Raw genomic sequence first — 57,671 nt, 5'->3', positions numbered from 1 at the left:
CCAAAGACATACGCAACATATTCACAGTAAACATGGCCATCCAACTGGTGGCATCGGCCTGTTGCATTCTACTCACCCCTTGGGGCATATGATTACGGTCGAATACACCTATGTTATCCAGCCCCAAAAAACCACCTTCAAAGAGATCGGTACCGTGTTTGTCCTTTTGGTTTACCCACCAAGTAAAATTAATAAGTAGTTTTTGAAAGGCATTTTCCAAAAATTTGGTATCGCCCATACCGTTTTGTTGTTTGTCCTTTTCATACACGTTCCAAACCGCCCAGGAATGTACGGGGGGGTTAACATCACTAAAATTCCACTCGTAGGCCGGTATTTGCCCGTTGGGGTGCATATAGCTTTCGCGCAGTACCAGGAGTAATTGTTCCTTGGCAAAATAGGGGTCTATCTCAGCAAAGGAAACCATATGAAAGGCAAGGTCCCAAGCTGCGTACCATGGATACTCCCACTTGTCGGGCATGGATATTACATGCCGATTGGTAAGGTGTTGCCAACTAAAATTCCTGGCATTGGCCCTGTTTGGTTTTGGTTCACCTGGTCCTCCAAATAGCCACTTAAAGACATCGTAGTAATAGAACTGCTTGGTCCACAACAACCCTGAGAAGGCACTTTTGGCTATCTTTTGGTGGGTTTTTGGCAAGTTTTTATTTAGTTTGGTATCATAGAATTCCTCACATTCCTTTATTCTTTCCTCAAAAATAGTATCAAAATTTGCCCAAGGATCCTGTAATTTTCTTTTACTAAGACGTACCCGTATAATCTTTTCTTCACCGGCCTTTAATTTAAACTTATGCCAGATGGCCGATTTGGAACCGTTCTTTTCGGGATTTACTGTACGCTTGCCATTTACTACATGATCATTTATACCATCTTTCACATATTCCACCTCATTGGGTACATTATAAACACGCCTATTGTTGGTCTCGTTTTCACAGAAGAGTTGTTCTCCATATTCGTGATAAAGGTAATGCCTGCCATTCCTTATACTTCTAGCTTGCAGACAATTGTCTGCAATAGATTTTATACTTGGTCGTTTAAACCGCTTGTTGTGCTTCCAGAAATTTCTGAACCATAGGTGTGGGAGTACATGAATCTCAGCCTTCCTACGGCCTCTGTTGACAATGGTGATTTTCATTAGAATATCCTCTATATCGGCTTTGGCGTATTCTATATAACAATCGAAATATGCATTTTTCCCAAATATATTGGTATCCAGTAGTTCATATTCCGTTTCCTCTCGGCTCCGAATATTGTTTTTAATCAGGTCGCTATATGGAAATTTCTTATGTGGATACTTATAAAGGTATTTGCTGTAGGAATGTGTGGGTGTGGATACCTGATGAAAATAGAGTTCCTTAACATCTTCGCCGTGATTCCCCTGATTGTTGGTAAGTCCGAACAGGCGTTCCTTTAAAATATCATCTTTGCCGTTCCAAAAGGCCGGAGCCAGACATAAAATCTCCCTTGAGTCACAAAAGCCACCTATACCTTCTTCTCCCCATCTATAGGCATTGCTACGCGCCTTTTCATGTCCTATAAAATCCCAGGCATTTCCGTGCTCACTGTAATCTTCCCGAACGGTTCCCCATTGTCTTTCCGCCAAATAGGGGCCCCATTTTTTCCAATTCTTGTAGGTGTCGGGAACGGCCAGTCTTTCTTCCTCAGCAATTTTCGGGGTAAAATGTGCCATTGAGTTATTGTTTAGGTATATACAGTAGAATTAATCCATAACTATTAAAAACCCGAATGTCCTATAGTTGACCTTACTGTCTGAATAACTATTTTTTCATACTGGTACGATGGCAAAAATAAGGCTAATTAATTCAGGTGGTAATTTTACTTTGTAATATTACCTAATTGTTATTTTTATCGATATTTATTTTACTATCCTCCAAAAAAAACGACACAAATTAAGGAAGTGATATTGTATTTTCCTTATCAGCTAAGCTATGTGGTCTTACTTAGATATGGGACTATAGCGAATTTTTGTGGTATATAAAGCCGTGTGAAATAAGCATTTCATTAATGGATTCATATAGTTAAGTTATTGGGATTTCATTTTGTATTGCTTCTTCAATCTTATCCAGAAGGTCTTCGGGCTCAAAAGGTTTGAAAATGAAACCGTTCATTCCGCTTTCTATAATTTTGCTCTTAACTTCCATAAATACAGAGGCAGATAGGGCCAAAATGGGAATATCCGCATTAAATTTTCTTATTTCCTTGGAGGCGGAATATCCGTCCATTATCGGCATTTGTATATCCATTAATAAGGCATCGTAATTGTTCTCCAGAACTTTGTTTACGGCTTCTTGTCCGTCATATGCCACATCTACCAAGAGGTTGGCCTTTTCCAAAATTTGTCTGCCCACCATAACGTTGATCTGGTTGTCTTCCACCAACAGGATTCTTTTTCCCTTTAAATTATGTTCCTTTCTTTGGGTGGTTTGTTCCAGTTCCTCGTTTGAGGCCAATTTTAATGACAAATCGAAACTAAAGCTACTGCCCAGCCCCGGCTTGCTAAGAATTTTTACCTGGGAATCCATGGCTTCCACTATACTTTTTACAATAGGTAACCCTAGACCCGTTCCGCCATATAAACGATTTGTGCTGGAAGATGCCTGGCTAAACGCTTGCCATACCTTTTCCTGTTGATCCTCGGCAATACCTATTCCCGTATCCGTTATTTCTGTACGCAGAAGAACAGTGTTCTTGGTCTGGTTCAGCTTTGAGATCTTCAGGGTTACGCTTCCTTCATCGGTAAACTTGATGGCGTTTGAAACTAGGTTGTTTATTACTTGATTAAAGCGCACAATATCCAACTGAACTATGGGTAGGTCCTTGTCAATTTCCAATTGTAGCGTAATACCTTTTCGCAAGCAACTGGGTTCGTGTATTTTTTTTATCTGTTTTACGGCCAAGATGATATTGGTAGGAATTGGATCCAAGGTAATTTTTGTGGATTCCATTTTACTGAAGTCCAAAACATTGTTAAGTAGATTCAGTAAAATTTTCCCGGAATAATTCAGTGCTTCTATATTTTGTTCCTGATCTTTTCTGGGATTGGAATCCCCCAATATGTGCGAGAGGCCGGTGATTGCGTTTAGTGGTGTCCTTATCTCATGGCTCATCATGCTCAAAAATCTGGATTTGGCATTGGATTCCTCAATGGCTTCCTCGCGTTGGTTATGGATACTGGAAGAATATTGGGCATTTATGTGGGAGAAATAAATTATTTGATAGGTTACCAGTATAATGGTAGTGGCAATGGAGATGGGGTAAACATATTTACCGGCCAGTTCTGCATCCAAATGGGCCTGGGTAAACAGATCAAAATTCGTGGCATAAAGAAGTAACCAAAGCAGCATGGGAAGTACTGAAAAAATAACGATATAGAGCCTTTCCCGCCTATAGGAAAACGTTACAAACGGTAAGGCCAGGGCAAACATCAAAATAAACTCTACACTACCGGCTTTTCCTATAAAGGAGGCAGTGAGTGCAACACTAATATTGAAGACCAAGAGGTAGATAAAGCGGGCAAGTGTAAGCATGCCTTTTTTGGATAATAACGCGGAAATAATAAAAAATGGGATGGTAGCAGCAATATAATTGCTCAGGTCTGCCATATCCAAACCTCTGGCAATAAAAAACCAAATTACAGATAATAGGGTTGTAAGTATTGATATGCGATAGACCAGTTTTACCCGTCTTAAAGAGAATTCATCCATTGATTGTAATCTTCGTTCAATATTATATATTCCCCAGCTTAAAACACCTTGGATACAGTGCAAGGGGATGTTCATTTTTAAAACGACTTTTCCCTTTAATTATTACAAGTAAATTCCTACATGTCTAATTTTGATAAGCAATTGGTAGTGTGTCATAGTCTTTCTGATTATACAGTCCTCTACCCCAGAAGTATATACGCTTATATCTCTTCAATAACAGATTTTCCGGTGGAATTATTACCACTTGTCCATTGCCATTTTTCGTGAAGTCTAATTTTTCCGTTGGATAAAATCTCTGGTCTCGAATGGCAGACCCCTGTCATTAGTTCGCCTTTACCGTTTATTTGATGATAACTCATATTTATATTGCCGGCCGGGTCTACCAAACCTATCAAATGTCCTTCAACAATATGGCCACCCCGATATTCCGAAGTCAAAATATTCCCTTTTTGTCGGTATTCAAAAATAGTTTCCTTATTGGTTTCCCCGTTTTCGGAGTTGACTACGGTTCTAAATTTTTTATTGTTATAATTCATGGGGTAGTGCGGATTACATTTTTTGGATATCAGGTTAGAACTACTGTTTACTAAATAATGTGCCCTTAAAGATTTTCGGATGAATCACTCCTCCTTGGTTAATACATATAGGCACCTTCAAAATTTGAATTAACGGAAGGGTGGGGCATTAAATTCATTGATCCTTTCTTATACCAATTATTCAACAACTCTTTATCCATTCCCATTAGCATGCCATATATACGGTTTTTTATAAATTTTATTGAAATTTGATGGCTGTGCGTTGATTTTGATGTGGGGCAAACCATTTTCCTTATTCCGTATACACGCATCCACTATAGATTCCCTTCCCGCCTTGTTTTCTGTAATCTAAATTACGCAAATTGGATGATGTGAGTTTTTCGGACTGCACATACCTATAAGCAATACCAACACTAAAACTGAGATTTCGACAGGTTCATTTTTTAGTGACTAAAGTCAACGGTCATATAGCAATGTAAGGCTATTGTGCTTAATATCATTGTCTACTGGGAATTGTGATGATGGCCGACCAACCTCCACCAGGGGACATTTTAGCTGTGACTTTGGATTTTCGGTTTACTTCCATCGTATCTATCTTGTAGTCTTCCGCATAGCGGTCCGCGTTTATACCATCCCTAAACACCTTCATATTAAAGTTTCCCTCCTTTAAGAATAAGAGATCCAATTGTAATTCCCTGGAAGTCCAATCGGTCATAGCTCCAATAAACCATTTGTCGCCCTTTCTTCTGGCTACTGCAATATAATCGCCTATTGCACCATGAAGTACAATGGTTTCGTCCCATATAGTTGGAATTTGTGTGATAAAGTCCACGGTCTCCTGTTCTTGATAATACCTTGATGGGGATTCGCAAAGCATTTGTAAGGGAGCCTCATAAACCACATACATGGCTACTTGATGAGCCCGTGTCCCCATACTCATTGGTCGCTTGCCGCTAATGCCAAAATTGGCCTTTTGTCTATTGCTCATAGCTCCAGGAGTATAGTCCATTGGTCCTGCGGCCATTCGAATAAAGGGAATGGTCACATTGTGCTCGGGGGTAACATCTTTGCTCCATTTGTTGTTTTCATTGCCCTTTACACCTTCATAGTTAATAACATTGGGATATTTACGTCTTAAGCCCGAAGGTTTGAACGAACCGTGAAAATCAACCAACAATTCCAGCCTAGCACATTCTTTTGCTATTTCCTCATATGAGTTCACTACATATTGGTCACTGCGTTGAATAAAATCGATCTTAATTCCTTTGGCACCCCAACTTTTGTAGGTTTCAAGGATTTCGATTAGGTTGTCCCGGAGGGGTTTCCATAGCGTCCAAAGAATAATATCCACTCCTTTTTCTTTTCCATACCCAATTAATTCAGCTACATTTATATCAGGATTGAAATCGAGGATTTCTGTGGTCGACTTTGTCCATCCTTCATCCAAAATTATATAATCTATATTGTTGGCAGAGGCAAAATCGATATAGTATTTGTAGGTAGCCGTGTTTAACCCTGATTTAAAATCTACCCCATAAATATTACTGGCATTATACCAATCCCATGCCACTTTACCTGGTTTGATCCATGCCGTATTCTTAATTGCTTGCGGGCTGGATAGTTGATAGGATAAGTTGCTCTCTACAAAGGTACGGTCGTCATTGCTCATCATAAAAACCCTCCATGGATATTCCCTGTTACCAGATACTTTAGCTATATAATCTGCTTCCTTTGTAATGGATTGATTGCGGTCTGGTTGTTCTTTATCATCTACTGCCTCCAGAACAAATTTTGGAAAAATAGCATCTACGGTGGTATTCCCGTTCCCTCCCACAAACATTCCGGGATAATCATGAAGGGCTGTTTCTGTCAATAATACCTTCGCCTTGTCCGTAGTAAAAACGACAGGCAAACTGCAAAATTCATTCGCTTCTATGTCTGTTACGAATTTGTTCAAATAGGAACGTTCATTGTGTGAATACATACTGTCTTCTTGGGGAAAAATGGCTTTTGTTCCTTCCGGAAAAGTGATCCTTGCCTGTTCTGATATTACATTTTTCCCCCTCTTGCCCATTTCGATAAATTGATAGGCAACACCATCGTTGTAGGCTCTAAATTTAAGCTGAAATTGTTCCCTAAAAGTAAGGGACAATTGAACATATTCATCCTTAATTTCGGCATCCTTATGCGGGATCGTGGGATATATCATTGAAGAAAATTCATTTATGGAATGGTGCTTTACCTTGGAATTTACACCGAAATCTTCCCCAGAGGAAAAATCCATAGCTATTTTGGCTTCCTTGATAATTACATGCCCGTTTAGGGAAGCAGACCAGAATATTCCACCATCAGCCTTAACTTTGAGTTGTATCTTTTTGTCAGGGGAAGTGATTTCATAATTTTGTGCATACGTTTGCTGAACCACTAAAAATATGCCAAGTAAAAAAAGTGCTCTTAACATCATAATTCCAGAAGATTTTTCCAATGCTTTTGGGTTATATTTTACACCGGGGTGTTCTGGACAAAGAACAGGGTTTAGCTATTAATTTTCAATATTTAAAGGACATTTATTTTAGCAGAAATGTGGCCATTATTTTAGCAATTGCTGTTTGGAGTAATTATTTAGCTTCGATTGCTTTGAGCCAATTGGTAATTACTGTTAAATACTCCGGTGTCAATAATTGAAAATAAGGAAATTCATTATTAACGGATGTCATAGAATGTGATGTGTTTTTTAGAGTAATGACCTTATAATTATTTGAATTGGATTTACTAATAACTTTTTCGATGGTTTTGTAACTATCCATGGGAATTATTTCATCCGATAATCCTTGAATCACCAATATGGGCTGTGTTATTTTCTCAAAATACGGTAGTCCACTAAAATTCAACTTATAATCCTTTTGTACACCCTCCTCAGGAATCCATATATGCTTAAGCCAATCTTCCTTGCCGTTTTCATTTTTTATCGTAAGCAATGATTCGTATGAAATATTGCCTGCGAGATAATCATACCCTGCTTTTTGAACATTTAGAGCCCGATCAATATTAGCTTTTCCCAACAGATCGTAGTTCAAATTTCTCCAATGGTTCAAATCGCTTTCCATAAGGGTTCCACTTGGACAGCTGATGGAAATCCCAAAACCCAAATCGGGCACTTTAGACAAGATATAAGGTATCTTTATACCTCCCTGACTGCTTCCTTTAATGCCAATAACCGATAAAGGCAGTGAGGATATTTTGGAGAAGAATTCCAAGGCATTGATATCATCGGTACAAAGTTCTTCAATGGTTGCGGATTGCCAATCTCCTTCAGATTTGCCAGTTCCACGTTTATCATAATTAAAAACTGTGTACCCTAAATCCGCAAAGTATTGTGCTTCAGCATTGGAGCCACTTCGGTCATTTCCTTGAGAGGAAGTCACGTAAAACAAACCCTTTTTTATCGGATTTTTAGGCTTCCATAAGGTCCCATGAAGCTTCAGGGTATTGGAAACAAAGATTAATTCCTGTTTTTCAATTAGGTCCGATTCCTTTAAATTAGCAGGGGTCAGCTCGGTCTCAAAAGTGTTTAATAATTTTTCTGTTTCATTGGAATAAACCTTTAACTGTCCTTTGAAGCTCCGATTGTACGGCAAGAACTTGTATTCATAGGTATAATAATCACTGATCACATAAAAATTTAGGGAGTCTTTGTCATAAGTTGTGTTTTGACAGGGTATTTCAAAAGCATTCATTTCCATACTTGAAAAAAATGCCCTTGTTTTACCTTCAATCGGCGCAAGTGCTATTTGATAATTAAAGCTTGTTTTTCCATGACTAATATTACCTTTAAAAGACTGCCCCTGTAATGTTGCCATGAAGCCGACAATTACTAAAAATCCGAAAAATCTCATATTTATTTACTTTATAAACTTGTAAAAGTTAAGTAATAGAGTGACGGGGAACTTTAAAATGCAAACCGATAATATCGGTACAGAGACCATTAATTTCCTTGGCCCAATTTATAAATATTAAATTAGGTAGATGTTGTTTTCAAAAGTCAAAAGACCAGTGACTTTCAATTAGACTTTTCTACAAAATTATTTACTTAAGGATTGGCGGATTTTTTAATTGGAATAGATATTAAAAAAATGTTCCGTATCCTTAATATCATTGATTCCCAAAATCCAACAAACTTCAGAGAGGTCGGAAAAGTCCATACCACCTTGCGCGATAGCCTGATTGTTGTAGCGCCCATCTGTACCGTTGTACTTATTTGAGATTTCTATAGCGCGTTCCCAAACCTCCAATAATTGGGGATTGGTTATTTTGTCTTTCCAAGTGGTATATTCTGCTGAGCGGAAACCAGGCGTCCCGTTGCCAACAACATTTCCGTCGGGTATTTTATGATAATCCGTATTTTTCTTTACAAATTCCAAATCCTCCGGAGTGGTACCCTTTTCATTCCAATCCGAATGTTGAACCACATGAATATTTTCCGAAGTGTTAATTTCAGGTAGATCGGCTTGAATGGATTTTATTATTAGCGCTGTAAAATCTGATTGTCCGGCTTCAGCTATCCATACATCGCCTTCATTTAGTAGGGTTGAAGTTATTATGGTCATTACTTTTTCAACCGAGGGGCCTATATTTTCATGTGCATCCGTCCAATTGTCATTAAATGCCAACTGGAACAATGGATTGGGCGGCACGTATAAACCGTCCTGAATACCATAGGTGCCTGCAACGGTATGGTAGTTTATTTTTGAAAAAGCGGGGTCTCTCATAAGTGTTGCAAATGCCGCTAGGGTATGTAGGTCGTCTACATCGGTTTTGCAATCAAATTGAACCAACAACAGGTCTTTTTCCAAATTGAAATTTCCTCCTTGCAATTTACTGTAATCCAAGTCTTTACTACTGCTAGTAAATAAGGTTATTGCTATAATAACGCCTATCCTTAAAACCATTTTCCGTAAACTTTATTACTTTCAATTTACGTTTTTTACTGAAGATAAAGGCCTAAAACTGCTGTTAATTTTCAAAGCAGTTTCCAATTTGACCTTTAATCCCTGTTAAGAGGTATGGTCTTAATATTGCCTTTTGGCAGCAATGATTGGTCATACCCTACATCCCCAATCCATCAAGACCATTTTTTCCGAATTATTGTTTCTCAATAATGTAATCCGCAAAATAGTTTTTCGAATCCGTTATCTTACCAACAATTTTCAGACCCGTATCCAGGCAGATATTTTGAATGCTAATGTCATCGTATTTTCGCGAAATTTCGGTGTGGATCTGTTCCTCTTTTTTAAATGCAACTTTCATATCCAACACTTTAATTTCCACCTCTTGATTCACGGTACTTTTGATGGCACTTTTGGCTACTCCCTCCTGTTCGTCGTACATAGGGGTATGTACAAATAATTCGGTATTGAAATCAGCATCCAGTTCAGTGTTTATCCTGCTTAATAAATTTAGGTTAAAGGCACTGGTCAGGCCCTGACTATCATTGTATGCAGGAAGCACTATGTCCTTGCTTTTCTTTAAATCTGCCCCAAGTATAATTTTATCGTCTTTGGATAAGTTTTCACTAAGGTGGCTTAGGAAGGCATTGGCTTCCACATTTTCCATATTTCCAATATTGGAGCCAAGGAACAGTACTATTTTGGGTAGGGGAGAGGACTTTAATTCATGAAGGATATGAAAATAATCCCCCAGTTTGGGGTCTACTTTTTTATTTGGAAACTGTTGATGGATATTTTCCTCTATTTGGTGCAGTGCTTTGGCTGAAATATCGATCGGGCTGTACTTGTACTGAAAATTAAGGGTATCCAATGCTTTAAGTAATTCAATGGTTTTATACCCATCGCCAGCCCCAAGTTCGATAAGGTCAAAACTTTTTTGACTTGTTATGCCTAAAAGTTTTATGATTTCAGGAGCTTTCTTTTGAAAAATTTCAAACTCTGCATCGGTCAAATAGTACTCGGGCAATTTCATTATTTTAGAAAAAAGGGCAGAACCTTTTTCGTCATAAAAATATTTTGAGGACAGGCTTTTCGGGGTTTTACTTAGACCCTCTTTAACATCGTTGGCGAATTGTTTGTTCATTTAGCTAAGCGTATACCAGTAAACTGCCATTGGGCATCTGGATGAAAAAAATTACGATAAGTGGGTCTGCTATGTTTTGGAGAGGTAGCCATAGAGGCGCCTCTTAGCACCATTTGGTTGATCATAAATTTGCCATTGTACTCCCCAATGGCACCATCGGCCTTTTTAAAACCCGGGTACGGTAAATATGCACTGTTGGTCCATTCCCAACGCTGCCCCCAATTAAGTCTGTCCGAAGCTATTTCCCACTCAAATTCTGTAGGTAATCGCATGCCTTTCCATTCGGCAAAAGCCATGGCTTCATAAAAACTGATGTGATTTAAAATATCATTTTCGTTTATTTTCTGAAACCCCTTTAAGGTGTAATGCATCCATTGGCCATCCATTAGATGCCAATACAATGGCATTGAAACTCGGTTTTGCTGTAACCAGGACCAGCCTTCATCCAGCCACAAATTAAAATCACTATAGCCACCAGCTTCAATAAACTTCAGGTATTCGCCATTGGTAACCAGACCTTTTTGAATTTCAAAATCGTGTAAGTACACCTTGTGTACTCCCAATTCATTGTCAAAACAAAAACCATCTCCTTGATATCCTATGGTGTAGACCCCTTCCGGAATTTTTATATTTCCTGATTCGGTATTGCTTTCTTGGCCCAATAAACTAGTGTCGGCATCATAAACAGGAAACAATGGATTTTGTCCAAACATATATTTGATATCGCTCAGTAATAATTCCTGATGCTGCTGCTCGTGGTGCAATCCCAAAGTGATCAACTGAACGACCTTGGCATCCAGCTTTTGATGCAACAATTGCCCCATAGCCGTATCCACATATTGTCTATAGGCATACACTTCTTCTGTGGTAGGTCTGGTGAGATTACCGCGTTTTGCCCTTAAAACCCTGTCTCCTGCATTGTTGTAATAACTGTTGAACAGGTAGGCAAAATCTTTATTAAAAGGCCTATAATCCAAGAGGTGGGGCAGTAGGATAAAGGTTTCAAAAAACCAACTACTATGTGCCAATTGCCATTTTGCCGGGCTAGCAAATTCGGCAACCTGCACCACATAATCTTCTGTTTTGAGAGGCTTGCAGATGAATTCTGTATAAGCTCGAACTTCTTTGTACTGGTCCAATATATGCATTATTCAAGTCCTTTTTTATCTGGATTCCAGAAAGGTTTGGTTTTAACTTGCTTGGTTTCCCAATTCAGTTCTTGTCTAAAAAAATGATTTAAGGTCACACAAATTCTACTATCACCTGCTATGTATGCCATTTTTTTTCCCTTAAATGTAGAGACTTTTTCTCTTATCATCGCAATAATATCTTCGGAAGGATTTTTTGGCAATCCGTAAAAATCGAATGGTAGGGTACCGTCAACATCAGGAAACAGTTCTTGTTTATCTTGGCTGTACAAAATGCTTTCCACCTGTTTGTCCTTGCCAATATTTCGACGAATCATATAAAGGTGCGATAGTGCAGAGAGGTCGCCTACCATCATGTAGCTATCGGCAGAGACATCTGCCAAAAAGTTGCCTTTTTTGGTTTTAAAATAAACCTTTTCACCTACATGGCATTCCTTTATCCATTGACTGCCAATACCATTGCTGTGGATGGCAATGGCCACATCCATATACGACTTGTCCTTATCGATATCCCAAATGCTATAGCTTCTCATTTTGTCTTTCAATGACAATTCATCCCTGCCTATACCCAATCCCATACGCAGGAAAGAGCCTGGTATAAAATTGGTTTTGCCTATGTTTTCATTTTCTAGACGAATTTTAAAAGCAGCCTCTGAAAGTTTCACTTTTTCGGTGATTACAGCTTCATTTAATACGACGGATTTTAAAATAGTTTCAATAAAACTCATACCTCTGTTTTTATGAATGCTTTTTATGGTAATTCCCTATCATGGCTAGAGGGGATTTATGTGGCCTTCCGGCCGCTTTTTCAAAATCGGAAACTACTTCGTTGGCACCATTCGCAATTCCTTCATAAATACCGGATATGATAGTCCCTAGAAATTCACCCAAGGCAGCCTGGCGTTCTTTTTTATAGTCTTCAACGGAAACAGTGGCATATTTTAAATTGGTTTTATACACCTGATTGATATATTCCGCCAATTGGGTTTGGGTAATGGCTTCTCCAACTAGATTTAAGGTTTGTCCGTTTAGCTCCTCATTTAAAAGTAGTTGTGCGTAGGCAAAACCCAATTCTTCACGACTGGTATAAGCGCATTTTCCGTCTCCTGCGCAATTGGTAATCCCACCTTCCTCTACATAGGTATCGATGTATTCCAGGTCTGGTTCAATATAGATGCCATTTCTGCCAATAATCCATTGTAAACCCGAGTTGCGCACATCTTCTTCCGTTTGGCGATTGCTTTTTACCACCGGACTGAAGGCTGTATTTTCTTCATCGCCTACAATACTGGTGTATACAATTTTTTGTACTCCATTTAGCCTCGCCGCCTCTATCACATTTCGGTGTTGCTGAATTCTTTTTTGGGGTTGGTCCATTCCCGAAACCAATAACACTTTATCAACTCCTTTTAAGGCAACATCAAAATCTTCACGACTATTGTAATCGCCTTTTCTAACTTCCACGCCCAAGTGCTTGGCCTTTTCTGGCGTACGTGCAATGCCTATTACATTGTCCCTGCCAATTTCCTGAATCAGTGCCTTTGCTATTGAAGCCCCAAGGTGTCCGCTAACGGATGTTACTGCAATTTTCATGAGTTATATTTTTTTAATTTGTAATCGATATGCCATAATGCTTTCTTTAATAGGGGTTATTCTTATAATAAATCCCAAGCCAACAATTACCGCATAGATCAGCCAGGTTTTATCTAAAAGAGCTACATGAAGTAAACTCAGAATTATGGCAACATACGCCAAACTTTGCAATTTTTTCCACTTCGCCTTTAATCTTTTCATGGATTTTCTATTGGATGTATACAACAATGGTAGCAATATAAGTACCGCTATAAAGCCAGCAATGTAGTTGGCTTGGGTAAATGTTTCCAAAAGACCTTCGCCCCATACAAAAATGATGAAGTGTAGGATGCTCCATACCGCTGTAGCTATACCCATGGCTTGGCGTACAAAAAGGTTATTGACCCCAAATAGTATAAAGAAGGGGGTACAAGTAAGAACAGCTGTCATCCAACGTATTGCAAATTCACCGGAAATATGATACAACATTTCCAAAGTGGATCTTCCTTCACTTCCAGCACCTTCAATCAAGCTAATGGACAACCCATTGGAAAATTCGATATTAAACATACCAAAAATGATAAATAGGGGCAAGATGGCCAAAACGGCTACAATCATCCATCCGTAGTTTCGTTTTATAAAATTCATTCTATTTGTTTGTCGTTAAAACTTCCAATTCCTTTTCCAAGGATTCGGCTTTTTCCTTAAATTTTTCCATGGCTTTTTTAAGTTGAGATACTTTTTTAAAGAGTACGTCATCTTGAATGGCTACATAGGTGATCTGGCCATGTATTTCCTTTACTTTGGATTTGCCCCCACAGCTTGGGCAATCGGCAACTTGACTCATCGTTGTTTTTTTTACTAAATAGCCATTGATTTGGCGATTTTAATAGGTCAATGTATTGTTAATATTGATGATTGAGCATACACAAAGAATGCTTTTACATACTGCTAGCTTCCAAACTCTTCTCCAATTCATAAGAATAGGATAGGTAATAGTTTCTTGCGGGAGCATTGATTTGTTGTGCCGCCAGACTCCTTAATAGCCCTATTTTTATTTTTGTGACTTTTACCCTATCATAGTCTGTTTGAAGTAGATAGTCGGCCAATTCCAATCCCCACTGGTAATCACTTTTTTGGACAGCAGCACTCAACTGTTGAAACAATTTGTCTTCTCCACCAGCCAGTTCGGCCATACGTTTGGCCTCTTGTGATGAGGATAGGGGATTAAGGTTGGTAGGGTTGCCATCGAACCAGCCAACATAGTGTAGAAATATAGATCTAACACCCCATGGCACCGAACCATAAAACTCTTGTAAGTTGGGTTGATTTATCAATGAATCGGCCAATTTAACGCTGTCAACGGTTTGCTGAAGGGTATAGCTCTTGTTCATGGCATCTATGGTTTGTTGATAGACGCTAAGGATTGCCGTAGCGTAGTTTTTGAGATTGTCATGGACAAGTACTTTTCCTGAGATAGGACGTGTATGCCCGGGTACAAGGTATTCCACTGGGTAGGTGCTCATTTTTTGAATAGATTCGCCCCATGATTTTACATCCCTATATTGGGATCCCCGAATGGCATAAAGGTTTGGAAATGATTTATAGTAATTATCACCAGTAAATAATGTGTTAAGGTCGGGAATCCAAACGAAGAGCTCGTCATTTGTTTCCCCATCAGCGGCATGCAGTTGAATATCTACGCCGGCAAGCTTAAGGGTTATGGAGTCCTGAAATGTAAGGTTAGGTGCAATATATCCTTTCCCAGCCCTATCAGTAGGTGTTATACCTGCAGCAACACCTCTGTTAATGATATCTTTAGCGGGTAAATCGCGACCAAACTGACGAATGTTTCGCTGTTTTAAAATGGGCTCTACCGGTGAGCGCTCCTGTAATTCATCCTTAAACCCTTCTCTTGCAATGATTTTTACGTCCTTGTTATGGCCGATAAAAGCTGATGTACCTCCAGTATGATCCAGATGGCCATGCGTATAAATTAAGGCTTTCACAGGTTTATCTGTGATATTCCGGAATTCTTGCGCTACCTTCTCTGCAGCACCCAAGGCACGTAGTGCATCGATTATCACTACCCCTTGATCTCCAATAACCATGGAGGCGTTGGAACCATCATATCCCACGGCCACATAAACCTTGTCGTTTAATTTGATGATTTCTGGAATAAATTCGGCACTCTGATTCTTTAATTTGGTGATATTCGGATGTTCTTGATCCTGCACTTGTGATGTATTTTGATTTGGCGAATTATGACATGCCTGCATCAAAATAATTCCCAAAATAAGCAAAGCCCCTTTAATAATTACATGGTTTCTGATTGTTTTAAAGGAATATGTAACCGCTATTCGATTTTTCAATTTGTTCATATCAATAGATTTATTTGAAGACTTGTTTAATTCCTTACAAAATTCGCATTAATAGAAATTTTGGGAAAGGTGAATGATTTGATAAAAATGGTAAATGTGAAACCAATACTTTATCAGTTCCATAAATAGAATAGGGGTAGGGTTGTTTTTGGAGTAGTGTGAGTTTTGGTCGACAAAAATTTATATTACTGGATCACGCTGGGAGGTAAGCAAATCTTAGGGTGAAAATGGCAAAGACAAGGAACCAGATCATTATAATTCAGTCTTAAATTGTTTGGGGGTAGTGCCAGTATGTTTTTTGAAAAATTTGGTAAAATTGGTCACTTCGTCAAAACCCATGGCATAACCTATTTCCTTTAAACTAGCACTTGTACTGGCTATGGCCCTTTTTGATTCGAGCGTTACAAAATCATCAATAAAATGTTTGGCCGTGTTCAAGGTAAATTCTTTAACAATCAGGTTTAAATGTTTGGTAGATACCTGTAGCATTTTTGCATAGTCCTTTACGTTCCGGGTCAGGGTATATTGTTTTTCCACCAAATTTTTAAAATCAAGAAATATAGAATAATGTTGGTGGTTCTGCTTTGGCAGTTGTGCAGAATGTGTAAATCTTTCCAATCGTAGCAGGTATAATTCTAGCATGGCGCCTACAATGTTCCTTTGTGCGTAGGTGTTTTCTGCCTCCAGTTCAAGCAGTATCTCCTCTATGAAGGCTTCATTTAAATTTCCCCCATGCACTAGTGGTCTGGAAATATGATAATTATACAGATGGGAAATAAACTCAATGGACGATTTGGAAAAATAATTCAGAACAAATTCTTCTGTAAATAAAATAAGAAATCCGTCATAATCTGGATCTTCCTGAAAGGCATGAACCTGACCCTTGGCTATTTTTAATACCGTCCCTTTTTTTAAGGGAAATTCCTTTAAATCAATTTGATGATATCCTGCCCCATCCGAAACAATTAACAAGGCAAAAAAGTTAACTCTATGTGGCAGGTTGGGATTATGTTCCAGACCTCCCTTAATTTTGGCGAACAACTTGGATAAATGAAGGAACTCGAATTCTTTTTCGTTCTCTTCGCTCTCGAATGATATGTTGGGAATAGTGTTCAAAAGGGTTGAATTAACGAGTGGATTGGGTTTTAAATATGAAGATGTAGGGTACCGTAATTATTGCTCCCTTGCCGCCTTAAACTCACTTCCCTCATACCATTTGGGAAAATAATCTTCATTGGATAATTTTAACCCAACCTTAAAAAGTAATTGTAAATCCAATTGAATCCCACTTAATTCGGTTGTTTCAGGATGGTATTCATCCGAGGGTTGATGGTATTTATGGATACGGTAATAATCATTATAGGCCTTTATTTCCTCAATATTTTTTTCAAATCCTTCATAAGCGCCACTTGCGTACAGAGCGGGGATACCAATTTTTGCAAAATTAAAATGATCCGATCTAAAGAAATATCCTTTTTCAGCTTCCGGGTCCGGAATAATGTATCTGTTCTGTTCCATGGCTGCCGCTTTTGCATATTCATCCATTTCGGAATGCCCATAACCTGTAATGGTTAGGTCCTTCATTTTTCCCGGGCTATCTAGGGCATCAATATTTATATTTGCCACTGTTTTTTTCGGATCAAAAATGGGATTTTCCGCATAATAGGATGAACCCAATAAACCTTGTTCTTCTCCAGTAAGGGCTATGAACGCAATGGAACGGTTCGTGGGATTACTCTTTTGGAAGGCTTCTGCTATGGCCAACAGACCAGCAGTACCGGAAGCATTGTCGACAGCACCATTGTAAATGGAATCCCCATCAATTGCTTTTCCAACGCCAAAGTGATCCCAGTGTGCAGAGTAAATAATAACTTCATCCTTCCTATCGGTACCGGGTATAAGTGCGACTACATTTTTGGATACATCTTTTTTAATTTTGTTTTGAATGGAAACGGAAACTTTTAAGTCTAACGGAATAGGTTTGAAGTCTTTATTACTGGAAAGGGTTTTATAGTCAAGACCTTTCATAGTGGAAACATCGAACATTTTTTCTGCACTGTCACCACTTATCCACGACTCAACATCCAAGAGAGGCAAATCGCTTTCGATGATCAATCTGGCGCCCGTCCATCCAGATTCAATAACATTCCAACCGTAGGAGGCCGGCTCGGTATCATGGATAATTATAAGTCCATCGGCACCTTGTCTGGCAGCTTCCTCATATTTGTAGGTCCAACGTCCATAATAGGTCATTTCATTACCTTTGAACAAGGTTGAATCTCCGGATTTAAAACCAGGATCGTTAATTAGAACTACGGCTGTTTTACCTTTCCAATCAATACCTTCGTAATCGTTCCATCCATATTCTGGGGCAACAATGCCATAGCCTGCAAAAACAAGGTCGGAGTTGTCTAGGCCTACATTTGTTGAGATCTTATTGGTGGTGGCCACAAAATCCTTTAATACATCCAATTGGAATTTTCCGTTTTTGCCAGAAATCACCATATTTTCGGACGGAGTTCCTGTTATTTCAACCATGGGCACATTTTGAAAATAGCTATTTCCATTGCCGGGAAGTAGCCCTAGCTTTTCAAATTCTTCTTTTAGATAGTTAACCGTTTTTACTTCCCCTTCGGTAAAGGGTTTTCTGCCGAGAAATGCATCAGAAGATAAACGTTCAATATGATTGCCTAAGGTGGTTAGGTTTACCTCCGCCGGATCGGTAGTATTTTTCTTGTCATCTGCACAACTTGTAAATAATATAAAAGCCAGAAATTTTAGGTAATTTTTCATATATAACATATTGGTAAAGCATGGATGATTTGTATATGGAACGCAGTTTATATCATCTCTAATGACAGTGGACTGGCAAATAAGTAAATACAGAGCTGCTTTTTTACATTATACCAAATTATAAAAATTAACGGACTTGCTAATACTTATTTGCCAGGTTTAAAATAAATGTCCAGTTAACAACTTAATGCGGTCTCCGTTTTTGTTCTAAGGTATAGGGTGTTACCATGTTGTAAAAGACAGGGTCAAAAGAGTTATGGCACAATATAGGGATCAATGATGCCGCTTACAAAATATCCATACAGATATCAATAGCCCCCTGAATATGTTGGGAATATAGGAGCTCTCTGTATTTACACATCAATGCAGTACTTTACTTTTTCAATATCATTTTCTCAATGATATAATTATCGGTTTTGTTTTGAACATGCTTGGAGTTTTCCAACAAAATTACTCTTTGTAAGGAGGGAAAAATCTTTTTGGCGCGTTTTAGCATTTTCGCCCCTGGAAACATAATGTCCTTTTTTGCGGCAATTAGCGTAATAGGAGTACTTATTAATTTGGCTTCTTCTTTCTTTATAACAGGAACAGGAGTAAAATCCATTTTAAAATGTATAAATACTTTTGCCAAATATTTAAGAGCAAAATTATCTGGCTCAGTAAAAAGGGTTGTTAAAAATTTTTCAAGGTATTTGGTCTTATGGGTTCTTATATAAAGTTTCATAGGAATAAATACTTTCAGCAGTAAAACAAATGGGTTTCCATTGACTATGAAGGCAGGGGCCGATAAAAATACCTCTTTGATCTTTTTTTCATTCTGGATCAATGTTTTGAGTATGATCAGTCCCCCAAAGGAAAATCCGGCCATGGTCACATTATTTAGGTTTAGCTGATTGATAATGTTATTGATCCATATGCCATAACTGTGGTCCTTCATACTCAATCTAGTTTCTGCACTTTTATTTGGTTGGGCAAGAACGTCTACGGCAAAGACTTGAAAATCTTTATGTAGGTTGGGATAGGTTTCCAAAGCGATGGGAGCACAGCCATTGGAACCATGAATTAGCATTATCGGTGGCTTTGATGCATCTCCTGTGACGATAATATTGGTTTTTCCAAATTCAGTATCAATAATTTTGTAATTATAATCTATGTCTAAATCCTTTATTTTTTGTTCATAAAGATTTATAATCTCTTTTTGACCTATTTCTGATTTATATAACGAATTCATTTTCGTAATTTTAGGACAAATTTACTAATAATTTATTTTTAGGACAAGTTTACTAATGAGTAAGAAAAAGAAATTGATATTGGAAGCCGCCAGGACTTTATTTAACGAAAATGGCTATCATGATGTCACAATAAGAATGATTGCTTTAAAAATGAATATGAGTTCGGGAAACTTAAATTATCATTTCAAAAAACGGGAGGATATTTTTGAAGCCTTATATTTTGAAATGGTTTTGGAATTTGACCAAAGAATCGATGTGTTGCCGAATATGGAAATCTCCATTGAACAGCTTAGAAATGATGTGGAGCGCAGCATGAAGAGAATGTTGGATTATACTTTTTTTTGGACGGATTTGTACAATCTTCTTTCGATAAGTGATAGGGTGAAGGGACATTTCCAAGAGGTTTACAAAAAAAGGATAAGTGGGTGTTTTTTGCTATTTGAAAAATTGCAACAAAAAAACTTGATGAGAGCGGCATCATATGAAAGGGAATATGATTTTTTAGCGGAAAGAATGATCAATTACGGTAACACTTGGTTGTATTCCAGTCGGCTTTATGCCAATAAATTGGATGCCCACCAAATAGATTATTATGTGAATACCTACTTAAGTATATTATTTCCGTTTCTTACTTCCCACGGCAAAAGGGAATTTCAAAATCTATTACCGGAGCTTTTTGGTTAATGGGTTGTTATGTGCTTATTGTTGCGCCCAAGAATTTTAACTCTAAACCATTTGATAGTATATATTAAAATGGCTATCCAGGCAATTGAAGTCAGTACTCCTTTTAAAACAGTAAAGGTAGTTGACAGAAAAACGATGGCATCAGTGAGCTCTATTGTTTTCGTAATCATTAAAATGACACAAATATTTTCTGCATAATCAAAGATCATCGCCAAGAACGGAACAACCAATAGTATGGATGTTAGCTTACTTGCAGTTTTGGATATTATAAAAAGACGAAACAAAAGGCTGCTTAAAAATAGCGCCAATAGAAAAGGATAGAATAGATCCAACAAGGTCAATTGCGGAAAAAGGTAAAGGGCCCTGGTTTCATTATTCAAGGTATCCACAATGGATGCTGCTTCGGAAATATTATATCCAAAAGTTTGGAGGTCAAAGACTTGGGTTCCAATTTGATTATTGATTACGGGCAAAGTATATAGCCACATCAGGAGTAGGACCAAGTGACTTGCAACGAATGAAATACAAATGTTCCTTACAGAGGACGTTTGGAAGAGCAGGGAATTTAAAATGGTCATAAAGGATGTTTTTTGATTAAAAATCAAAGGTGGCCATTTCGTAGGGAGATTCCATTAACAAATGTTAAGCGTTAAGATTGTGTTCTTAATCTACTTAAAGAAATTGTGGTTATCCCCAAATAGGAAGCTATGTCGGTATGGGGTACAAGGTTTTCAATATTCGGAAAAGTATCTCTCAGAAGCTGCAACCTATCCTTGCCTTTAAGGGAAGCGAATGCTATTTCTTTTTGAACCTTCCCCATTAGTTCATTCCTCAATACGGTATTGCCGAAATGTCTTATTTCAAGGTCTTCCACCATTAGTTTTTCAAATTCTTCTGCATTAATAGTGGCTATTACGGCATCGGTCAACGCCCGTATATTGATAATGGATTTTCCGTCTTTACGTCTTGTTGTATTAGGTGATATTATGGAACCCGGCATAAAGAATGATATGGTTACATCCTCTCCTTCCGGGGTATAAAGAAAACTTTTGCAGATTCCCTCAAGGATAAAGTACTCCAGATTATTGTTTTGTCCAACTGCGGTAATTAGCACTCCTTTTTTTACATCAATAGATTCTGCCAATTCCTGGATTTTTGCTAAGGATCTATTAGGAATAGGGGTTATGGAATTAATGATGGAACCAATTTTGTCGTACATCTCTAAGCGTTAAAATAATCGGCCTAATCCGTTATAATCTAATTTGAAGCGGTTTTAAGGCTTGGATAATAAGGATGTAAGTTAGCATTATTTAAAAAACGAAGCCTGAAAAACCCTTTATTTTCCCATTACCTTATTTTGGTGTATTTCCCGTTTGCTTTTTATAGCTAGGAGTTATTCATTTCTCAATTGCTCCATTTCAACCACGGCCAAGTCGAGTTTTTTTAATATTCCCCCATAAATTGTTTTTACATCCCTTCTATGAATGGCCTTACTGAAAATACCCATCAGAACAGCCGCAATTATAATGATAATGGTGGTATGGATATGCAGTCCGAACACCAAATCATTTGATTTGGCTGCGACCATTTCCCGCTTGCCTGCAAACATATCGGAAAACCAAATGCCAAAGTAGAAAACAAGAATTAAGACAGGATATACTACCCTATACATTTTTCCATACCGATCGATGGATTTGGATATCCAATCCTTAAAGGATTTTAAAAAAGTATAACTGCTTTGCCCTTTATCTATGTTTTCCAAAGCCTGTAATTCTTGATAAGCGGTGTATGCAACCCAGAACATCATTGTCAGCACAATACTGCCTGCCAGCAAAGCTCCAACGAAAAAGGACGCAATAAAAAGGAGGGAAGAGCCAATGATAATTCCCCATATATTGATCAGGAACATCCTTTTGAATTTTTCAATGATATGAATCGACTTCTTGTTGTATATATCATTTACCTTAGGGGCAATTAAAGCATCCCTATTTAGGAAGCCTTCTTTCCAAATGTTTTCAATTGATTTTTCCATCCAATATTTTTTTAAGTCGTACTTTAATTCGTTGTATGCGGACCCCAATGTTATTTGGGTTGGTGCCCATGATATCTGCAATTTCCTTATAGGATTTTTCTTCTAGATAAAGTAAAATAACCCCCCTGTCAACCTCGGACAGTTGTCTGATTGCAGCATAAAGTTGCTCTAGGGAATCGTCGATAAAAACACGGGGCTCATCCAATATATCGGGGGGTATCCTATCCGAGGCTATAGGCCGGTGGTTGTTTTTCTGTTTCTTCAACATGGTCATACTTACATTAAGAGATAGTCTATATACCCATGTAGACCACTCGGAACGTCCCTGAAAGTTATTTCTGCTTTTCCAAATTTGCAAGCACACCTCCTGATAATAATCTTCAAAATCTTGCTGTGTATTGGTATATGCCCTGCATATCTTTATGATAATTGCGGCATAGGGCAAAATGGAAGATGTATAAAAATCGTTGCTCACTCTTTTAGTTTAATGGCTTGGTTAAGGTGGGTTATATCATCTTCCCAGCAGCCTTGGCCTGAGAATCCAAATGACGTCCTATGACCAGGCCGATCAGCATTCCGAGGGCAATGCCGAACGATATGCCCATAGACCGTTCAAAATTCGAAAGTACCACTATTCCAAAAATAATTCCAAAAGATGATCCCAATCCTATACCCAGGTTAGTGTAATATCCCTTAGGCGTCAAGGAAAAAGTATCCTTCAAATATTTTTGAAACTGCTTGAGTCTTTTGCTGTAATATTTTTTATTTTTTGCTGTACTTTCATTTAAATCAAGAACATCCAATTGCTGTTCTATAGATCGAATTTCAGAGTCCGTTAAATCACTGTTCTCCAAACTTATCAATATCTGAATGAACTTTTGATATGTTTTAATTTCCGCCTTTACATTGGTTTTGGATTCCAATCCTTTAAAATGTTCCAGTGCATTTTGTAGTGTCATAATTTTAATCTTTTCTTGGTTAGTGGCTAAAGACATAGATTATTACACCCTATGGATGTTTTTTTTAAAATAGATGTTTTTTACTGGATCAATCCCAAAAATCGACTGTGAATTAATAAAGTTAGAATAAACTATCCCAGAGTTTGAATTCTGTTCATTTTTTGCATTGCCCAAATGCCTAGCATTCATGAATACCATTAAACATCAATAGACCAAGCGATGAATAAAAAACGACCAGTGCCGAATAACCAAGGTACACCGTACCTTGGTTAGGAGGAGCCAGCTGTAGCTTAGAAAAAATAACTTATATCTACGCTTACATGAAGGTAGACAGCCCTTCCATCTTCCGATGTGGAAACCACATTATTTAAGACGAAATTGAAGATTCACGAAATCCGATAAAAAACCTGTCTGCCGAATAGGCAGGCAATAACAACCAATTGGGGAAAATGAAAGAAGATGGTATTCTTGAACCTACTTCATCAGTTTCATAGAACAGCAATGAAATCAGGTATTCCATAAGAACTTTCCTCAATAGAATAATTAAGTACAATCTTTATTTGCCTGTAAAAATGCTCCTAAATATATCGGTCCTAAACCTGTGCAATAGGCGGTGTAGGGGGGGCACACTTCCGTTTTTCCCCTAACAAAGACCACTTTCTGGCTTTATTCAATTATGTTCAAAAATTAATTAGGAAAAATGAAGCCACCTTATAAATATAGAAAAAATAGGAATTGAAGACCTATTATGGAATTCTTATGACCCAATTATTTGCGTGTTACATGTCTTATATACTTGGTTACATACGTAGTATTTAAAAATAATCTTTTTGAATAGTTTAGGGACTGTAATTGGAAACTATCTAAACACAGAGAACATGAAAACAAAATTTTTATTTATTCTGGCCATTTTTTCTTTATTATTAATGGGTAATTCCTGTGCAAGCGACAATGAAGCTTGTCAAGAGGATCCTGAAGTTTGTGCTTGCTTAAACAATCCTCTAAGATGTGTTTCTCCGGTAGGAACTAATGAGGTGCCTTCAGATTCCCTTAATGCTGTATCCAAACTCCCCGTTAGAAAAGAATAAAAATTGTAAGGCCAGATTTTTTGCGAACCATTGTCAGTGAAAAAAATTTAAAAATACCAGGAGCAAATTATTTTTCTTGTTCTTGAACCATTTTTTTATGCTTTGGGTAGCGCGACTAATATGTTTTTCCACAGCCTTTTCGGAAATATTCAATTGGGCGGCTATTTCCTTGTGTTTATCTCCGGGTATCGTAGGTACACCATATTTGAATGTAAAAGCTATTCGTCCGGTCAATATTGAAATTAGACTTGCTGTTTTCAGATTGTCGTTTCGGTGTCGGAGTATTCAATCCCACCTAGTGAGTAAAGGTGTGATCTTTTTTAAAGGATTGCCCAACACCTAAAAACTTGAATTGAGTTGATTGAGTTGCAAAAGGAACAATGGGAAACTATTGTTCCTTTTTATATAGGAAAAACGCTTATCCCAAATACTTTGAAGCCGCATTGAATATTACCATTAAAATCTGTTTATCACTTTTAAATTCCTCCCGGATTTTTTTATATGCTATCCGCATCTGGCTTTCCACCGTTTTCTCTGAAATATTGAGTCGCGAGGCAATTTCCTTGTACTTTAATCCATCCCTTTTATTAAGCAGTAATATCTCCCGACACTTGGGGGGTAATTTGTCAACAACCATTTTTAACTTTTTAATTTTATGGTCAACATGGCTTACTTCTTCCATAAGGCTCTCTTTGGCCATATTGTATTTAAGCTCATCAAAGATTTTATTTTTCCGTTGATTTTTCCGGTAAAGATCTATAAAGGAATTATAGGCGGTGGTAAACAAAAAGCTCTTTAAGGCCGGACTTTCCACTAAATCAGGGCGCTTTTGCCATAAAGTAATAAAACAGTTTTGGACTATATCCTTGGCCTGGTCGTGATTGTTCGTAAGTGTTTTGGTATAGGCTAGCAGTGGTCCGTAAAGTTGCTCAAATACTATTTTAAAGACATCTTTTTGCTGCGGCATTTTGGATTATAAGTCCCTCAATGTATTAAGGGGGTGGTTAATAAAGTTAGCTGGTTTGTCACAAATATGAAAAATATATTTGCCTTTTTTAAGGGTTTTTTGTTTTCTGTTCGTTTCCGCTAAGAATACGCAATTTAATGTGTTAATAATTAAGGGAAATCAAAATTGAGGAAATTAATAAATAAATACTTGGATGATTCCATTGATGGTGTTGAAATGGAGCGACTTAAGGTTTGGTTGGAAAAGGGAAAAAACCAAAAGAAGTTCAAGGCCATTGTAGAAAACCATTATCAATTGAATTTAGGTCTACAGGAAGTGGATTTGGAAAAGGAGTATTCCCTCCTGTTGCATAAAATCCAGGACAATAGGATTGCACAAAGACGCTCCAGTACCATATGGTATCAACGGGCCGCAATTCTTATAGCCCTGTTCGGGATAGGTTATATAATGTATTTAACTCTGGGCAAATCTGATGAACCATATATAGATGCCAATGCCATTACCATAAAACAGGAGGATGGAAATATTCAGGTTATTAAGGAAGATGGCAGTGTAGTAATTGTTGATAGCTCGGGTAAAGTTGTTGGCCGGCAAGATGGAGGTGAATTGGATTATAAAAATGTAGGGACTTCCAATTCCAACAATCAAGTGGAAGAAAGTCTTGTCTATAACGAATTGGTGGTGCCCAATGGGAAGAAAATGAAATTGATTCTTTCCGATAGTACCATAGTCCACATTAATTCCGGCACCCATTTTAAGTATCCCGTTCGATTCTTAAAAAATCAGAATAGAAAAGTTTTCTTGGACGGGGAAGCCTTTTTTGAAGTGTCTGAAGACAAGAACAACCCCTTTATCGTTAACACCGATGATATTAATATCCGTGTACTGGGAACCAAGTTTGATGTTAGTTCCTATGCAAACGATGACACTGTTAGCACTGTATTGGTAGAAGGTGCTGTTGAATTGTACCAGACCAGTGGGGAACTAAGGGATAAGGACAAATATTTACTGGCCCCAGGGCAAATTGCGTCTTGGAAAAAATTGGAAAACGATATGGATATCGCAGTGGTCGACGTAAATGAATATACTTCCTGGATCAATGGGCAGATCATATTTAAGATTAGACCATTTCCAGAAATTTTAAAGGTGTTGGAGCGCCATTATGATGTTTCCATTACCAACAATTACAGACTTTTGGACAGTCAGCAATTTTTTGCAAAGTTCGATACGGAGACTATTGAACAGGTAATGACCTATTTTCAGAGTAGTATCCCTTTTTCATATATCAGGGTAGGAAATAAAATTGAAATAAACCAACCTTAAATAACAGTTGCCTATGATTTAACATTCTATTGACCCATCATCTTATAACATAAAAAAATCGGGATATGCTGCTACATACCCCGATAGTAAAAGGTGATTAAAATATTAACCACAAAAACTAAACAAAAGTATGAATAAAAAAAACATTCGTTTGGGAATGCAGCATGCATTGTATCCCAATATCAGTTTAAAAATGAAGTTAACCACTCTTTTTTTAATAATTGCCTTATTTAGGGTACAGGCCAATACCTATTCACAGGTTGCCAAGATTACTTTGGATCTCGATTCCGTTGGATTAATGACGGTATTTGAGGAAATTGAAGCAGGTAGTAAATATAAATTTTTAGGAAACCAGGACGTAATAGATAGGGACCGAGTGGTTTCAGTACACGTTAAAAAGGAAAGGATCCACAAAGTATTGACCGATTTGTTTTCTGGAACCAATATCTCCTTTAGAATATTGGATAGACAAATTATCCTGAAGAATGAACCGAACCTGCAAACGCAGTTTGGCCCAATGCCTAAAATTGATAAGATTGCCAAACCACAACTAACGGTAAGTGGAACAATTGTAGACAATAACGGAACTCCACTTTCGGGTGCCAATGTTGTGGAGAAAGGTACAGTGAACGGGGTAACAGCCGATTTTGATGGACAATTTGAAATAGAATTGTCCTCGGCCAATCCAGAATTGGTGGTATCCTATCTTGGTTTTGCTACTAAGGAGATATTGGTCAACGGACAAACCAACATGACTATAACCCTGCAGGAAAGTGCCGCTGGACTGGAAGAGGTTGTGGTAGTGGGATATGGACAGGTAAGGAAAAGTGACCTAACCGGTTCTGTAGCTTCCATTAAAGGTGAAGCCGTTAGTTTGCAGGCGGTGGGCAATCCGGTGCAGGCACTGTCCGGAGTAGCTACGGGAGTTCAGATTCTACAAAATTCAGGACAACCAGGTAGTGGTCTAAGTGTCCTGATCAGAGGGGGAAATTCACTTTTGGGGGGTAACAATCCTTTATATGTTGTTGATGGCTTCCCTATTATCGGAGATCTAAGTTCCATCAATCCCAATGATATTTTATCAATAGAAATTTTAAAGGATGCTTCTTCTACCGCAATTTATGGGGCAAGAGGAGCAAATGGAGTGGTTATTGTTTCCACAAAGAAAGGCAAGGAAGGCAAGACTTCCATTGAATACAATGGATATACCGGATTCCAAAAAGTGAATAACACCATAGACATGTTAAACGCCAAGGAGTTTGCTACCCTTGCCAATGTGAGGGCCTCCAACGATAACATAGCTCCTTATTTTACCAATGCTGAAATTGCATCCTTTGAAAATGGTACCAACTGGCAAGACGAAATATTTCAGAATGCAGTGATTCAAAACCATTCAATAACAGTTTCGGGAGGTAATGATAAAACGGTGTTCAATGTTTCTGGTAATTATTTTAATCAAGAGGGAATTATCATAAACTCGGGTTACGAATATTTACAATTAAGATCTAGCCTGGAGCATAAGATCAATTCCAAATGGAAGGTTTCATTTAATAATATATTGAGTAGAAAGAAAAACAATAATATATTCAGTAATAATACAGAACGGGGAGCTGGTGTGTTGAGCGGGGCCCTTATTTCCCCACCTACAGTTTCTGTGTTTAACAGTGATGGCGAATATAGCAATGTTAGACCTTATGCCTTTAGTCCGGATATAGTGGAGAACCCTGTGGCCATGGCATTGGAAAGGAAACAATTATCCAGGGAGAATGCATTGCTGCTCAATATAATTGCAGAAGGTAAAATCACCAAGGATTTGGTGCTGTATTCTTCTATAGGGGTGCAATATGAGAATACTAGGGGCGACAATTACTCCCCATCAATATTTCAACCCTCCGCAACAGGATCCGCCTCAATTTCCTATAGGGAATTTACGGATATAGTTAACGAGAACCTATTGACGTATTCCAAGGAAATTAATAACGATCACGATCTAAAAGTTATGGGAGGGATCACTTCCCAAAAAACATCAAATCAATCCTTAAGTGCTTCTTCTACTGGATTTTTATCAGATATTCTTGAGAATAACAGCATACAGGCTGGTAGTTCCCCTGGAACCCCTATTTCAGCAAGTAGTGAATACTCCATACTTTCAGGGTTAGGAAGACTAAACTACGGTTATAAGGGTAAATATTTACTTACTACCAGTATACGGGCCGATGGTTCTTCTGTATTCGGCAAAGCAAATAAATGGGGTTACTTCCCTTCCGCAGCCCTGGCATGGCGGGTAAGTGAGGAGAATTTTTTAAAGGAAAACGATCTTATTGGCAATTTAAAGTTAAGGGCCAGTTGGGGTAAAACCGGGAATACGGCAGTTTCACCATATCAATCGCTCTCTATACTATCCAGTTCCCAAACCGTCTTTGACGACAATATTAATATAGGGTATGCACCGGGAAGTTCTATGCCAAACCCCAATCTAAAATGGGAAACTACGGCTCAAACAGATTTTGGGGTCGACTTTGGATTATTTAGAAATAGATTTCAAGTTACTTTTGACTACTACTATAAAAAGACAGAAGATCTGCTGGCTTCCATACCCGTTATTTTGTCATCTGGATATACTTCCCAAACCACAAATTTGGGCAGTATGGAAAATAGAGGATTTGAAATATCATTGGATTCAAGGGTTTTGGAAGGAGATTTCAGTTGGGACCTAGGGGTTAATTTTTCGTCCAATCGCAACAAGGTATTGAGTTTGCCCGAAGGTGGCGATATTTTTGGAGTTGGACTAGGAAATGCACTTCCTGCAATGAGTTTGGTTCGTGAAGGCCATCCCGTTGGAGTCTTTTATGGCCTTGTGGAAGACGGACTCACCGATGATGGGCTGATCAATTACGTTGATACGGATGTAAATGGTACCATCAATAGTTTGGACAGACAAATTATAGGGGATCCAAACCCGGACTTTATTTTTGGGATCAATAGCAATATGAGCTATAAGAACTTCGGATTAACAGTATTGGTAAGTGGTTCCCAAGGTAACGATATACTAAATTACAATTTGTCCAATGTGGCGGATGGATTTAGTTTCGGAATTAATCAGATTCGAGATGTTTTAGGCAATTATTGGACAGCAGAGAATCCCGATCCAAATGCCAAATATCCAAAGATAAGTTCCAATACAAGATACCAAGGTTCGGATAGGTTCATTGAAGACGGCTCCTATGTTCAAATTAAGAATGTACGCCTGTCATATACCTTGAAAGGGGATACTTTTAAATCCTTGCCAATTCACAATTCTCAGATATTTGTTAATATACAGAATCTGGCCACCTTTACGAATTATTCATTTTATTCACCTACACTCAATACTCATGGAGGTGGGATTTCTAAAGGGATAGATCAGTTCGGATATCCTGACACCAGGACGTTCATGTTAGGTGTTAGAATTAACTTATAAATATTTATTACTAAAATATTAGAAAATATCATGAAAAAAATACTATCATATACACTAATTTTTCTGTCCATTATATCGTGCAGCGATTTCCTGGATGAAGTTCCTGAGGACAGACTTACTGAGAATAACTTTTACGGCAATATGGATGATGCCGTAGCCGCCGTAAATGCCATTTACGTCCCCGCCAGGAATAATTTCAGATCGCTTTATATGCTAATGCTCGATATCCAGGCAGATTATGCAAATGGAAGGGGTTCAACACAGCCCTTAGGTGAGTATCAGGGATTTGACCAAACCAATATCAATAGGGCCGGTACCATGTGGGAGCGCTTTTATCAAAGCATCAGAAACGCCAACATTGCCATTTCCATGATCGATAATATTGATCTATCCGATACGGACAAAAAAGCTTTGATAGGTGAAGCCAAGTTTATGAGGGCCTACTGCTATTATCATCTTGTGAGAAATTGGGGAGGCGTTCCAATTTACCTGGAAGAAGAAGGGGAAGATACAGGTCGCAGAACAGTTGAAGAGGTATATCAAGTTATTATAGACGATTTAAAAGCAGGTGAAACCGATTTGCCGGCTACCCCGACCCAGTTTGGAAGACCTTCAAAATGGTCCGCAAAATCACTGCTTGCCGAAGTTTACCTAGACCACAAAGACTATGGTTTATCTAGGGATAAAGCACAGGAAGTAATCGATTCTGGAATGTTTTCGTTGATTGAGGTAGCAGCCAGCGCCGATTTCAATAATATTTTCGGACCCTCTGTGAATGGTTCCTCTGAAGAGATTTTTTACATGAAGTTTAGCCATCAGGATGGCTGGGGATGGCCTATGAACCTATTATGGAGTGAAACGCAATTTTCTCCCTTCGGTAATTATGTTATTTATTCCGTTCCTGGACCATTTTTTGACAATTGGGACGATGCCGATCTGCGAAAGGAGTGGAACGTATTTACAGAGTATGTAAATAGGAGTACAGGGGAATTGGAAACCTTGCCGTCTTCTACCCCAATTCTATGCAGTAAATTCAGGGATCCAGATTCCCCGGAAAGGGAAGGTCACGCCAATGATTATCCAATTTTGCGATATGCCGATGTTCTGCTAATATATGCGGAAGCTTCTGCAATGGCCGATAATTCGGTATCCGCCTTGGCTCTTGAAAGCTTGAATAAAATAAAAAGGAGAGGTTATGGGTATCCCACCAACCTAGCCTCACCGGTTGATTACCCAAGTAGTGGGTGGACGGCGGAGTCTTTTAGGGAAACTGTTTTACAGGAAAGGGCTTACGAACTTTATATGGAAGGAAAACGATGGTTCGACCTAAAACGTACTGATAAAGCCAAAGAATTGGTCTTACAGAACACAGGGAAATCCGTACAGGATGTTCATTTATTGTGGCCCATTCCACAACAGGAAATAGATACTAATCCAGATATCAGCCAGGCTGACCAAAATCCGGGCTACTAGTGTTTTAAAATTTGGATCGGAGAAGTGGTCTTTTGCCGCTTCTCCGATTTAATATCCCATATTTTCCTTAAATGGAACTGCTCTATTTCCAAGGGTAATGATCATGATTCCTATGGAATGTCAAGGCTGTTGCTCTATGTCCTATATTCAATTTTTATAGGGATGGAAATCAGCCGTTTGTAAATAATCATTTACATATTCATTAATTTTAGTTGAAATGAAAAAACACAATACTTGGCTCTTGTTTAATAGCACTTATTTTTTTCTTCTCCTTATAGGCTTGTTTTTTATGGGGAATATAAAGACCCAAGCCCAATCCAAGGCGGCCATAAAATGGACAGAAGGTAATCCCTCCCTGGTAATCGACGGTGAAACCTATCCACCTTATGCCTATATGTCCTATTTGGGCGAGGAGGAATTTTACAAGGAAATATCGGCAACCGGAATCCATATTTACAACATTCCGGCCTATTTGGGTGAAGGGGGAATCAATACTGTTTCGGGTATAGGTGCTTTTAGGACTCCCATTTGGTTGGCTGAAGGCAAATACGATTTTAGTGGATTGGTCAAGGATTTTGAAAAGATTATTAAAGCAGATCCCAAGGCAAAAGTTATTATCCGTTTCTATTTGGATCCACCGGAATGGTGGACACAATTATATCCGGAAGCAGCCGCACACCTCCCGGATGGTACCATTTTTCGTCAATGCTTCGCCTCGGAAGTCTGGAGGGAAAAAACAGCAGAGGTATTCCGTGACTGTTTGGATTGGCTTTTGGCTTCCGAATACTCCCCCTATTTGGCCGGAATCCATGTTGCCAGTGGCCTAACAGAGGAATGGTTTTATCATCCCAAGCAATATCAGGATCAAAATCCGGTACGTTTACAAGCATTCAGACAATGGTTAAAGGAAAGTTATAAAAACAATAATGCCTTGCAAAAGGCATGGAACAACCCTTCCCTGACTTTTGAAAATGCCCAATTGGCCAATATTGATGAACCTGCCAAACGCAGGGAATGGAGGAATCCCGATCAGGATCGGAACTATATTGATACGTATCGCTTCCAAGCAGAGGTCTTGGTCAACAATATTGCCTATTTCAGCAAAATTGTAAAAGAAAAGAGTCATGGCTATCTTTTAACGGGAGCCTTTTCCGGATACCACTATTTTGTAGGGGACGCTAGGCGCGGACACGGGGCCTTGGCGAAGTTGTTGGATTGTCCGGACCTGGATTATCTCTCGAGTCCAAATGTTTATAATAGAGTAATAGGGGAGGATTGGCCAGCCATGGCAGCTATCAACTCGGTTCACCTCCATGGTAAATTATGGCTTACGGAAAACGATACCAGAACGTCCATAACTACCTTGTTGAAAGATCGATCAACCGGGATAGCACCTCCAGGACAGTATGAGAGCGGGGTATGGTTAGGCCCGGAGGACATGGACACTTCGGTATCCTTTTTATGGAAAAACACGGCAAGAATGTTGGCCTATGGATATGGAGGTTGGTGGTTCGATATGTGGGGCGGATGGTTTAGTGATCCTGAACTATTGGATGTTTTAGCCAAAACACAGCAATTCCACAGCACATTTCCCCCATCCCAAGGTGAAAGAATGAAACCACAGATAGGGGTAGTGGTGGATGAAGAAATCTCTTTTTGGGATCCCACCTATGGACATCTTACAGAGAATATTTTATCCAATCGTTATCCACTCGCCAAAACAGGGACTTCGTACGACCTATTTCTTCGTACGGATCTAAAAAGCATGCCAACCACCCAATATAAGGTAGTTTGGCTAATGGGGTTTCTTGAACTCACCTCCAAGGAGGAATCCCGAATAAAAAAGTGGAACAAAAGGGGAATAACCGTACTATGGACCAATGGCAAAGGAACCAAAATTTTCGATCCAAACGAAGGGGAGTTGTATATGGACGGAAAATTTAAATGGTCGGCTTCGGAATTGGGAGAAAGATGGGGAAAGGCAGGTGTACATAGGTATATAGATACGGAGGATGTATTCTATATTGGCCGAAACTGGATGGGTATACATACCATAGAAGGTGGGGAAAGGACCATCAATTTTCCATTTAAGGCCCAGGTGATAGATCCATTGGAGAATAAAATACTACATGATGCCACCAGACAGTTCCAATTGACATTGAAACCAAAATCAACAGTACTCTTAAGAGTCAACCCCTTGGAAGACTAAATTATAATCTTAAAGAAAGACACATGAAAACGATTAAAAATTATTATTGGATGCTTTTGTGTTTTACCGTGCTGGCAGCACTGGTCTCTTGTAATACCAATAACGGAGAGGATTTAACAATAGACAACGGTAAAATAAAATTAAGTTTTAGCAAGGAGAATGGTTCACTGGTTGTTTTCCAGGATTTGATTCATGGCTATGAATTTTTGGATGACAAGAAGACCATGGAATTGCCATGGGAGATTGATTTCAATCAGGCCCAGGATTCCTTACAGCTGCCCTTGGATTTTGAATATTCAAAATTGGACCCATTGACCTTGGTGTTAAAATGGGAGAATTTTAAAGGGGATAACAATAAGGAACTCACCGTTACCGCAGAAATTAAACTCGATAGGGACAAGGCCTTGTCCTATTGGAAAATTTCCCTGGATGGCACGCAGGGCAAAGAAATCAATACGGTGGTCTTTCCCAAGATTAACGGGTTTAAGGATTTAGGGCAGGAAAAATTGGCCCTTCCCAAAATAATGGGAGAACTTTTAACAGACCCGAGGGGAATTCTTTCGGCAAAAAAAACGGAAGAAAAGAGAATGGAGTGGGTTTACCCCGATCATTTTTCATTACAATGTTTGGCATTGTACAATGCCGATAAAATTGGTCTATATCTTGCTTCGAACGATACACTCACCTACAGGAAAGGTTTTTCCTTTGATTTGGACGGGGCCAATAATTTAACTTATGAAATGTCCAATTATCCTTCCTTTGATGCCAATGCCAATTCATATTCTCCAACCTATGAAGCTGTAATAGGATCGTTTAAGGGAGATTGGATTACCGCTGCCGAAGAGTATAGGGAATGGGGCTCCCAACAGAAATGGTCCGCTGAAAGCAGGTTTAAGAAAGGTCTAAATCCAGATTGGTTGGAGGAAACCGCTTTGTGGGTATGGAATAGGGGTAGGTCCGATAATGTCCTGTTACCGGCCACGGAATTAAAAGAAAAATTGGGGTTACCTGTCAATGTATTTTGGCACTGGTGGCATGGGTGCTCCTATGATGAAGGTTTTCCGGAATACTTTCCGCCAAGGGAAGGAGGGGAGTCATTTATCAAGGCGATGAAGTTGGCGCAACAAAAAGGGGTACACTCCATAGTCTATATGAATTCCTTTCAGTGGGGCGATTCTACAGAGAGCTGGAAAACCGAAAATGCAGCGGTACATGCCGTAAAGGATATAAATGGGAATCTCAGATCCCATGCCTATAATATTTTTACGGGCAATTCCCTCACAAACATGTGTATGGGAACCCAATTCTGGAAAGATAAATATACCTCCCTGTCCGAAAGCGCCGTAAATACCTATGGTACCAATGGTGTGTATATGGACCAGGCCTGTATGACAAAAGTGTGTTATGATAAAGCTCACGGACATGAAATAGGTAACGGGAATTATTGGCTAAAGAATTTTGGATTGCTTACAGATCAAATTCGCTCCAAAATTTCCATTGTTAAGGAACCCATTTTGGCAGGGGAGCACGGTAACGAAAGTTGGATGCCCTACTTGGATCTTTTCTTGACCCTCCAAGTAAGTAGGGAACGGTATTCCGGTATTGGTCAATGGGAAACCATTCCATTTTTTCAGGCGGTATATCATGAATATGCAATTACCTACGGTAATTATTCCTCCTTGGTTACACCACCTTATGACGAGTTATGGCCTAAGGAATTTGCCCCCAGGAATCAGGAACAACCCTTGGACCCCATATTTAACAAGCAATTTTTAATGGAGCAGGCCAGGTCCTATGTTTGGGGAATGCAGCCGACCATTTCCAATTACCACAGTTTTTTGGATACCCAAAGAAAAGAGGAAATTGATTATTTACTGAATTTGGCAAAAATTAGATATCAAGGACTAAAGTATCTATTACACGGAAAATTTTTAAGAGCGCCCTCCATGCAAATTCCGGAAGAGGAGCTGAATATTTCCAAATTGTCCATTTACGCAGGAAGAAAGGGCAAGAATGTTACCGCTTATAAAAAGAAGTATCCCTTGGCATATGCCGGGGCATGGAAAGCCGATGATGGCAATGTTGGTATAGCCTTGACCAGTATAAGTGAAAAGCATATGCTCATTAACTTTGATGTGGACACCAAGGATTACGACCTTCCTTCGAGCGGGGAGATCTATATAATAAACAATGATGGCAGGAAATTGTTGACCTCTTATAAGGACCATGCCATTACCGTAGAACATCAATTAAAACCCAGGGAAGTGTGCCTTATTGAAATTATTCCATCACCATAGGGCCTTTCTGGGAGTAGAAAAGTAATGTTAATTAGAGTTAGCATTAGTTGTTAGAGTTAGTTGTTAGATTGCCCGGGGCGAACAGTAAGTAGTCCTGGGCTAATCAACTTTGCTAAAACCACACAAAATGAAAAGAGTCACCACTGGTTTAGAGGTTTTGATAAACGATCATGGGCGTTTTAAGGGCAATGTAGCTTTGCTGTGCCACAATGCCTCCGTAGATTCCCAATGTGTCCATGCAGCCTTCCGCTTTAAGGAAATGTTCGGCTCCAGGTTTGTAAAGATTTTTGGGCCTCAACACGGTTTTTCAACGGATGCCCAAGACAACATGATAGAGACCGATCATACGATGCATCCCTATTTTAATATCCCCGTATTTTCGCTCTATTCGGAAACCAGGATTCCTACCGATGAAATGTTGGAAGGGATAGATCATCTTTTTGTGGATCTGCAGGACGTGGGTTGTAGAATGTACACCTATATTTACACCCTTACTCTTTTACTGGAAAAATGTGGGGATAGGGATATTGAGATTCTAGTATTGGACAGGCCCAATCCCCTGAATGGAAAGGATATTGAAGGGAACATATTGAACTTGGAATATCAATCGTTTATAGGGAGACACCCCATACCCGTACGGCACGGGATGACCATTGGAGAAGTTGCATTAATGCATCAGGATTATTGGACTACCAAAAAGGCCAACCTTAAAGTTATTAAGATGCGGGATTGGCAACGGGAAATGGCCTTTGAGGACACCAAATTGCCTTGGCTTTTACCCTCGCCCAATCTGGCGCGGCATGAAAGTGCCTTCACCTTTCCAAGTACCGTACTCTTTGAAGGGACCAATTTAAGTGAAGGAAGGGGAACCACCCAACCCCTTGAGATTGTGGGCCATCCCAAGATGGAACCTTTTTCCTTTTACGCCAACCATTTGAACGCCCAAGCCCTAGAAAACAAGTTACAGGGATTTACTTTTCGTCCTATAGTGTACATCCCAACCTTCCATAAATATACCGATGTGGCATGTGGTGGATTCCAGATCCATGTAACGGATAAGAAGATATTTAAGCCTTGGCGGGTAGGACAATTTCTTCTAAGGGAATTATACCATCATCTTGGCGAGGATTTTGAATGGCTAAAACCACCCTATGAGTATAATTATGAAAAAGAGCCGATCGATATTATTAATGGAACCGACAAATTGAGAAACTGGGTAGAGAAGCAGGGCTCCATGGAAATGTTGGATTCCTTTGAAGACCTGGCTGCCTATCGCCAACAGCTCAATACCGTAAAACTTTATGGGGGCCACACCATATAAATTGTTTTAATTGATTATAATTCCCATTAGGAACCATGGCTCAAATAATTTTAATACTGTTGTTAGCGTTCAATTTCGCTTCGGAGGAAAAATCCAATAAGGCGTGCTATGTTACTTATGAGACCAAGGGTTTTGAGGGCCGCAAAAAATTTACGGTCTATGTGCAGGATACTGGTAATACGGCTTATTACTATGGTTTTGAAATAGCCCATGAACTGGATACCTCGGCCTTGGTGAATACCGATCAATTTAGACTGCAAAGGGCCAATATATACAGATTTAATGGCGTTGCCATGGAAGCCACCGGATTAAAAGCCTTGGCAAACGGGGAATCGGAATGTGTTTATAGATCTAAGGATGCCATAGATTTTACCGGGGGTTGGCACGGGGACGAGAAATTGGTGGACGTGGCATTTTATATGGATGAAAAATTGCTCTCCGGGGAGGAATTATCATCGAGCTTCAACTTAAGGCCTTGCCGGGAATTTAGCTATAGACAAACGTCCAAAATGTTTAGAACGGCCAGGGAAGGGGAGACCAGCAAGTTAAAACCCGCTATTGAGGCCAGGCATGTAAAACGATCTGTTTTTCGGCATAGCGGTTACGAATCCCAAAACAAAATCAGCTGGGAACTGAACGGTACCATAGCCATAGGATATATGTCCATTTCCTGTATTGCAACGGACATAGGGGAGTTTTGCCAATCGGACACTTCGGAGGTATATACTTTGGACAGATCGGGAGACAGAAAAATAAATGATATGGGCAATACAGCCTATGTCTGGAACAAATCCAATGGTACCTCTGTGGTGGTGGGGAGCGAGTTTAACATAAACAATGATGTGGCCATTCAATTTATTTGGGATGTTACCAATTACAGCAAATATTACCGCAACCTGGTGAATGATACCCCAATGGAGGTAAAGGCGGGAGAGACATGGAGCAGTGACACCCAGCTTAAGTTTAAAATGGATGGAAGTATGTGAACAATCCCATAGCCCTAAAGGATCGCTAAATGCATTGATGCTAATACAAATTAAAGTGTTATGTAAGGGATAGTGGAGTTAGGCCAACTTTTTTACAATAACATCAATTACTGTATAAGATTCATTCATAATAAATATTAAATATAACATGATTTGGTTATAAAGCAGAAATATAATCTATAAAGGTTATATGGTTGTATTTGAAAAACAATATTGAGAAAACCGAATAATATAATGTCTCATTGGGTTTAGGTTGTACATAACGGTTCGGCAAGTAGGCCAAGCAAGTAAAACGATCCGCTTTTCGGAATAGTGGTTACGAATCCCAAAACACAATCAGCTGGGAACTGAACGGTACCATAGCCATTTAATATTGGTCGTTTCGGGAAAGTCTATAAATAGGCGTTTTCTTTACACCATGCACATGGCGAAATTTTAGGGCGTATTTTTCTTTAGCTGTGGAACTCAAAATTGTAGATCATAATATGGTTGCTGTCTCTAGTCTTTTAGCTTCATTTTTGCGCAAACGTTGAAAACAACCATTTGATTAATTTAAAAAAAAGCAGAAGAAGAGGATGAAATATTATAATCAGGAATATCATGGCAGACTCATTGGAACCTGGAAGCTGCTTTATCTGAATTATAATTTGAATTAAAATGCCGGTAAAAACGAGATAAAGTAAAGAATAGCCCAGAATTGACAAAAAATAACCCCATCCCGTATCAACAAACAGAATAAGTATAGAGCTGAAGATGAGATAGCAAGCAAATACAAGACCTCCAATGTTCCACAAACTCTCCGCTTGGTCCTTACCAAAAATAAAAAGCGACAAAACCGATAGGAGAAAAAATCCAATTGTCAGGTGTAGTGGGGTTGAAAGGTATGATAACATCTATATGGTAAATTTTATTTTAATCAAATAAGTGGGCAGGCTTAATAACCATAGAATTAGCCAATGTTGCGTATTGCGTGTTTTCCAATTTCCGTCAACGTTCTTTAATCTCAACCCACTAATTTATTCAATATTGACTTATTGATTTGATATATATTCAGTAACATTAAAAAAGGTATCTACCCAATAATCCTGTTCATTTTCTTTAAGATAAGCCAACAGTTCCTGTAAAGCTTCATTGGATACGTTTAAGTAACCACCACCCACGCTATGAAACATAAAAGTGGCAATGGTCCCATTACTTCTTGCTTCTTTTACATAATCGATAAGTTCTTTGCCTGAATGACTGTCTACACACCAACTAGGCATAAAATTAATGTCTATATTTTCCATGGTTTTTGGTATAGGGCCATCACTTCTTGCGGCCGAAAATAGTTCCTTCACTATATCAACGTAGGTTGAATCGCCCTGCACTTTAAAATTTGAGCAGGTATAACCATAAGTTCTATTCGATTTTCCATCAACAGCCTTTAAGAGAGTGTTGGCAGTATATAATTCCATGCGCATTTGTTCCCTGGAATAATTGTTTAAGTCATATTCTGGTGTAACCCAATCGAATAATCTACCATCACATGGATGAAATAAAGAATGATTGCCAAGCTCATGGCCATTTTCAACGATCTTTTTCCATTCAGCGATGCGATTATGTAAAGACTCCTTATTCCCAGGACAATAAAAAGTTGCTTTCATATTATAGGAATCAAGTAGGGGTATGGCATTATCCAGATGTGAATCTTGACCATCATCAAATGTTAAGCAGACTGCGGCCTTTTTCTTTTCAGGCCATTTGAAGTTCTTATATATATTTTGAGAATATGAAAATTGGACGGTCAGCATAATAACCATTAGATAATTGAATATTCTTTTCATAATTATATTTTTTGATTAATAAATAAAATCACTTTATAAGCCTGAATGGCGCACAATGGCAGGCTATGCAAGGGCAAGGAAACTTTCCGTTTCCGCTTGCCAAGCTTTTTGACATGTACTGGGTACGTAGCTAAATTTTGTTGCCCGCCCGTACCGAACGCGTACGTTCGGGCGGGTTGGCTTTATGTTTTTTGTTGTCCATAGCCAAAACTGAATATTTCGCTATCGCGTAATTTTCAATATAGCGACTTTATAAATATACACAGACCTTTCGTAAAGCCCGAAGCCGTATTGTTTAAGCGCTTTGTTGGCACTTCCTTGTTTTTTACAGAGTTCAATCCTCCAATCTCTCCAATTTTCCCCTTAGTGTTGCCTTTTCTCTAATTTTAAGTCCATTTTTAAATTCTTTGATAGCATTTAAAGTGTCAGATTGAAATAAGTAATAATCCCCCATAGATTCAAATACATTAACACTTTTCGGATAGTTTTTAATATTTAAATTCAAGAGGCTATATGCTTTTTCAGGCATATTATTGTGCATAAATCCTTTGCCGATTGAGTTAATATATTTTTCAGGTGGAATTACTTGATAACCAAATCGATCTGAAATATTCGCATAGTGGGAGCTGATTATTTTTATTATTTCTTTAGCATTCAAAGTTGACTTCTCCGAGTAGAAATCATTTACTCCATTCAATTTGTACCAGGAAAAAAGAAATCTGAAAGCGTCATATTCGGTAATAAATGGCACACTTCCATGGTCGTCATTTTCATAGTATTTCCATTCAAATAAAAGTCCATTATCTTTTTTAGTGTCGAGGGAATTAACAAATTGTAATATTGATTTTATATGAACTGTGAAATAGGTGTCGGGAATATTGTCATTTTGAACTTTGCCAATATCCATATCGGATTCCATTGTATTTGCTACACCGACGTATAGTGCTTTATTATCAAATTTATTTGTCGATAAAATAGAATCTGCGATATTTAAAAAAGCACGATTGTCCCACCATAAACTGGGGTCTATTGCAACATAATTATTAAAAAGCTCTTTTCTATTTACTAAGGCATTGATAACACTTAAACCTCCAAAAGAATGACCAACAAAAGTTTTATAGGTAGTGGTAGGATAAGTTTTTTCCACATATGGTATTAATTCTTTTTCAATGAAATCAAGAAATTTGTTTCCACCACCTGATGGATATTGAATACTATCTCCTGATATAACATCAATATCTACTTTTGTAGGTGTCAAATCTAAAGACCTATTTGTATTGGCTATACCAATAATAATCATTTCTGGAACAATCATATTACCGCTTAAATGCTCAATAATTCCAGTTACGGAATTAAAATTTGATGGACCATCCAACAAGTAAATTACTGGATATGTAGTTTTGTAGGACAAACTATCTTTTGCACTTTCTGGAATATGTATCCACAGTTCACGGGATTCGTCCAAAATTTCGGAGTAAATACTGTCCAATTGTCCAATGACTATTTGATTATTCTGGTTTTCAATATCTATAGGTTTTTCTTGCTGTTTACAACTGATCAAACCGAGAATAATAAACACAAATAGGAAAAGGTTTTTCATGATTTTAATTGGTTACTCGGTTTTTCACAATGTAAGCCAACTTCCGGCTGTAGCAACAAGTCAGTGTATACATACAAACCATCGGTCTAGGGCCGTATTGCCTTCCGCCAAGCCTGGCAAATTGATCCTGTGCCTAACGCCCCACACAATAACCATGTAGGACTGGTTGCTACTTACCATTGTCGGTATAAATTATTTATTGGAGTTTTTTAATTCATTGAGCCATAAGCCGTATTCGAAGACGTGATGTATTCTTTCCCTTTGCTCATAACTAAAGGTATTGTAAATACCCGTATAATCCATAAAATTGTCATTGATATTTCCACCTAAATTATCGGAACAAGGTTGGTTTGGTTCATTGAAGATGTATGAATAGGTATCCTGACAATAATCACTCGTAGTACAATTGTCATTGGAGAATACGTGCAATAGCCCCAGGGAATGTCCCACTTCATGTATTATGGCAGTACTGGTTAAAGCATTGTTGGTATCCAACCAAAAACTCGGAAAAGTATCATTATTAGGTTCAAGTTCGGAATTATCGGGAATACTAACCAAACCGTCAAGAGAATAGGATTCATAAATCCAGGGTAATGAGGCACTTCCCCTAGCTTCTTGGTCCGGACCTATCCATAGGTTTAAATACATTTTTGGATCCCATATGGTTTCCAGTCCCAAATTCCAATATTCATTAATAGCTAATTTTTTATCATTTGCAATATCAAAACTATCAGGAAATGCAGGAACCCCATCATCATATGTACTCCCGTCAATTCTATTTATTCCAGGTTCGGGTAATTGAACATCATTGGAATCCAAATTTGCAAGTCGAAAAACAATTTTGGTATCCACAGCATTCGGATTCTCAGAGTTGTATTGATTTGAAAAACCTTTGTTGAGTTTGTCCAAAAGCGCTGTAACTTGACCTTGTGATAGGTTTGTCCCTGAGCCAATGCTTTCTCCAAAATGTACTATATGAAAAATTACGGGAACGGAAATGGTAGGATAATCAACATTTACCCTGGCGTTTAATTGTATGGTATTCGATTCAATACCCTTAGCCTGTATTTTTAAATCGTGAATTCCACTTACTGTAGTGGTATATCCTAAATTGGGATTATCCAATACAGTATCATTATCAACTATTTCATAATCAACATTATCAACAGGACTGTTATTTTCATCATAAAAGATAACGGATAATTCTGCCTTGGAATTTCCATCGGCAATAATTAAAGAGGTGTTGGCATTTAAGTTAATACTGGTTAAATTTACTTGAACTTCTTCTGCAGTAATCGTAATCGTATTCGATTTAACCAGATCCATTTTGGCATACACCTTATATTGTCCAGCCGTATTGGTACTAAAAGTACTGGAGTCATGGAGATTCCCATCAATATAAATATCAAAATTGGAATTTTGAATGGTATTTTGATTTTTATCACGGGCTATTACAGAAAACGTCACTGTGTCACTGCCATCTGCCAATATAGATCCGGATGTGGATGAAATCTCAAGGGAAGCAACTGTAATGGGGTCTTGCTGTTCATCAATTTCACTATCATCAGTACTACTACAACTAAAATTGATCAATAATAGAAATACGTAAAATATCTTTTTCATAATTCCTGGTTTTTGTTTTAAGCCAACGAACAGATATGGAATGTAGCTACCACCTTCTTTTCGGAAAGCCTTTAATGCAATGGTTTATATTTTGTTATGAGTCTTTATCCCGTCTTATAATTTTTACAATTCTGCTATATATGATTTCCGCTAAATTCCATTCATAGCCATTAAAATCCGTGGTATTATTAAATTGAATAACCACTGTATCCAAGTCTTTATGATATTCCGCCATGCTCTGATAACCCACGAGCAGGCCTGTATGCTCGTACACGTATATGGAGGAATATATTTCCTGTTCCCCTTCGTTAAACACGGATCCATCGTTCAGGGCCCTCAAGAATTTACCCACATCTTCTGCAGTGGCGAGCATCAAACCCGTATTGTCAGTCTTGAAATCTTCCTCATAGCCAACATAATAGCCACTCATAACATCGTCCAAATTCACTTCATTTAGGGAGCCGAATGTGTTTTTTAGTCCTAGTGGTGTTAAAATTTCCTCCTTGATATATTGTTGATGGCCATAGCCCAACACTTTATCAATGAGATCGGAAATTAGCATATAATTGGTGTTTGAATAGCCGTAATCCTCCCCCGGTGCAAAGTCGGCCGGTAAATCCAAGGCATAATCAAGTGTTTCTTGTTTATTTTTTGGAGGGTTTATCCAATAATTGGGGTGATCTACAAAATTGGGGATACCGCTACGGTGCTGTAGCATCATTTTCAAGGTAATTTTTTCTGCATTTTCAATTCTACCCACAAGTTCAGGAAAGTAATCCGCAAGCGTTTTGTTCAACGACAAACGTTGGGCCTTGATCAATTTTGCGGTAGCTACGGCCACATATAGTTTGGTAATGCTGGCAATCTTGAATAAGGCCTGGGGGTAGGCAGGTATTTTATTTTTACGGTCATGCCAGCCTCCGGCGTAAAACCCCGCTGCTTCCCCAGCTTGATCCACATATACTATCATACCGTCAAAACCATGTTCAATGGCTTCATTTACTTGTTCTTGCACCGTATCGGGCAACGGCAAGATCCACGCCTTTACCAAAATCCATGGTACGAAATACAAGGAGCCTATACTTGCTAAAATAAATATAATTTTAAGGATACGTTTGGTGTACTTTTTAGACATTTTATTTTTTCTGGTTATGGGGCCCTAAAGCTAAAATAGGAAATCTTAAAATTATCGTCATTTTCCTTCCAAAATTTCATCCAAGGCTGTTTTAATGGCCGTAGTATTGGATGTATCACCGTGATTGGTAAGTATAATATAACAACTTTTATTATATAGATTTCGTTTTATAAAGGTTCTATAGCCTGCAAGTCCCCCTGTATGCTGTACTACCTTTTGACCATCTCCTTCAGAAACTCCCCAACCGTAACCGTACTTGGTCAATTCCCCATTATTTAGGGTTGCGGGGGTAAATGCTTCTTCAAGGGCAGCATGCGAAATCAACTGTTCCGTGTACAGTGCCCGATCCCAAAGATGTAGATCATCAAGCGTGGAAAACATACCACCAGCACCCGTTGTGAAAATTTCATAATCATCCAACTGCCCCGCTTGGTTATACCCAACAGCTCTGTTTTCAATAGCTGGTGCAGATTCGTCATACACCAAAGTATTGTTCATGCCCAAGGGCCTAAAAATATTTATTTCCATAAACTTATGAAAGGGCATGCCCGAGACTTTTGTAACTATTAGTGATAAAAGCACATAACCCCCATTGCTATATCTGAATTCGTCCCCAGGCTTAAAATCCAATTCCTTTTGTTTTACAAGGGCCTCCAATACGTCCTTATCCCTAAGTCCCTTTCTATAAATACCCAATCTATAGTGGTCCGCTATACCCGAAGTATGGGTCATTAAATGTTTTAGGGTAACAGTATTGGCGTAGTCCGGAAACTCAGGGAAATACTTGGATAATTTATCATCATAAGAGAGCTTCTTTTGCTCTTTTAAAATCATAATCGCCATTGCTGTAAATTGTTTTGACACAGATGCCAAATAAAAAACGGAAGCTATGTTTAGTTTTCGATTATTGTCCTTGTCTGCATAACCTAGGGCATTTTTATAAATAATTTTATCCCCTCTACTTACCAATATAGCACCATTGAACATGCCTTTTTCATAACTGTGCTGTATCAGACTGTCAATTTTTCCAGCTTCGGTTTTGGTATTGTCAATAGAGGTCGATTGTGAGTGTATAGAAGCTGTTGCCCAAAATAGCATCATAAAAATGAATGGAGCGTTCTTAATGAATTTAGTTTTAAAATAAATGGCAGTATTACCCATATAATGTTTTCCTAGGATTTTTAATTGTCAACCATGAGGGCCAGCATACAATAAAAGCACAAGTCACAATATAACTGTTTTAACGACCTATAATCCAACCAGACGATTTTGCCCATAGATCCAATAAAGATTTCACTGGAGCCAAGAGAAGAGTATTACGGTCAAGTATTGGATTCTTTACTTCTAAGGTAGCAAATATTGATTTCGGTACTTGCCACATCGATGAAATACAGAATTATCCGTTGTAACACACCATTTCTTATGAAGACGCAGGATTTCCTATTTGGGACTACGGTGTATATAATTTAAAATAAATGGCCGAAAATAGTGATAAGTGAAGGGAATTGGATTGGGGATTTTCTATAGGGTACTAGCACCGAAAGTAAAATAGGGGCTAAGTTGCACACCCTTATTTGATCAATTTATCCAAGTATGCTACCCTGGGTCGCTTGGTTTAGGTAGGAACTCCATCCGTATGGATTAATAGTAAGCAGTGTATTCCTCTGCGCCGGAATGTAAACCACGGTGCCCGTAAGATCTCTACAGTTATACTATCACCTTGCTATAAACCGGATTCAATAATTCCGGTTCTGGAATATGAAAGGGCAGGGTAAATTTAAAATTACTCCCTTTTCCTACTTCACTTTCCACCCAAAGATGTCCATCCAGTAGTTCCACAAATTCCCTGCATAGAACCAAACCTAAACCGGAACCATTTTCGTTTGCAGTACCTGGTAGGGTGACACTGGTGGATAGATCGAAGATTTTATGGATTGTAGTGTCGTCCATTCCCACTCCATTGTCCACAATGGAAATTTCTACATGGTCATGATTTTTATTGACTACAACATTTATATGTCCTTCAGGATTTGTGAATTTTATGGCGTTCGAAATTAAGTTCCGTAAAACAGTTCTTAATATATTTTCATCAGTACTTATTTCAATTTCGTCTGTGGCGGAAAAATGCAAAGAAATGTTCTTGGCCTTAGCCTGGGACAGTTTAAGTTCAATAATATGCAGTATTACTTTGGACAGGTTAATTTTTTCTGGGCTGAAACCAAGTTCTCCGGTTTGTGATTTTGCCCAATTTAATAAATTGTCAAGTAGACTCAGGGTATTTTTGGCAGTTGTATTTATTAGATCAACAAACTCTTCAGATTCCGAATTTTCGGTGGTAGCAACCTTTTCAGAGAGCAGTTCGGAAAGGCATAAAATGTTGTTGAACGGACTTCTTAAATCGTGTGCTATAATTGAAAAAAGTTTATTTTGGGTTTGGTTCAACGCTTCAAGCTTAAGCTTATCCTGTTCAATGATTTTATTTTTTTCAAGTATTGTTTTTTGATCTACTTCCTTTAAAAGCATAATGTAACCAATACTGATGGCACTAATTACAAGGATGGAAATTATAAGGAACCAATTATTGAAGGTAGAGCTTTTGAGGAAAACATATGAATCGCCAATTTGGTATATATTATAAGCGCGAAAGAGCTGGAATATGGAATATAAAAGAAGCACCCCGCTTAAAAGAATGGAAAACTTGTATTTATTTTTATTGAAAAATAGATAATAAGCACCTATCGCATAGAAAAATGAGCAGGAAATTATCCGTATAACATTCATAATGGTATTGTTTTTTTCAGCGATTACAATGGCGGCATAAAATAGAAATGCAAAAACAACAAAAATCCGTAACAGTTTTTTTCGCTTCTTACCATCAAAAGAGATAAGACCAAACGAAGTAAAGGTAAAACAGGCAATCATTAATAAATTATTAATGCGCAAAGCAAGGATTGGTGGTAAAAAATCACTATTTCCGTGTAGAATAATGGCAATCGTTTGAAACGTTATACCCAGTGCCACTAGCAAAAAATACCATTGTTTGTGATGATAGAAATATTGATAAATGAAGAGGGAAATAATAAATAAATTATTCAGAGCTAAAAAAAACAATATCGAGGGGTAGTCTAAGGTCATTTTTATTCTTTATATTTTATAAAGGTTAAAAAAAAATGTTAATAATCTGTTTTTTTAATATTTGTTTGGCAACTTAAATGTGCTTATATATATCCAGGTCACATAGAACACTGATTATCAAGGTGGTGGACAGTTCTTGGATTGGAGCTAATAGGCAATCAATAAAAGGTATTAAACCTCAGGGCAGGCCTGTCTGCCGACAAAGGCAGGCCCTGAACCCATTAATAGGAATCGACCCTAGGGTCGAGGTATTGAACCTAGATCCCGCATAAAAAGGCGGGATTAGTTCAACTTTCAATTTTAAGTGCGTCTTACTGACTTTTCAAAATTGAGTTTTGACTAATAAATTAAAGGGCAGTAATTTCTAAATGGGTCGATGAAGAGGCTACATTTATCATTTGGCAAAGTAGTTATACCAGCCTGAGAACACCTTCTTAAATGTTTTCCATTAGAATTAATCAACCAAAATTATTCTAGGGACCGTAGGAAAAATGTAATACTACCTTTAGGAGTACCAAAAATTATATAAATGACTTAGGATCTTTATGGAATACTGAATTAATCTCAGGTTTAATACTGCTATAACTTGGTTCCCTGGATTAAGATGGAAGATTTGATCGACTTTTCCTTTAAATGCAAGAACTTCTTACGTTCTTCGTCTTCTTTGAAATTATCAAAGTCTTCCTGGGAATTAAACTCCACCAAGTGAATTTCATAGGGGGTCTCCGTATTTTTTTCAATTACGGAATCCTCTGTGGGTCTAATCCTTAAGGTAAGTCTACCATTGTATTTTAAAATGGTGGGAATAGCAAGATCCTCAAACTGATGAAAAACGTCCTCCTGCCCTTCATTAAGGTATATAAGCTGGGTTATGTAAATCATATTAAAAGGGACTTTTACAGTATAAGTTAGGTAGAGTGATAGAACAACTAGTAGCGTATTTTAAATTACAATAAATTTCACAACCAAGGATTAGGCACTTTAAAAAAAAAATACAACAATTGCTAGTTATTACTAGGGTTATTAATGGTCCGTTTTTATTTATCATTTAGTTTTTACTTCTTTATTTCCAATTTATTGATTATTCCTTTCAACATGGTTGGAACAATTAGCTTGTGGAAAGGTCGAACAGGAAGAAAGTATAATTTACCAAACCAATTATTAAATTCTACGGTTGTGGTAAGGGTGATGTCCTTATTTTTGGTTCCAGATGCATGAGGTGCCAAAAATAGTGAGACCCTAAAATTCAGATGTTTATCATCTTCCCCTAAAATGACTTCGTTTTCGGTTTTGGCGAACACTTTAAAAAGTCCCATTTGTTCTCCTGGTTCACATTTAAAGTTTTGGAGCTGCCTTTCCCTCTTGGTTATATCACCAGAGGTTTTAAGCCCGAAAATGGATACCATTTTATTTCTAAGGGCAAATAGCCTTTCTACCCATTTTGGTCCACTTGAAAAAAATGCCCTGCCTATATCCGTAGATGTAAATTTATTTCCGTGGTCATACAGGCTAGCTTGAAAACTATCCACATAGTCGTATGTGTTGCCAGAAGAATTCAGCAACGAATGGTTCGGAAGTGTCGTTTCAATTATTTTCATTTTTTATTTCCATAATTCTATGGTCTATTGATCAATAATGGCCCTGCCTGCAATGGTAAAATAGAATCCCTTACTACTCAGAATTTTCAATTGGGATTAAAGGTATGGATATGAGCTAACGTCCAGGTCCATAAAAATCCGGTAGGACCGGTGCTTTTCATAGGGAAGGTTGTTAAACATAGTTTCGTATTCCTAATCATTTAAAATTTAACGGTTATACATAGGGAACGGCAACTTCTATATTTCCTTTACCCAGTGAAAAGGAAATGTTTAAAAATATTGTTCTTTCACTATTTGTACTTGATTCCAAAATATCAAAATCATCCAGCTCTATATAATTTTTTAAGTCCAAATAAAGTTTTTCTATTTTTTGCTCTTCAACTTCAATTCTTAAAGACATTGAAATATCAGAAAACTGCTTTACGTCTACAACATCTCCCGACCTATTTATAATCTGATTAATTTTATCAAGGGCTTCATACCTACTTTCCTTAGAGTATCCTTTCCAAAAAATAAATTTGTTTGCCACCTTTCACTTTTATTTCTCAACGTTGTTTTTCCCTATTCAAGCGCAGCGGTTTGGCTATAATTGGGGACAGGACTTGAATACTTTCCATTGTAACACAGTATGTAAGAATAAATATAATTAATTTTTAATATAAAGTACGTAGTACATAATGACAATCCGAATCCATATAATTAGTTAAAAAGGTTTCAAGAATAATCGTTCATACCTTAATATTGTTATTACATCGATTTTAATTTTTTGATTTACAATTTTAAAGTAAATTTTAATCTTTATAATTCGTTCCCCCAATAGAATATTTTTTTATTGAATTGCAGTTAAATAACATGCCTAACAAAATGTACAATGAAAAAAATATTTTATTCCTTAATTATCATAATCCCACTTTTCCTGTTCGTAATTGGTTCATGCTCCAAAGAAAAAATTACCATTTATGAATTTACAGGTGATGTATCTCCTATAGATGGAGGAAGTATTAGCCCTAACCAAGGTACATTTGAATCAGGAGAAAAGGTGACCATATCAGCAACTCCTTCCAATGGATTCTATTTTAAGAATTGGAGTGGCGATATTACAGGGACAGATAATCCCTATTCATTTACAATACAATCGGACACAGAGGTTATCGCCGTTTTTGAAAAAGAGGATACGGATGGTGATGGGGTTCCGAACGATGTTGACAAGTGTCCTGAAACCACTACCGGGGAAACTGTAAATATGGATGGCTGTTCGGAAAGTCAAGTAGATTCTGATGGAGATTCTGTATTTGATGATGTAGACCAATGTGCCGATACCCCAGAGGGTGAAACAGTAGATGAAACAGGTTGTTCCATTAGCCAGAGAGATACTGACCTTGATGGTATTACCGATAATTTAGATGAATGTCCGGACACTGGTCAAGGGTTGACAGTTGATGATAAGGGTTGTGCAGAAAATCAGCAAGATATGGATGGAGATGGTATTCTGAACGATTTGGATTTGTGTCCAGGAACTCCCCTGGGAGAACCCGTTAATAGTAATGGTTGTACTTCGTCTCAGACTGATTCTGATGGAGATTCTGTTGCTGATGGATTGGATCAATGTCCAGACACGCCATCGGAAGAAACGGTTGATAGTGAAGGTTGTTCTGATAGTCAAAAGGACACGGATGGAGATGGAGTAACAGATAATCTAGACCAATGTCAAAATACCCCTTCCGGAGAAGAAGTGAGCTCGATTGGATGCTCTTCTACCCAAACTGATTCAGACGGGGATACAGTTAATGATGGATTGGATCAGTGTCCCGATACCCCAACAGGAGAAACAGCAGATGCGCAAGGATGCTCAGCTAGTCAAAAGGACACGGACGGAGACGGAGTAACGGATAATCTAGACCAATGTGAAAATACCCCTTCAGGAGAAGAAGTGAGCTCTATTGGATGCTCCTCTACTCAAACTGATTCAGACGGGGATACAGTTAATGATGAGTTGGATCAGTGTCCAAATACACCAACAGGAGAAGCTGTAGATGCTCAAGGATGCTCAGGTAGTCAAAAGGACTCTGATGGTGATGGGGTTACGGATGCTATTGATTTATGTCCAGGGACACAATCAGGAGAAACTGTAAATTCCAACGGCTGTTCTGCCTCCCAGACAGACTCAGCTCCTTCAATAGTGATCTTTGATCAGGCACCAGCGCCTAACGCGACAAATGTGAATACACCTATTACAATTAGTTGGATGGCTTCCACTGATGCCGAAGGTGATGCCATTACTTATGATGTGTATTTAGGAACGAATTCAGCAAACTTAGACTTGGTCAGTCCTAATCAAACCGCTCTATCCTTCACTTCAATCGAACTTGAATTGGGAACAACCTACCATTTTCGCGTAGATGCAAAATCAACTACTCACGTGACTTCAAGTGAAGTGAGAAGTTTTGTGACATTGTTCACTGGATCATTTACGGACACTAGGGATGGTCATACATATGGAACAATTAAAATTGGATCTCAGGTTTGGATGACGGAGAATTTAGTCTACAATTCTTCAGGATCATATAGTTACGATGATGATATATCCAACGATGCAAACTATGGCCGATTGTACGAATGGGCTACTGTACAAGCTGCAATTCCAACAGGCTGGCACTTGCCAACGGATGCTGAATGGAAAATATTGGAAACTGAACTAGGAATGCCTGCAAGCGATTTAAATATTAATGGAGAAGACACAACAAGAGGAACGGACCAAGGCACAAAAATGAAAGTGGGCGGATCCTCTGGATTGAATATCCCAATGTCTGGATACAGATCGAACGGCGTATACAGTTCAATAGACATTAAAGCATATTTATGGGCAGACACTGATACTGGGGAAGGAAACCCCTTTAGAAGAAAAATTGAAGCTGCAAGTCCGTCTAGCTTCAGGTTTACAAATCCACCTGGAACTTTTGCTGATAGCGTACGTTTGGTAAAGAACCAATAACAGAACATTATATTGGATAATTCCCAAAGGGAATTCAAACAAAAAATATTGTTCCTCCTATATTGGGAAGATTTATTTTACGAACGTCTAAATGGTATACATGTCCAAATACTTTTAGGTGTTGTACCTCTTGTCGGTCAGGGTTCCATATTATCCAACCCCAATAGAATTCCATGGCCGATGGGGCGTGGGTAATGTGTACGTTTTAGTTCTCGTTTTCATGAAGAGCTAATGTGCTGCAACGTAGTCCGCTTGTACGCATTAGCCACGTGGACTTGAAGTGAAGACTGGTTTAGTAAGGTCAATTAAGTGAAAACCGCACAAGAAAATAATATCAAGTCTCAATTATTTTTTACCTACACGGCTAGTATTTTAAAAACTATTATCCTCAAAAGGGCTGAAGGCCTGTTTTGGGTGATTTATATAATGTAGTTAGAACGAGGGTTGAACTCGTGACCTCTAAGTTATGGATTCCTAAATGGATTTTTGAAACCCTCTATGTACATGTCTTTCCAGCTTATTTGGAAATAAAACATTTCCAAATAATATTACAACCCTTTTTATCTTTTATAACAAAACGATTACCATATGTCGCCATCCCTACAGGATAGGGGCAGATATGCGTCCATACGTATTGTGTTGTACTTTTTCTTATTTCAAAACATCCATTCCTGCTTTCACAATCTTCAAAATCCGATCGGCATCCTGTACGCATCCTTCCCATATACCGCTCTGCGTTGCTGCCCAAATTTTAATATCATCGGGCAATTCTGGATGTGGCCGAAGTTCTGGATGTGGTGATCTGCTTGAAAACAATTGTGCTATGTCGGCTTCACTTAGTTCGGCATCGGGATCGCTGTGCGAGGCTATTAGGTTTATACTACCACTTAGATTATCACAATCAATTTTGATCTCAATGACATCTCCATCTTGAACCTTACTGATAGGTCCTCCTACCAGAGCCTCTGGACCAACATGTCCTATACATGCACCTGTGGAAACGCCAGAAAAACGTCCGTCGGTAATCAGGGCTATCTCTTTTCCAAAGGATAATTGTTTAAGAGCACCTGTGATTTGGAAGGTTTCTTCCATTCCTGTGCCACTTGGCCCTGTCCCAATCAATATTACAATATGACCTGGTTTTACCTCTCCATGATTAATTGCCTTAATGGCGTTTGCTTCAGAGACAAATACTTTAGCAACTCCTTTTTTGTAGTATATGCCGTTGCCATCGATCATCTCAGGAGCAATTGCACCGCTTTTGATCAGCGCTCCTTCTGGTGCCAAGTTTCCGGAGGGGAAAGTCAAGGTGCTTTTCATCTTGGCCTTCTTCGCCGCTTCAGGGGATAGTATCACTTTATCAGGATGTGCATCGGGATTAAATGATTGGAGGTTAAATCGTACTTGTTGACGCCTATCTCTTTTATTCTCTGCTTCCCAAGAGAACATTTTGCCGCCCTGTTCCCAGACATCCAAATTCTCGCCCAAGGTTTTTCCTGTAACGGTGAGGCAGTCTTCTTTGAGTAGCCCTAATTTTCGCAAATGTATCATTACCTCTGGTACTCCTCCGGCAGCATAAACGTGTGCTGTGGAGTACTTCCCTGCTGGAAGCACATTGACCAATCGTGGCGTTTTTCGGTTAATATCCTCCCATTCTTCTCGAGTAGGCATCTGTAGTCCCGCTGCATGGGCTATAGCAGGGATATGCAGTAAGAGGTTAGTAGATCCGCCAAAAGCTGCATGTACTACCATAGCATTGTAAACGGCATCCTGAGTAAGGATCTGACTGGTATTTATATTGTTTTTTGCCAGATTTACCAGAGCAATTGCTGAATCTTTGGCAAGGGCATACCAAATCTTACCACCAGAGGGGGCCAGTGCCGAATGTGGCAATGCCATTCCCAATGCTTCTGCTACGACTTGGGAGGTGGCTGCTGTTCCCAAAAAATGACAACCTCCCCCTGGTGTCCCACAAGAAGCACATCCATGGGATTGTGCCTCTTGCAAGGATATTTCTTTGTGGGAAACAAGCGATGGTAAAGACTGTACCGAACCCAAGTCTTTGATTCCTTTGGCAATCAATGTTACCCCACCGGGCATAATAATCGTTGGAAGATTGGATTCATTGGCCAATGCCATCATCATCGCAGGTAGGCCTTTGTCACAAGTAGCGATGCCCATTACGCCTTTGCGATTGGGCAAAGAGCGTCTTAAATCTCCTAAAACTGTGGCGGCATGATTGCGATAGGCCAATGAATTCATCATACCTGTAGTGCCTTGGGTACGTCCGTCACAAGGATCTGATACCGATACATAATAGGGTTTGGCAAACAGGTTTTTGAAAGTACTTGCAGCAACCTTTGCGGCATCTCCCAATTCGAAATGTCCTGAGTGCATGCCCAGTGCCAGTGTCTCTTCACCGTTCTTTAATCCTCCAGCAGTACTCATTATAAGGAATTCTGATTGATTTACATCTTCAGGGTTCCACTTCATCCCGGCATCCTGTATTTTACCAAAGATGTCACCACTCGGCTTGTCTTCATAGTCTTCCCGTGATATAGGTAGTAGCCCTTTTCTTGGGGTAACTTCCAATGGGAAATAAAAGGGACTGTTCTCTTGGAAGTGCTCTTTATCGTTATTGTTCATATTTCTTTAAAATCACGATACTAAGGTATCAAGTTAATCTATCTGTTACAAAGGAAAACATTTTTCTAAAGGATACGTCTTTATCATTTTAAACTGCTTCACATTTACCTACACTAAAAATGGGGAATGGCTTAAGCAACAGGGGGAAAAGAAGCAAAGGAGGAGGGCAAACATCTGTCAAGAATTATTTAATGTGCCGAATGCACCACAACGACCCGGTTAAGGCAAGTGGGGTAGTGGACAAGCACTGACCTTTCCGTTTAAGCCCTTAGCCAAAGCTTTTTGTTTTGTAATTATTCTTCAATTCCCAAATTAGCACAGCGTTATTACGAATTCCTTTCCAAAAAATAGAAATCACAAAAATTTTGCGGTCACATAAAAATACGCAAACGATTCGATTCAAAACCTTTGCCCGCATTACTTCATAGGTTATGATGTGCACAGTAATTAAAATAGATTGAAGGTTAGAAAATATTTGTATCTGCCTTGCTTTAGCATAATCCAAGCAACCAATTTGTCAGTTTCTGAATCAAATAGCAATGTTCCTAATGGCTCTTCAGGTTCTTTCTTTTGATAATAAGCAAAAACATTGGAATCCTGAGTGTACATTTTTTTGCCACTAATGCTCTCCATTGCCACGTCCTTATCAAATGGCTCATAAATCTTGTGGTTTTTATAAAATCGAACTGGTTTGGCATCCAAATTTTTTAATCCGATGCTATCCACCGTTTTACGGAAATAGTAGAATAATCCATCAAAAGCCTTTAACCGTTCCTTCTTACGTATTTCTGATGTGTCTTTTAGTACGTAGTTTAATTCAACGTATTTGTCAAATAGGATTTTCTTAGATAGTTCAGTACTATCCTTTCCGTTTACATATTTTGCTAATTCAGTCAGTATCTGATACTGCTTTTTTTCTTTTTCAGTCCAATTGTCAAATACTTTGTTTTGTCCATAAACACTTAACGCTGTAGCAATCAGAATAACAGTTGATATTAATTTCATACGATTCGTCATTATTGTGCACAAGGTTTTCTGTATAAGATGTCATAGCCATTCCCTTCGATGGTTATGCATTTTTGTTAGCTTCCCCTAATTGGAACTGCTTAGTTTTCTAAAACTTCATTAAAGTTATTGTTTTTAAAAGATACTATATCCAAGAATAATGGAAAGAGAATTATATTTAGAATTCCAGTTTGGATAGGTGTTAAATATTTCTATATTTAAACCATATCTTATTTCTGGAATAGCTCAATTTCATTCTAAAAACGTTTACGTTTTCGTTTACGGTAGACAAAAGTACGGAAATAGAAGGCATAAAAAAACGGATTGGCAGTAACCAATCCGTTGATTTTTATAAACTTAAGTTTTGTAGCGAGAACGAGAGTTGAACTCGTGACCTCCGGGTTATGAATTCTAACGAAATTGTATTGATATGGTCTCAAATCACCTGATAATCAATTATTTATATCATAATTTTGAAATTTAAATTAATAGAAAAAACCATAAAAATCCATATAAAACCGCAAAATGTTGTACATATGTTGTACATAGATTTTATATCTTTATGTTATAACAATTTATTATGGCCACCGTAAAGATAGTATTGCGTAAGAATTATCGGAAGAAAGACGGAACATTTCCAATTGCTTTGCGATTGACCCAAAACAGGAAGTCAAAATTTTTGTTTACAGGTGAGTATATCCTAGAAAAGGATTGGGATGAAACTAAAGGGTTGGCAAAAAAGAGTTATCTCAATTCCTCACGACTTAATAACATGCTCTTAAAAAAGGTTTCGGAAGCTCATAATATGGCTTTGGAAATGGAGGCAAGTCCAGAAAATCAGTCGGTTTCCACTTTGGCAAAAAAGATTCTGGGCGAGGACAAATTTGATTTTTTCAAGGTGAGCCAAATCTTTCTGGAAAATCTTTTAAAACGGAAAAAATTCGCTCAACATTATAATCAAGAAAAAAGATTGAATATATTCAAAAACTTTTTAGGATGTAAGGAGTTATCTTTTATTGACATCGATGTCAATTTATTAAGGGGGTTTGAAACATTTCTACTTTATGAAAGAAAGGTTTCTCCAAGAACAGTTATTAACTATCTAATGCTAATTCGAACTATTTATAATTTTGCACGTAAAGAGTACCACGTTGATGATAGAAACTACCCATTTGGCAGGGGCAAGATCCAAATCAAGTTTCCCGAAACTGAAAAAATAGGATTGAATGTAAATGAGGTCCAATTATTGGAAATGGCCAATGAACTAACGCAGGCTCAACAAAATGCCGTAACTACCTGGCTGACCAGTTTCTATTTTGCTGGTATAAGGGTAGGAGATATCTTAAAATTAAAATGTTCCGATTTTAAAGATGATAGACTTTATTATCGAATGGGTAAAAACCAAAAACTTGTTTCTCTCGCTGTACCTGATAAGGCAAAGAGAATATTATACCCGTACATTTCAGTAAAAGAATTTAAAAATGATTTGGTTTTTCCTTATTTGAAGGGGATTAATCTAAAAGACGAAAAACAAGTTTCAACAAGGGTTAAGACAATTACCAGGAGTTTAAACAGACGATTAGTAATTGTGGCGGAAAAACTAGGAATCGAAAAGAGACTTAGTATGCATATTGCACGGCACAGCTTCGGTAATATTTCAGGGGATAAAATCCCAATTCAAATGCTTCAGAAATTATATAGGCATTCTTCTATTACAACCACCGTCAATTACCAGTCAAATTTCATGCACGTACTTTAAACTGACCATTAACTGCCACCAACATTATCTTCTTACGGATATATTAAAGACTTCGTAAACT

The 57,671-nt window shown here is 38.2% G+C and carries 45 protein-coding genes (1 of these 45 cut by a window edge); 11 read left to right on the top strand and 34 right to left on the bottom strand.

Translation table 11 applies throughout. From position 1 onward, the window contains the following. The 16 genes from QSE00_RS10160 to QSE00_RS10085 form a co-directional block, all read right to left on the bottom strand. Window positions 1-1,708 carry the 5' portion of an MGH1-like glycoside hydrolase domain-containing protein gene (locus QSE00_RS10160; protein ID WP_286105860.1) on the bottom strand. Its footprint begins 929 nt before the window's first position, so 1,708 of the gene's 2,637 nt are visible here — the first part of the coding sequence; its start codon is at window positions 1,706-1,708; its stop codon lies beyond the left edge, outside the window. 349 nt (window positions 1,709-2,057) lie between these two features. Then, window positions 2,058-3,818 (bottom strand): response regulator, encoded by a 1,761-nt coding sequence (locus tag QSE00_RS10155; protein ID WP_286105859.1) that lies wholly within the window; start codon window positions 3,816-3,818, stop codon window positions 2,058-2,060. 125 nt (window positions 3,819-3,943) lie between these two features. Next, complete coding sequence (locus tag QSE00_RS10150) at window positions 3,944-4,279, bottom strand: n-acetylglutamate synthase (protein WP_286105858.1); 336 nt, start codon at window positions 4,277-4,279, stop codon at window positions 3,944-3,946. A 496-nt stretch (window positions 4,280-4,775) separates the two neighbouring features. Next, a complete protein-coding gene (locus tag QSE00_RS10145; RefSeq protein WP_286105857.1) occupies window positions 4,776-6,743 on the bottom strand; it encodes a glycoside hydrolase family 97 protein in 1,968 nt (655 codons plus the stop codon). 154 nt (window positions 6,744-6,897) lie between these two features. After that, on the bottom strand, window positions 6,898-8,139 hold the full coding sequence (locus QSE00_RS10140; protein ID WP_286105856.1) for an alpha/beta hydrolase family protein: 1,242 nt from the start codon (window positions 8,137-8,139) through the stop codon (window positions 6,898-6,900). A gap of 249 nt (window positions 8,140-8,388) precedes the next feature. After that, window positions 8,389-9,228, bottom strand: a complete 840-nt coding sequence (locus tag QSE00_RS10135) for a hypothetical protein (protein WP_286105855.1) — start codon at window positions 9,226-9,228, stop codon at window positions 8,389-8,391. Between the two features lie 193 nt (window positions 9,229-9,421). Beyond that, entirely contained in the window at window positions 9,422-10,369 is a 948-nt protein-coding gene (gene egtD / locus QSE00_RS10130; protein ID WP_286105854.1) for an L-histidine N(alpha)-methyltransferase, read from the bottom strand. After that, on the bottom strand, window positions 10,366-11,517 hold the full coding sequence (egtB, locus tag QSE00_RS10125; protein ID WP_286105853.1) for an ergothioneine biosynthesis protein EgtB: 1,152 nt from the start codon (window positions 11,515-11,517) through the stop codon (window positions 10,366-10,368). The genes egtD and egtB overlap by 4 nt, the downstream gene beginning before the upstream one ends. Continuing rightward, on the bottom strand, window positions 11,517-12,245 hold the full coding sequence (locus QSE00_RS10120; protein WP_286105852.1) for an FAD-binding oxidoreductase: 729 nt from the start codon (window positions 12,243-12,245) through the stop codon (window positions 11,517-11,519). Before QSE00_RS10120 ends, egtB begins: the two co-directional genes overlap by 1 nt. A 10-nt stretch (window positions 12,246-12,255) precedes the next feature. Further along, window positions 12,256-13,110, bottom strand: a complete 855-nt coding sequence (locus QSE00_RS10115; RefSeq protein WP_286105851.1) for an SDR family oxidoreductase — start codon at window positions 13,108-13,110, stop codon at window positions 12,256-12,258. Window positions 13,111-13,113: 3 nt separating this feature from the next. Continuing rightward, a complete protein-coding gene (locus QSE00_RS10110) occupies window positions 13,114-13,737 on the bottom strand; it encodes a ferric reductase-like transmembrane domain-containing protein (RefSeq protein ID WP_110357225.1) in 624 nt (207 codons plus the stop codon). A gap of 1 nt (window position 13,738) precedes the next feature. Then, complete coding sequence (locus QSE00_RS10105) at window positions 13,739-13,936, bottom strand: hypothetical protein (protein ID WP_286105850.1); 198 nt, start codon at window positions 13,934-13,936, stop codon at window positions 13,739-13,741. 94 nt (window positions 13,937-14,030) lie between these two features. Then, entirely contained in the window at window positions 14,031-15,470 is a 1,440-nt protein-coding gene (locus tag QSE00_RS10100; protein ID WP_286105849.1) for an alkyl/aryl-sulfatase, read from the bottom strand. A 252-nt stretch (window positions 15,471-15,722) separates the two neighbouring features. Further along, entirely contained in the window at window positions 15,723-16,586 is an 864-nt protein-coding gene (locus tag QSE00_RS10095) for a helix-turn-helix transcriptional regulator (protein ID WP_286105848.1), read from the bottom strand. A gap of 57 nt (window positions 16,587-16,643) precedes the next feature. Next, window positions 16,644-18,263: a M28 family metallopeptidase gene (locus QSE00_RS10090; RefSeq protein WP_286105847.1), complete on the bottom strand. Its 1,620-nt coding sequence runs from the start codon at window positions 18,261-18,263 to the stop codon at window positions 16,644-16,646. 373 nt (window positions 18,264-18,636) lie between these two features. Then, a complete protein-coding gene (locus QSE00_RS10085; RefSeq protein ID WP_286105846.1) occupies window positions 18,637-19,494 on the bottom strand; it encodes an alpha/beta fold hydrolase in 858 nt (285 codons plus the stop codon). A gap of 55 nt (window positions 19,495-19,549) precedes the next feature. Between QSE00_RS10085 and QSE00_RS10080 the strand changes: the two genes are divergently transcribed. After that, on the top strand, window positions 19,550-20,179 hold the full coding sequence (locus tag QSE00_RS10080) for a TetR/AcrR family transcriptional regulator (protein ID WP_286105845.1): 630 nt from the start codon (window positions 19,550-19,552) through the stop codon (window positions 20,177-20,179). Here QSE00_RS10080 and QSE00_RS10075 read toward each other — a convergent pair. From QSE00_RS10075 to QSE00_RS10055, 5 genes are all read right to left on the bottom strand, one after another. Further along, window positions 20,176-20,757, bottom strand: coding sequence for a hypothetical protein (locus QSE00_RS10075; protein WP_286105844.1), 582 nt, complete (start codon window positions 20,755-20,757; stop codon window positions 20,176-20,178). The genes QSE00_RS10080 and QSE00_RS10075 overlap by 4 nt on opposite strands. 71 nt (window positions 20,758-20,828) lie before the next feature. Beyond that, entirely contained in the window at window positions 20,829-21,398 is a 570-nt protein-coding gene (locus tag QSE00_RS10070) for a Crp/Fnr family transcriptional regulator (protein WP_286105843.1), read from the bottom strand. 174 nt (window positions 21,399-21,572) lie between these two features. Continuing rightward, window positions 21,573-22,211 (bottom strand): hypothetical protein, encoded by a 639-nt coding sequence (locus tag QSE00_RS10065; RefSeq protein ID WP_110357217.1) that lies wholly within the window; start codon window positions 22,209-22,211, stop codon window positions 21,573-21,575. Continuing rightward, window positions 22,195-22,686 (bottom strand): RNA polymerase sigma factor, encoded by a 492-nt coding sequence (locus tag QSE00_RS10060; RefSeq protein ID WP_286105842.1) that lies wholly within the window; start codon window positions 22,684-22,686, stop codon window positions 22,195-22,197. Before QSE00_RS10060 ends, QSE00_RS10065 begins: the two co-directional genes overlap by 17 nt. A gap of 31 nt (window positions 22,687-22,717) precedes the next feature. Next, window positions 22,718-23,170 (bottom strand): hypothetical protein, encoded by a 453-nt coding sequence (locus QSE00_RS10055; protein ID WP_286105841.1) that lies wholly within the window; start codon window positions 23,168-23,170, stop codon window positions 22,718-22,720. A gap of 878 nt (window positions 23,171-24,048) precedes the next feature. On the opposite strand from QSE00_RS10055, the gene QSE00_RS10050 reads away from it, so the two are divergent. After that, window positions 24,049-24,258, top strand: a complete 210-nt coding sequence (locus QSE00_RS10050; protein ID WP_110357214.1) for a hypothetical protein — start codon at window positions 24,049-24,051, stop codon at window positions 24,256-24,258. Window positions 24,259-24,291: 33 nt separating this feature from the next. Here QSE00_RS10050 and QSE00_RS25170 read toward each other — a convergent pair whose 3' ends face one another. Further along, the gene (locus tag QSE00_RS25170; protein ID WP_353477454.1) at window positions 24,292-24,492 is read right to left on the bottom strand and encodes a sigma factor-like helix-turn-helix DNA-binding protein; all 201 of its coding nucleotides are present in this window, start codon (window positions 24,490-24,492) and stop codon (window positions 24,292-24,294) included. A 184-nt stretch (window positions 24,493-24,676) separates the two neighbouring features. Continuing rightward, the gene (locus tag QSE00_RS10045) at window positions 24,677-25,225 is read right to left on the bottom strand and encodes an RNA polymerase sigma factor (protein ID WP_110357212.1); all 549 of its coding nucleotides are present in this window, start codon (window positions 25,223-25,225) and stop codon (window positions 24,677-24,679) included. 165 nt (window positions 25,226-25,390) lie between these two features. On the opposite strand from QSE00_RS10045, the gene QSE00_RS10040 reads away from it, so the two are divergent. The 7 genes from QSE00_RS10040 (at window position 25,391) to QSE00_RS10010 (ending at window position 38,294) form a co-directional block, all read left to right on the top strand. Further along, window positions 25,391-26,548: a FecR family protein gene (locus tag QSE00_RS10040; protein WP_286105840.1), complete on the top strand. Its 1,158-nt coding sequence runs from the start codon at window positions 25,391-25,393 to the stop codon at window positions 26,546-26,548. 130 nt (window positions 26,549-26,678) lie between these two features. Further along, window positions 26,679-30,008, top strand: a complete 3,330-nt coding sequence (locus tag QSE00_RS10035) for a TonB-dependent receptor (RefSeq protein ID WP_286105839.1) — start codon at window positions 26,679-26,681, stop codon at window positions 30,006-30,008. A gap of 30 nt (window positions 30,009-30,038) precedes the next feature. Further along, window positions 30,039-31,481: a RagB/SusD family nutrient uptake outer membrane protein gene (locus QSE00_RS10030; protein WP_286105838.1), complete on the top strand. Its 1,443-nt coding sequence runs from the start codon at window positions 30,039-30,041 to the stop codon at window positions 31,479-31,481. Window positions 31,482-31,698: 217 nt separating this feature from the next. After that, window positions 31,699-33,690: a beta-galactosidase gene (locus QSE00_RS10025; RefSeq protein WP_286105837.1), complete on the top strand. Its 1,992-nt coding sequence runs from the start codon at window positions 31,699-31,701 to the stop codon at window positions 33,688-33,690. Between the two features lie 23 nt (window positions 33,691-33,713). Further along, complete coding sequence (locus QSE00_RS10020; RefSeq protein ID WP_286105836.1) at window positions 33,714-35,987, top strand: DUF6259 domain-containing protein; 2,274 nt, start codon at window positions 33,714-33,716, stop codon at window positions 35,985-35,987. Between the two features lie 127 nt (window positions 35,988-36,114). Beyond that, window positions 36,115-37,308, top strand: coding sequence for an exo-beta-N-acetylmuramidase NamZ family protein (locus QSE00_RS10015; protein WP_110357206.1), 1,194 nt, complete (start codon window positions 36,115-36,117; stop codon window positions 37,306-37,308). A gap of 35 nt (window positions 37,309-37,343) precedes the next feature. Continuing rightward, window positions 37,344-38,294 (top strand): hypothetical protein, encoded by a 951-nt coding sequence (locus QSE00_RS10010; protein WP_286105835.1) that lies wholly within the window; start codon window positions 37,344-37,346, stop codon window positions 38,292-38,294. Window positions 38,295-39,325: 1,031 nt separating this feature from the next. Here the strand turns inward: QSE00_RS10010 and QSE00_RS10005 are convergent. The 9 genes from QSE00_RS10005 to QSE00_RS09965 form a co-directional block, all read right to left on the bottom strand. Continuing rightward, window positions 39,326-40,117 carry a polysaccharide deacetylase family protein gene (locus tag QSE00_RS10005; protein ID WP_286105834.1) on the bottom strand — a complete coding sequence of 264 codons (792 nt, stop codon included), beginning with the start codon at window positions 40,115-40,117 and terminating at the stop codon, window positions 39,326-39,328. Window positions 40,118-40,451: 334 nt separating this feature from the next. Next, complete coding sequence (locus QSE00_RS10000; protein WP_286105833.1) at window positions 40,452-41,717, bottom strand: alpha/beta hydrolase; 1,266 nt, start codon at window positions 41,715-41,717, stop codon at window positions 40,452-40,454. Window positions 41,718-41,909: 192 nt separating this feature from the next. After that, window positions 41,910-43,340, bottom strand: coding sequence for a M43 family zinc metalloprotease (locus QSE00_RS09995; RefSeq protein WP_286105832.1), 1,431 nt, complete (start codon window positions 43,338-43,340; stop codon window positions 41,910-41,912). Window positions 43,341-43,434: 94 nt separating this feature from the next. Next, window positions 43,435-44,475 carry a serine hydrolase domain-containing protein gene (locus tag QSE00_RS09990; RefSeq protein ID WP_110357200.1) on the bottom strand — a complete coding sequence of 347 codons (1,041 nt, stop codon included), beginning with the start codon at window positions 44,473-44,475 and terminating at the stop codon, window positions 43,435-43,437. A 57-nt stretch (window positions 44,476-44,532) separates the two neighbouring features. Further along, the gene (locus QSE00_RS09985) at window positions 44,533-45,576 is read right to left on the bottom strand and encodes a serine hydrolase domain-containing protein (protein ID WP_286105831.1); all 1,044 of its coding nucleotides are present in this window, start codon (window positions 45,574-45,576) and stop codon (window positions 44,533-44,535) included. A gap of 606 nt (window positions 45,577-46,182) precedes the next feature. Beyond that, a complete protein-coding gene (locus QSE00_RS09980) occupies window positions 46,183-47,397 on the bottom strand; it encodes a sensor histidine kinase (protein ID WP_286105830.1) in 1,215 nt (404 codons plus the stop codon). Between the two features lie 792 nt (window positions 47,398-48,189). Continuing rightward, on the bottom strand, window positions 48,190-48,492 hold the full coding sequence (locus QSE00_RS09975; RefSeq protein ID WP_110357197.1) for a DUF1330 domain-containing protein: 303 nt from the start codon (window positions 48,490-48,492) through the stop codon (window positions 48,190-48,192). A 173-nt stretch (window positions 48,493-48,665) separates the two neighbouring features. Further along, window positions 48,666-49,208 carry a DUF2867 domain-containing protein gene (locus tag QSE00_RS09970; protein ID WP_110357196.1) on the bottom strand — a complete coding sequence of 181 codons (543 nt, stop codon included), beginning with the start codon at window positions 49,206-49,208 and terminating at the stop codon, window positions 48,666-48,668. Window positions 49,209-49,422: 214 nt separating this feature from the next. Next, window positions 49,423-49,737 (bottom strand): hypothetical protein, encoded by a 315-nt coding sequence (locus QSE00_RS09965; protein ID WP_286105829.1) that lies wholly within the window; start codon window positions 49,735-49,737, stop codon window positions 49,423-49,425. 342 nt (window positions 49,738-50,079) lie between these two features. On the opposite strand from QSE00_RS09965, the gene QSE00_RS09960 reads away from it, so the two are divergent. Then, entirely contained in the window at window positions 50,080-52,200 is a 2,121-nt protein-coding gene (locus QSE00_RS09960; protein WP_286105828.1) for a thrombospondin type 3 repeat-containing protein, read from the top strand. A 651-nt stretch (window positions 52,201-52,851) separates the two neighbouring features. Here the strand turns inward: QSE00_RS09960 and QSE00_RS09955 are convergent. Beyond that, window positions 52,852-54,846: a YjhG/YagF family D-xylonate dehydratase gene (locus QSE00_RS09955; protein ID WP_286105827.1), complete on the bottom strand. Its 1,995-nt coding sequence runs from the start codon at window positions 54,844-54,846 to the stop codon at window positions 52,852-52,854. Between the two features lie 447 nt (window positions 54,847-55,293). Further along, window positions 55,294-55,851, bottom strand: coding sequence for a hypothetical protein (locus QSE00_RS09950; protein ID WP_286105826.1), 558 nt, complete (start codon window positions 55,849-55,851; stop codon window positions 55,294-55,296). Between the two features lie 580 nt (window positions 55,852-56,431). Here QSE00_RS09950 and QSE00_RS09945 point away from each other — a divergent pair. Further along, the gene (locus QSE00_RS09945; protein ID WP_286105825.1) at window positions 56,432-57,610 is read left to right on the top strand and encodes a site-specific integrase; all 1,179 of its coding nucleotides are present in this window, start codon (window positions 56,432-56,434) and stop codon (window positions 57,608-57,610) included. Window positions 57,611-57,671 lie beyond the last annotated feature (61 nt).

It is taken from the genome of Arenibacter flavimaris, assembly GCF_030291335.1.
Taxonomy (GTDB): Bacteria; Bacteroidota; Bacteroidia; order Flavobacteriales; family Flavobacteriaceae; genus Arenibacter.
The sequence above is the reverse complement of the archived record's forward strand: the minus strand, read 5'-3'. Positions and strand labels throughout refer to the sequence as shown.

Coding starts and splice junctions, on each gene's coding strand:
- QSE00_RS10005 (WP_286105834.1), bottom strand. CDS start 40,117: ATGAAAAGAATATTCAATTATCTAATGGTTATTATGCTGACCGTCCAA.
- egtD (WP_286105854.1), bottom strand. CDS start 10,369: ATGAACAAACAATTCGCCAACGATGTTAAAGAGGGTCTAAGTAAAACC.
- QSE00_RS09995 (WP_286105832.1), bottom strand. CDS start 43,340: ATGAAAAAGATATTTTACGTATTTCTATTATTGATCAATTTTAGTTGT.
- QSE00_RS10090 (WP_286105847.1), bottom strand. CDS start 18,263: ATGAAAAATTACCTAAAATTTCTGGCTTTTATATTATTTACAAGTTGT.
- QSE00_RS10050 (WP_110357214.1), top strand. CDS start 24,049: ATGAAAACAAAATTTTTATTTATTCTGGCCATTTTTTCTTTATTATTA.
- QSE00_RS10155 (WP_286105859.1), bottom strand. CDS start 3,818: ATGAACATCCCCTTGCACTGTATCCAAGGTGTTTTAAGCTGGGGAATA.
- QSE00_RS10055 (WP_286105841.1), bottom strand. CDS start 23,170: ATGACACTACAAAATGCACTGGAACATTTTAAAGGATTGGAATCCAAA.
- QSE00_RS10035 (WP_286105839.1), top strand. CDS start 26,679: ATGAATAAAAAAAACATTCGTTTGGGAATGCAGCATGCATTGTATCCC.
- QSE00_RS10070 (WP_286105843.1), bottom strand. CDS start 21,398: ATGTACGACAAAATTGGTTCCATCATTAATTCCATAACCCCTATTCCT.
- QSE00_RS10110 (WP_110357225.1), bottom strand. CDS start 13,737: ATGAATTTTATAAAACGAAACTACGGATGGATGATTGTAGCCGTTTTG.
- QSE00_RS09985 (WP_286105831.1), bottom strand. CDS start 45,576: ATGATGCTATTTTGGGCAACAGCTTCTATACACTCACAATCGACCTCT.
- QSE00_RS10145 (WP_286105857.1), bottom strand. CDS start 6,743: ATGATGTTAAGAGCACTTTTTTTACTTGGCATATTTTTAGTGGTTCAG.
- QSE00_RS10000 (WP_286105833.1), bottom strand. CDS start 41,717: ATGAAAAACCTTTTCCTATTTGTGTTTATTATTCTCGGTTTGATCAGT.
- QSE00_RS09950 (WP_286105826.1), bottom strand. CDS start 55,851: ATGAAATTAATATCAACTGTTATTCTGATTGCTACAGCGTTAAGTGTT.
- QSE00_RS10105 (WP_286105850.1), bottom strand. CDS start 13,936: ATGAGTCAAGTTGCCGATTGCCCAAGCTGTGGGGGCAAATCCAAAGTA.
- QSE00_RS10020 (WP_286105836.1), top strand. CDS start 33,714: ATGAAAACGATTAAAAATTATTATTGGATGCTTTTGTGTTTTACCGTG.
- QSE00_RS09980 (WP_286105830.1), bottom strand. CDS start 47,397: ATGATTGCCTGTTTTACCTTTACTTCGTTTGGTCTTATCTCTTTTGAT.
- QSE00_RS09990 (WP_110357200.1), bottom strand. CDS start 44,475: ATGTCTAAAAAGTACACCAAACGTATCCTTAAAATTATATTTATTTTA.
- QSE00_RS09960 (WP_286105828.1), top strand. CDS start 50,080: ATGAAAAAAATATTTTATTCCTTAATTATCATAATCCCACTTTTCCTG.
- QSE00_RS10150 (WP_286105858.1), bottom strand. CDS start 4,279: ATGAATTATAACAATAAAAAATTTAGAACCGTAGTCAACTCCGAAAAC.
- QSE00_RS10045 (WP_110357212.1), bottom strand. CDS start 25,225: ATGCCGCAGCAAAAAGATGTCTTTAAAATAGTATTTGAGCAACTTTAC.
- egtB (WP_286105853.1), bottom strand. CDS start 11,517: ATGCATATATTGGACCAGTACAAAGAAGTTCGAGCTTATACAGAATTC.
- QSE00_RS10115 (WP_286105851.1), bottom strand. CDS start 13,110: ATGAAAATTGCAGTAACATCCGTTAGCGGACACCTTGGGGCTTCAATA.
- QSE00_RS10025 (WP_286105837.1), top strand. CDS start 31,699: ATGAAAAAACACAATACTTGGCTCTTGTTTAATAGCACTTATTTTTTT.
- QSE00_RS10010 (WP_286105835.1), top strand. CDS start 37,344: ATGGCTCAAATAATTTTAATACTGTTGTTAGCGTTCAATTTCGCTTCG.
- QSE00_RS10015 (WP_110357206.1), top strand. CDS start 36,115: ATGAAAAGAGTCACCACTGGTTTAGAGGTTTTGATAAACGATCATGGG.
- QSE00_RS10030 (WP_286105838.1), top strand. CDS start 30,039: ATGAAAAAAATACTATCATATACACTAATTTTTCTGTCCATTATATCG.
- QSE00_RS09970 (WP_110357196.1), bottom strand. CDS start 49,208: ATGAAAATAATTGAAACGACACTTCCGAACCATTCGTTGCTGAATTCT.
- QSE00_RS10140 (WP_286105856.1), bottom strand. CDS start 8,139: ATGGCAACATTACAGGGGCAGTCTTTTAAAGGTAATATTAGTCATGGA.
- QSE00_RS10085 (WP_286105846.1), bottom strand. CDS start 19,494: ATGAATTCGTTATATAAATCAGAAATAGGTCAAAAAGAGATTATAAAT.
- QSE00_RS09955 (WP_286105827.1), bottom strand. CDS start 54,846: ATGAACAATAACGATAAAGAGCACTTCCAAGAGAACAGTCCCTTTTAT.
- QSE00_RS10135 (WP_286105855.1), bottom strand. CDS start 9,228: ATGGTTTTAAGGATAGGCGTTATTATAGCAATAACCTTATTTACTAGC.
- QSE00_RS10065 (WP_110357217.1), bottom strand. CDS start 22,211: ATGGAAAAATCAATTGAAAACATTTGGAAAGAAGGCTTCCTAAATAGG.
- QSE00_RS09945 (WP_286105825.1), top strand. CDS start 56,432: ATGGCCACCGTAAAGATAGTATTGCGTAAGAATTATCGGAAGAAAGAC.
- QSE00_RS09975 (WP_110357197.1), bottom strand. CDS start 48,492: ATGATTTACATAACCCAGCTTATATACCTTAATGAAGGGCAGGAGGAC.
- QSE00_RS10120 (WP_286105852.1), bottom strand. CDS start 12,245: ATGAGTTTTATTGAAACTATTTTAAAATCCGTCGTATTAAATGAAGCT.
- QSE00_RS10100 (WP_286105849.1), bottom strand. CDS start 15,470: ATGAACAAATTGAAAAATCGAATAGCGGTTACATATTCCTTTAAAACA.
- QSE00_RS10075 (WP_286105844.1), bottom strand. CDS start 20,757: ATGACCATTTTAAATTCCCTGCTCTTCCAAACGTCCTCTGTAAGGAAC.
- QSE00_RS10080 (WP_286105845.1), top strand. CDS start 19,550: ATGAGTAAGAAAAAGAAATTGATATTGGAAGCCGCCAGGACTTTATTT.